The organism is Amycolatopsis sp. NPDC043887 (assembly GCF_056435665.1).
This window is the reverse complement of sequence record NZ_JBWKEB010000004.1, coordinates 340413-396236: the sequence shown is the minus strand read 5'-3', so window position 1 is coordinate 396236 and position 55824 is coordinate 340413. Positions and strand designations below refer to the sequence as shown.

Here is a 55824-nt window from a genome sequence, read left to right as displayed (position 1 = left end):
ACGCGGCGGCCATGGCCGCGGTGCCGTCGGAGGAGCCGTTGTCCACCACCACGATCGGCGGAGGCGGCCGTAACGCCGTGAGCCGCCGCAACGTCCGTTCCAGTTCCGGTGCCCGATCGCGGGTGGCGATCACCACCGTCGTCGCGGCCGCGCTCATCGCACCGGCCGGGTCTTGAGCGCCTTCACCATGTCCCGCACGAGCCCGTCGTCACCGGGCAGCGCGCGCAACGCGGCCACCGCCCGGCCCTGCACCGAGGAGCACCAGCGCCACCAGGAGTCGAGCACGTCCCGGTTGCCCGCCTCCTCGGCCGGGACGAGGGCGGGCCAGCCGAGCGCGTCGGCCTGTGCGGTGACCTTGCCACCGCCCTCGACCGGGTCGATGGCCAGAGCGGGCACTCCCGCCTGAAGACTCAGCACCAGCCCGTGCAGCCGCGTCGTGACCACGACGTCCAGATGCGACAGGATCGACGTGAACTGGTCCGGTGTCTCACAGCGTTCCCAATCCGACGCCGCCAGCCGCGTGTCGAGCGGCACTCGGGCGCAGTCGACCCCGGCGATCCAGTCCTTCACCGAGGCGTGCACCGCCGTATGGCGGCCGGAGTCGCCGTACTCCCGTTGTTCCGGCGCCAGGATCACACCCGTCACCAGCACCGTGTCGGTCGGCACGCCGAGGGAGAGATCCGGCGCGCCGACCCCGTCGTGGTCCCGCGCGAAGACCTGATCGAAACCCGTGACCGTGTCGTCCTCCGGATCGATCACCGAGACCCCGACGGCGATCCGATGGCAATGGGCGAACCTGCGGTGCACTTCGCACACCTGCCTGCCGTGCGCGGGCCCGCAGACGAACACCACGTGGCTGTACCGTGCCGGGTCCACCTCTTCGTAGTTCACGTCGCCCGGCCGGTACACCGGGCTCCACGCCAGGTCATGCGGAAGTCCCATGGTCGACAGCGCTTCGTCGACCCTGCGCATACTGAGTACGTCCCCTGCCGTCGCCTCGCCGTGCCGGAAGCTCGCCCAGCCGATCACCAATGCACGCATATCCGATGCTTACCCGGCATCTCCCGATTCACACGGTTTTTCCCGCCCTCACCGCGGGTAGCCAGTCGCCATGAACAGAGTGCTGGTGACCGGAGGCGCGGGTTTCGTCGGCTCGCATCTGTGCGAACGCTTGCTGGACGCGGGCACGGAGGTCGTCGCGGCGGACAATTTCGCCACGGCCGTCATGGCCAACGTGGCGCATCTCCTCGACCGTCCGGGTTTCCGGCTCCTCTCCCGTGACGTCACCGGGCCGATGAGCGCGCCGGGCCCGTTCGACGTCGTCTTCCACCTCGCGTCCGCCGCCTCGCCCCGTGACTACTTCCGCCTTCCGCTCGAGACGCTGCGCGCGGGCTCGCACGGCACCGAGCGGGCGCTGGACATCGCCGAACGCGACGGCGCCCGGTTCGTCCTCGCCTCGACGAGCGAGGTCTACGGCGATCCGCAGGAGCACCCGCAGCGCGAGGAATACTGGGGGCACGTGAACCCGATCGGACCGCGCAGCGTCTACGACGAGGCCAAGCGGTACGCCGAAGCGCTCACTTCGGCCATGCGCCGGGAACGGGACGCGAACACCGGTATAGCCCGGATCTTCAACACCTACGGCCCGCGTATGCGCCCCGACGACGGCCGCATGATCCCGACGTTCATCGGCCAGGCGCTGGCGGGCGAACCGCTCACCGTGACCGGCAGCGGCGACCAGACCCGTTCCCTCTGCTACGTCGACGACACGGTCCGCGGTCTGATCGCGCTGGCGGACTCCGACGTGCCCGGCCCGGTGAATCTGGGCAATCCGCACGAACTCACCGTGCTGCGGATCGCGGAGGAGATCCTGGCCGTCACCGGCAGCGCGTCGCGGATCGAGCACATCGACGCGGCCGTCGACGATCCGGCCCGCCGATGCCCGGATATCTCCCGCGCCCGCCGGGAACTCGGCTGGGAGCCGGAAATCCCGATGACGGAAGGGCTTCCGCGCACCGTCGCCTGGTTCGCGCGGCCGCGGTCCGGCCCATACCCGGCCGCCGGAGCCTGAACCCGTAACTCACGTGATCCAAGCCGTAACACGCGTGCTTGAAGCCGGACCGCCTTCAAGCACGCGAGTTCCGGCTTCAAGCACGCGAGTTACGCCTCCGAGCACGCGAGTTCCGTGCCTGGACACGCGAATGACGGGCCGGACGCCGGGCACTTCAGATCCGCCGAGAGACGCTTCACTCCGTAGCGACGTCCTGGGCTTTTGCGCCGCGTCGTTTATCACCGACTGCACCGGGTAGCGCTACAGGAGCAAGCGCGGGTCACGGCCCGCATCCCCCGACCGGAGAGGTGGCCCGGTGCGCGTACTCGGTATCAACGCCGTTTTCCACGACCCGGCCGCGGCCCTCGTGGTCGACGGCGAGATCGTGGCCGCGGCGGAGGAAGAACGGTTCAGCCGTCGCAAGCACGGCAAGCGGCCGGTGCCTTTCTCCGCTTGGGAACAGCCCGCCGAAGCCGCCGCGTGGTGCCTGGCGGAGGCGGGAATCTCCGCGCAGGATCTCGACGCCGTCGGCTATTCGTACAATCCGGCGCTCGTCGAGCCGGGTCTGGCGGGGCATGACGGGAAGAACGAAGGTCTCCGCACCGACTTCGCCCGCCGGGCTCCCGCGTTCCTCAAGGCGGCCTTGCCGGGACTGGATCCCGCGACCGTCCGGTTCGTCCGGCACCACGTCGCGCACGCCGCCTCGGCCGCGCTCGCCGCGCCGTTCGAGGACTGCGCGGTGCTGGTGGCCGACGGCCGCGGCGAGAGCACGTCCTACCTCGCGGGCGAGTACCGCGACGGCAAGTTCGAGGAGCTCGCCGAGCAGCGGCTCCCCCATTCGCTCGGGCTGATGTACGAGGACCTGACCGAGCACCTCGGATTCGCCCGGTCCAGTGACGAGTACAAGGTGATGGCGCTGGCCTCCTACGGGAAGCCCCGGTTCCTCGACCGGATCGCGGAAAGCGTGCACTCCAACGGGCTCGGGTTCCGTACCGACGAGATCGACTGGACCTCGTTCGCGCCCGCCGTCGAGCCAGGGCAGGAGCCCGGGCAGGTCCACGCCGACCTGACCGCGAGCGTGCAGCGCTGCCTGGAGGACGTGCTGCTCGAACTCGCGGCCAAGATCCATGAACACACCGGGCACACGGACCTCGCGATGGCGGGCGGGATCGCACTCAACTGCGTGGCCAACACCCGGCTGCACGCCGAAGGACCGTTCGAGCGCATCTGGGTCCAGCCCGCCGCCGGTGACGCCGGCACCGCGCTCGGGGCGGCGCTGCAACTCGCGGGCGACTTCGGCGAACGCGGCGGCCCGATGGCCGGCGCGGACCTGGGCCGAGGCTGGACGGACGACCAGCTGGAGAACGCTCTCAAGACCGCGAACGTGCGCTACGAACGGCCGGACGACGTCGCCGAGGCGGTCGCCGAAGCCCTGGCCGAAGACCGGATCGTGGCCTGGTTCCATGGCCGGTCCGAATTCGGCCCGCGCGCGCTCGGCCACCGGTCGCTGCTCGCGCATCCCGGGTACGAGGCCAATCTGGAACGGCTGAACGACGTGAAGGGCCGCGAACAGTTCCGCCCGGTCGCCCCGATGGTGCTCGCGGAACGCGCGGGCGACATCTTCTCCCGCGGCCCGCTTCCCAGTCCGTACATGCTTTTCGTGCACGACGTCGCGCAGGAGTGGCGGGATCGCCTCCCCGCCGTCACCCACGTCGACGGCACCGCCCGCGTGCAGACCGTCGACGCCGACGGCGAACCGCTCGTGGCGAGAATGCTCGGCGCGTTCGAACGGCGTACCGGCGTGCCCGCCGTGGTCAACACCAGCCTCAACACCGCGGGCAGGCCGATGGTCGATTCCCCGCGGGACGCGCTGGAGTGCTTCGGTTCAGCCCCCATCGACCTGCTCGCCCTCGGACCTTTCGTGGTCCGCCGTCCCTGACCTCGGAGGTGTGTCGTGATCGAAGAACACTTCGCAGCATTGAGCGAGGCCGCCGGGAAGTCCGCTTCCTGGTCGCCGAAGATCCGTGACTGGGGTGACCATCTGGCCACCGTGCTGTCGTCCGGCGGACGGCTGCTCGCGTGCGGCAACGGCGGGAGCGCCGCCGAGGCGCAGCACCTCACCGGTGAGCTGGTGGGCCGGTTCCGCAACGACCGGCAGCCGTTTTCGGCGATCGCCCTGCACGCGGACACCTCCGCCGTGACGGCCATCGTCAACGACTACGGCGAGCAGGAGGTGTTCGCCCGGCAGGTGCGCGCGCACGGCCGTCCCGGCGACGTCCTCGTCTGCCTTTCCACCAGCGGGGGCAGCCAGAACGTCGTCGCGGCCGCGAAGGCCGCCCACGAACTCGGCGTGACCACCTGGGCGATCACCGGCCACTCCCCCAACCCGCTGGCCGCGCTATGCGCCGACGCGATCCCGGTGGAGGCTCCGTCGATGGCCACCGTGCAGGAGGTCCACCTCGCGCTGGTGCACGCCCTGTGCACCGCGTTCGACCACGCGCTCGGGGTGCCCACGTGAGGCCGCTGGTCGTGCTGGGCGATGCCCTGCTGGACGTCGACGTCGACGGCACGTCGCACCGGCTCTGCCCGGACGCGCCCGTCCCCGTGGTCGACCTCGCCCGCGAATGGCGGCGGCCGGGCGGCGCCGGGCTGGCCGCGTTGCTCGCGGCGCGGTCCACCGCCGAGGTCGTCCTCGTCGCCCCGCTGGGGGACGACCAAGGAGGCCGGACCCTGTCCGGACTCCTGGAGCGCGAGGTCCGGGTGGTGCCGATGCCGTTGTGCGGCACCACCGTCACCAAAACCCGCGTCCGCGCCGCGGGGCAGTCGCTGGTCCGCCTCGACAGCGGTGACGGGAGGGCGGAGTACTCGCCGCTCACCGCCGGCGTCCGTGAAGCGCTGCGCTCGGCGGGCGCGATCCTCGTCGCCGACTACGGCCGCGGCGTCACCGGCCATCCGGAGGTCCGCAGGCTGCTCGCCGAACTGGCGGGCACGATCCCGATCGTCTGGGATCCGCATCCGCGCGGAGCGGAGCCCGTGGCGGGAATCCGGCTCGTCACCCCGAATCTCGCCGAAGCCGAGCAGCTCACCGAAGCCCGAGCCGGCGCCGAGGAACTGGCGAAGCAGGTGCACTCGCTCTGGAAGGCCGCCGCGGTCTGCGTCACCACGGGCTCCCGCGGCGCGGTGCTGACCGAGGGCGGCCCGTGCACGACGTTCCGGCCGCCGTCGGGCGTCGTCGCCAAGGACACTTGCGGCGCGGGTGACCGCTTCGCGTCCGCGGTCACCGCCGCGCTCCTCGACGGGGCGTCCACCGCCGACGCGGTGGCCACCGGGGTCGAGACGGCCGCACGCTTCGTCGCCACCGGCGGCGCCGCCACGTTGTCCACTGTGGACAGCGAACCGCGGCCGGAGACCACGCACCACGGTGCTTCGGCGTTCGACGTGGCCGCGCGAGTCCGCGCGCGAGGCGGCAGGCTCGTCGCCACCGGTGGCTGTTTCGACCTGCTGCACCCCGGCCACGCCAGCCTGCTCCGGCAGGCACGTGCGTTGGGTGACGCCCTCGTCGTATGCCTCAATTCCGACGCCTCCGTGCGCGGCCTGAAAGGACCGGGACGGCCGATCGTGACCGCCCGGGACCGCGCCAGGTTGCTCACCGAACTCGCCTCGGTCGACGCCGTCGTGGTGTTCGACGAGCCCGATCCCGCCGCGGTGCTGGACCGCCTCCGCCCGGACGTCTGGGTCAAGGGCGGCGACTACGCGGACACGGAGCTCCCCGAAAGCGCCGTCGTGCGCAGGCACGGCGGCGAGATCGTCCTGATCCCGACCATCCGCGGCTATTCCACCTCCCGGCTGGTGGCCGCGGCGGAAGGAGCATGATGCGCCCTCTCGGCAACGTCCTGATCACCGGCGGCGCCTCCGGACTCGGTGCCGCGACCGTCGAAGCCGTCCGTGAAGCGGGTGGTACACCCCTCGTCGTCGACCGCGTCGAACCCGCGGCCGACGTCGCCTTCGTCCAGGCCGACCTGGCCGATTCCGCCGCGGCCGCGAGCGCCGTGAACGCACTCGCCGAACGGGCGGGCGGGATCGACGGCGTCTTCACCGCGGCGGGGACCGACGCGTGCGGCGCGCTCGACGAAGTGTCCACAGAGGACTGGGAACGCGTGGTCCGGGTCAACCTGCTCGGTACGGCCGCGGTCGTCCGCGCGGCGCTGCCCCATCTGCGGCTGAGCCACGGCACGGTGGTGACCTGCGCGTCGACGCTGGGGCTGCGGGTGGCCGGCGACGCGAGCGCCTACTGCGCCTCGAAATTCGGCGTCGTCGGCTTCACCAGGGCACTCGCCATGGAGCTGGCGGGCCGGGTCGGGGTGACGCTGCTCGTCCCCGGCGGCATGCACACCGCGTTCTTCGACGACCGGGCCGAGCAGTACAAGCCGCCGCCGGACGCGAAACTCAACCAGCCCGAGCACGTCGCGGCATCGGTGGTGTTCGCCCTCTCCCAGCCGCCCGGCTGCGAGGTCCGCGAACTCGTGGTGTGCGCTTCGGAAGAAGGGTCCTGGCCGTGACCGGTGGCATCCTCGTGCTGCGCGCGCTCGGTCTGGGTGATCTGCTCACCGCGGTTCCCGCGCTGCGGGCACTGCGCCGCGCCTTCGACGGCGAGCGGCTGGTGCTCGCCGCGCCCGAGAACCTGCGCGACATCGTCGAACTGATCGACGCGGTGGACGAGCTGCTCCCGACGGCCGGGCTCGGCGAGCTGTCCTGGCCCGGCGAGCCGCCGCGGCTGGCGGTCAACCTGCACGGCCGCGGCCCGGAGAGCATCCACGACCTGCTCGCCCAGGACCCGCTCGAACTGATCACGTACCGGCATCCGGACTTCCCCGGCGTCGACGGCCCGGACTGGCCTGCCGAAGCGCACGAAGTCGACCGCTGGTGCCGTCTGCTCGAGGCCGCCCGCATCCCGGCCGATCGCACCGATCTCGCGCTGCCACCGCCGCCCGGCCCCAGCCCGGCGGCGGGCGCGGTGGTGATCCATCCCGGTGCCGCGTTCGCCGCCCGGCGCTGGCCGCCGGACCGGTACGCGCGAGTGGCGCGGGCACTCTCCGGAGAGCATCGGGTGGTCGTCACGGGAAGCGCGCCGGAAGCGCCCCTCGTCCGCGACGTCACCGAGGCGGCCGGGCTTCCCGGCGAGGCGATGCTCACCGGTGGCGATCTCGCCGAACTGGCCGCGACCGTGGCCGAAGCGCGGCTGGTGATCTGCGGCGACACCGGCGTCGGGCATCTCGCGACCGCGTACGGGACGCCGTCGGTCCTCCTGTTCGGGCCGACTCCGCCGCGGCTCTGGGGCCCGCCTGCCGACGCCCGGCAGCACACGGTCCTCTGGGTGGGCGACGTCGGCGATCCACACGGCGAAGCCCCGGATCCCGGCTTGCTGCTGTTGCGCGAGGAACGCGTCCTCGCGGCGGCCGAAGAACTGCTGGCGACGGGGGGTTCCCGTGGGTGAGCGGGTGGGCGTGATCGGCGCCGGCTACGTCGGGCTCACGAGCGCCGCGTGCTTCACGCATCTGGGACATCAGGTGGCCTGCGTCGACAATAATCCGTCCAAAGTGGACACGTTGCGGCGCGGCGAGGTCACGATCGTCGAGCCGGGGCTCACGGAACTCGTCCGGGACGGGCTGGGCGGCGGCCGGCTCCGGTTCACCACCGCGCCGGACGAGCTGTCCGATGTGGACTTCGTCTTCCTCTGCGTGCCCACTCCGGAAGGAAAGGACGGCGCCGCCGACGTGCGGGTGCTGGAAGAGGTCGTGGCCACGCTTCCCGGCCTGCTGCGGTCCGGCTGTGTCGTCGTCACCAAGTCCACCGTCCCGGTCGGCACCGGGACCCGGCTGGCGGAACTGCTCGGACGGCCGGATCTGCCCGCGGTGAGCAATCCCGAGTTCCTCCGTGAGGGGCACGCCGTCGAGGACTTCCTGACGCCCGACCGGATCGTCCTCGGCTCGGTGCCGGAGAACCGGGCGCCCGCCGAACGGGTGGCCGCGTTGTACGGCGAGACGAACGCGCCGGTGTGGTTCACCGATCCGGCCAGTGCCGAGCTGGCGAAATACGCCAGCAACGCGTTCCTGGCGCTGAAAGTGTCCTATGTGAACGTCCTCGCCGAACTGTGCGAGCACTACGGCGCCGACATTCGCGACGTCGGGCGGCTCATGGGGCTCGATTCCCGGATCGGCCCCGCCTTCCTCGTGCCCGGTCCCGGCTGGGGCGGCTCGTGCCTGCCCAAGGACACCGCCGCGCTGCTGCGGACCGCCGAACACGCGGGCGTCGACTTCGGCCTCCTGCGTGACGCCATGAAGGCCAACGCCCGCCAGCGGGCGGCCGTGGTGCGGAAGATCCGCCTCGCGATCACCGGTGTTTCGGACGGTTCGCTCTCGGGCATCCGTATCGGGCTGCTCGGATTGGCGTTCAAAGCGGGGACCGGGGATCTGCGCGATTCCCCCGCGCTCGCGGTCGCGCGGGAGCTCGCCAGGAGCGGCGCGGTGCTGACCGCGTACGACCCCGGCGTCGACACCGTCGAACCGGACATCGTCCAGGTCGTCGACGACCCGTACCTGGTCGCGAAGGACGCGGCGGCGCTGGTGGTGCTCACCGAGTGGCCCGAGTTCCGCGAGCTCGACTGGGACCGGCTCGCCGCCGCCACCGAACGCGCCGTCGTCGTCGACGCCAGGAATCTCCTGGACCCGGCGACCGTCGGCGAAGCGGGCTTCACCCATACGGGGATCGGTACCGATCCGAACAGGAGGACAGGATGACCCAGCCGTTGAAGGCACTCGCACTGGTGTGCTCGCTCAAAACGTCCCCCGCGCCGTCGAGCAGCGCGCTGATCGCCCAGCAGTTGCTCGACGAACTGGCCGGACGCGGCGCCACCGGTGAACTCGTGCGCGTGGTCGACCACGACGTCAAACCCGGCGTGGAAGGCGACATGGGCGACGGCGACGCCTGGCCGGGGATCCGCCGGAAGATCGCCGCGGCCGACATCCTGCTGATCTCGACGCCGACCTGGGTCGGCCACATGTCCAGTGTGGCCCAGCGCGTGCTGGAACGGCTCGACGCCGAACTGTCCGAAACGGACGACGAAGGCAGGCCCGCGATGTTCGGCAAGGTCGGTGTCACCGCCGTCGTCGGCAACGAGGACGGCGCGCACAAGATCACCGCCGACCTGTTCCAGGCCCTCAACGACGTCGGTTTCACCGTGCCCGCCCAGGGCGGGACGTATTGGAACGGCGAGGCGATGAAGGGCGGGGACTACAACGACCTCGACGAGACGCCCGAAGCGGTCGCCTCGACCAACACGACCCTCGCGCGCAACGCCGTCCACTTGGCGAATCTGTTGCGGGAGAAGCAGTACCCCGCTTCCTGACACCAGGTGTGAACGACGCCACGGCCGGGTACCCCGGTTCCGTGATCGTCAAAACGCTGGCGTTCGGTGTTTGCCTGCTGCTCGCCGGCTGCACCGGAGCGAGCGGGCAAGAGCCGGTGAAAGAGGCAGCCGCGCGGTTCATCGGCGCGCTCGCGTCGGGTGATCACCGCTCGGCGTGCGCGCTGCTGGCGCCCCGGGCACAGGAGTCCTGGGCGCCGGAGAGCTGCGAACGCGGCCTCGCGAGGGCGGACGTCCCGGGCGGAACGCCCGAAACGGTCTCGATCTGGAGCGAGGAAGCCCAGGTGAAGACCGGCCGCGACACGCTTTTCCTGCACGAATCGTCCACCGGATGGGTGATCACGGGCGCGGGCTGCCGCCATCGGAACGAACAGGTCTACGACTGCTCGGTGGGTGGACCGTGAAAGCGCGCCCGGTGTTCACCGTCTACCTCGTCTTCGTCGTGGCCGTCCTCGGCTACTGCGTCCTACTGGGCCTGCTCCACCGGTGAAGGAGGCGGACGATGCGGCGCTTTCTCCAGGACAACGCCCTCTCGCTGGCGTTCGGGCTGCTGTTCCTGCTGAGCCTCGCCGGACAGGCGTTCGCGGGCCTCGCCGACTACAACGACCGGCGGCTCAGCCACGCCGCCGAACCGATCGGCCTGCTCGACTACCTGGCGTCCGCGGACTTCGCCGTCGACGTCGCCGAAAACTGGCAATCGGAGTACCTGCAGTTCTTCCTGTACGTGTTCGCGACCGTGTGGCTGCTGCAACGCGGCTCCCCCGAATCGAAACCGGCAGGCCGGGTCGGGTGGGAAACGGACAAGGACCAGCAGGTCGGCCGGCATTCGACGGCCGACTCACCGAAATGGGCCAGAGCGGGAGGCTGGCGCACGGGGATCTTCTCGATGTCACTCGGGCTGGTGATGCTGGGACTGTTCCTGCTGTCCTGGCTGGCCCAGTCCGTGGCCGGGATGAGCGCCTACAACGCCGAGCAGCTCACCGAATTCGGTGATCCGGAGTCGTGGTTCGGCTATCTGGCGTCGTCGGACTTCTGGAACCGCACACTCCAGAACTGGCAATCGGAATTCCTCGCCATCGGCTCGATGGCGGTGTTCAGCGTGTACCTGCGCCAGCGCGGCTCCCCGGAATCCAAACCCGTGGGCGCGCCGCACCACGTCACCGACGAATCCGGGTGATTGAACCGCGGGAAACGGGTATCCGTGCGGCGTCGGACTGACGACCACGGACAGGAGTGTCCATGACCACCACCACGAAACACGACCTCGTCTCGGTGATCACCGAAGACCACCGCGCCTTCGAACGGATCTTCAAGGAGCTCGAATCCGGCAAGGGCGGTGATCGGCACCGCAAGGACCTCGCGGACCACGTGATCGCCGAACTCGTGCGGCATTCGATCGCCGAAGAGCAACATATGTACCCCGCCGCGCGGAAGAAGCTCCCCAACGGCGACGAGGTCGCCGACCACGAGATCGAGGAGCACGCCGAAGCCGAACGCGTGATGAACGACCTCATCGGCCTGGAGCCGACGGACAAGCGGTTCGACCAACTGGTCGGGAAGCTGATCGAGGACGTCCGGCACCACATCGAGGAGGAGGAAAGCGACCTGCTGCCGAAACTGCAGGCCGCCTGCTCGCCGGGAGAATTGCAGGAACTGGGCGAGAAAGTGTTGCGGGCCAAGGAGATCGCCCCGACACGGCCGCACCCCGCCGCCCCGGACCGGCCGCCGGCGAACCGGATCCTGGCGCCGGGGACGGCGTTCATCGACAAGATCCGGGACGCGCTGACGGACCGCGCCACCTGAGCTTGACGCCAGCAGATGTCCGTGAAGGCCTCCTTCCCTACTCTCAAGGTAGGGAAGGAGGCCTTCACGGCGTTTGCCGGTGGTGTGTCGGTTCCGGTGGGGAGGGATGTTGCGAAAGTGGCCTTCGCAACCTCAAGGCTCGGCAGGAACATCCCGCACCGAGGACTCGGGCAGCTCCCCCGTGAGCGCGAAGTCCACCCGCCGCGCCACCGAAACGGCCTGGTCCGCGAACCGCTCGTAGAACCGCGCCAGCAACGCCACCGAGATCGCGGGCGCGACGCCGTGCGGCCAGTCCGGCTCGGTGACCAGCGTCATCAGCTCTTCGTACAGCGCATCGACACGCTGGTCGGACCGGGCGAGCGAGTGGAACACCTCCGCGGTCGGTCCCTCGATCGCCGCGCCGAGATCTTCCGCCATCGAGCCGACGAGCCCGGCCATCTCGCCGAACCGGCCGGCGAGCGCGTCGGGGACGGCGAATTCCGGCGCTCGCGCGGCCTGGTCCGCGATGTGCTGGGCGAGGTCGCCCATCCGCTCCAGCCGGTCGGCGCAGTACACCGCCGCGAGCACGGTCCGCAGGTCGCGCGCGACCGGCGCCTGCAGGGCGAGCAGCTTCTGGGCGGTCTCCTCGCATGTGGTCCGTGCCGCGTTCAGTTTCGCCTCGACGGCCGCGAGTTCGGCGGCGGCTTCGGCGTCCCGGTCGAGTAAGACCCGGTTCGCGAGCCGTAGTTCCTCGCAAGCCATCCCGCACATGCTCGACAGGAGCTCGCCGAGAACGCTCAGTTGACCATGGAATCGATCCCTCATGTCAGCACTTTCGCAGGTTCGAGGACGTACGTGGCGTACGCCGCGCGGATCACCGGCTGGGCGACGTTGCGCACGGGGACACCGCCCGGGCTGACGCCTTGTTCGCTGCCGTAGTGCGCGTGTCCGTGCACGGCGAGCGCCACCTGGGCGTCGTCGATCGGCTCGCACAGCAGGTACGACCCCAGGAACGGGTGGATTTCCGGCGGTTCGCCGTGCAGGGTGCCGGGGATCGGCGAGTAGTGCGTCAGCGCGACGGTCACGTCGGGCTGCTCGTGTTCGAGCCCCTCCAGCGCGGTGCGCAGCCGCCTGGCGGCCGCCATGGTGTGTTCGACGAAGTCCTTCATCTCGCGTTCACCGAACCGGCTCGCGCATTTGCCCGCGAACCCGCCGCCGAAGCCTTTCACCCCGGCGACGCCGAGCTTTCCGCCGTCCAGGTCCACGGTGGTGGCCGAACCCTCCAGCACCGTGATCCCGCTTTCCTCCAGCAGCCCGCTGACCGCTTCCGGCTCGTCCGAGTGGTAGTCGTGGTTGCCGAGCACCGCCACCACGGGGACGTCGAGCCCGGCGAACTCGTCGGCCACCACCCTGGCCTCTTCGACGCTGCCGTGCCGGGTGAGGTCGCCCGCGAGCAGCAGCACCTCGGCGTGTTCGGCGATGTTGTCCAATGCCGGCCGCAGCAGGCCCCGGTTGTCCTCCCCGAGGTGGACGTCCCCGACCGCGGCGACCCGGATCACCGGATCTCCTCGGCGTGCGACGGCTCGCGGACGTCCGCCGTCCGGACGTCGTTGTGCACCAGCTCGGCCGCGATGTGTTCGCAGACGACCGCCTCGATGTCGGCCTTGCGGTTGGCACAGGGGACCTCGCCGCTGAGCCGGACCTGGTCACCGCGCACGGTGACGTGCACGCCGAGTTCGGCGGTCCTCGGATCCTCCGCCAGCGCCTTGGTCAGCCTGGCGACCAGGTACTGGGGCGCTTCCTCGGGCATCGGAAGCTCCTTTCCGTCGATGATGGACAGTGCCGCGAGCAGGGTCAGGAACGACCAGGCGTACGGCGATTCGGCGGTCTCCTCGGCCACGCGGTGCCAGTCGACCTGCTCGCGGAGGTCACGGGCGATCCGCAGCAGCGGCCCGAAATCGCACCGGTGCGGGCTGAGCACGAGTATCTTGTCGACGAGCAGATCGGTGCCGTTGAGCACGGGAGCGGCGGTCGCCCCGACCCGCATCAGCGAAGCGCGGTCGAGCATCTCGTCGGTGACCGGCCGATGGTTGGGCCGGAAGATGAGGTCCACGAGACAGTCGCCGTCGTAGACCTTGGTGAGCCAGTCCTCCGGCGGACGCACCCGTCTCAGCCCCGCGGCTTCCAGCGCGTCCGCCGCTTCCTCGATGTCCTCGTGCTTGAGGAAGAGGTCGACGTCGTGGTCGGACGGCGGGCCGCCCCGCGCGTACACGGCGAGACCGCCCGCGATGGCGAACCGCACCGACGTGCCGTCCAAAGTGGACACCACCTTGGTCAGCGTGTGCAGCAGCTCCTTCTCGTTCACGGCCGCTCCCCCACCCCGGTGGCCAGTTCGTGCCCCCGGCCGACATCCGGCTTCAGCGGTTCGGTCGGGAACCCTTCGCCTTCCCGCAATCCTTTGAGGAACGCTTCGATCGCGTCCTCCGACGAGTATCGCGGCGTCCAGCCCAGCTCTTCCCTGGCGCGCGTGCAGTCCATCACCGGGAGACGCAGCACGGCTTCGAAGAGCCCTGGCGTGGCCGGAATCAGGTGCAGCGACCAGGCCGCGGCGAGCGCGTGCCGGACGAAGGCAGCCGGAACCTTCACCGGCCTGGCGCCGAAGATCCGTGCCAGCGCGCGGGTGTCCAGTACCGGGTCGGCGGCGATGTTGAAGGCGCCCTTGACGTCCTGAAGCGCGCAACGCCGGTAAGCGTCGGCCACGTCTTCGGTGTGCGCGGTCTGGATCCTCAGTTGCGGGATGTCCGGAAGGATCGGGACGAGCGACGGCCTCAGCAGTTTGCCCGGAACGAGAGGCCCACCGAAAAGGCGGCGCTGTCCGGGCGCCGCGGCCTTCTGGAACAGGAATCCCGGGCGCACCCGTACTACCCGCAGCCGTGGATGACCGCGGTCGAAGGCCTCGAGAACCCTTTCCACATAAGCCTTTTCCCGGGTGTACGCCGCCTTGGGCGAGCCGTGCGTCGGCCAGTCCTCGGTCACCGGGTGGTCGTCGTCCCTCGGCGAGTACGCCCCGATCGACGACGCGTACACCAGCGACGGCACCCGCATCGCCTGCGCGGCTTCGAACACCCGGATCGAACCCAGCACGTTGGCCCGCCAGGTGACCTCGGGCCGGTGGGTGGGCTGGAAGAGCCAGGCCAGGTGGATCACCACGTCGGCGCCGTCGAACACGGCCCGGAGGTCGTCGCGGGCCACGTCGGCGGTGACGAACTCGGTCTTCGGGCTCTCCCAGCGGCTGGGGCGCCTCGCCAGCCCGACGATCGAGCCGACCTCGGGGTCCGCACCCAGCGCGCGCACCACCGCCGTCCCGACGTCACCGGTGGCGCCGGTGACCACGATCCGTTTCCCACTGCTGCTCATGGGTACGGTTACCCACCGTCGCTCTGGCTTAATCGGCGCGGAGCCGCTGGACGAGACGGCGAGCAGGCAACGCCATCGCCCCCAGGCCGATCGACGTCGCGACCTCGTCCGTGGGCGTGACGAGCAGGTGGTCGATCTCGTCGAGCAGCCTGCGGCACCGATCGAGTTTGTCCGGGTCACCCGAACGGGCAACCTCGGCGAGTGCTTCGAGCAGGTCGGCGACGATCCCGCGCGCGTGCTCGCCGGGATGCCGGAACGGCTGCTCACTCCGGGCGGCCTCGCTCACGGCGTCGATCAGCTGGGCGAGCGGCTGCCACAGGGAAATGAGGTTCGACAAGGGCTCCTCGCGGATCTCACGCCGTCCGCGGAGGTTCAGGTACCGGCCCTCCCGGGTCCAGCCGATCGCGTCTTCCGCCTCCGCGGCCAGGCTGCGGACGTCCCGCAGCCGGTCGTCGAGACCGTCGGCCGAATCGCCGCCGCGGACCAGTTCCGCGGTCTCGTCGAGGACGTCGGCGATCGCCCCGGCCAGCCTGGAGGTCGCCTCCCGCAGGCGTTCGCCGTGCAGCGGCGGCAGGATCACCGCGTTGAGCACCGCGCCGATCGCCGCACCCAGCGCGGTCTCCAGCAGCCGGTCGGCGAGCAGGACCGGTTCGGTCGCGCTGCCGTAGGAGACCAGGAGCATGCCGGTGATCCCGACCCACACCCCGGAATCACCGAACCCCCGCCACGAGCCGAGCAGCAACCCGGTGAAGACGACCAGTCCGAGCGCGACCGTGACGGACGGGATGACCTGGCCCGCGCCCGCCGCGAGCAACACCCCCACGCCGACCGCGCCGACCTGCTGCGCCCAGCCGCGCAGGGAGCGGTAAACGGTGGCCTGCACCAGGAACACCGCGGCGTACGGCGCGAGGAAGGGTTGTGGCAGCCGCAGCACCGAGGTCGCCACGATCCACGCGATCACCGCCGCGGCCGTGGCCTTCGTGGTCTGGATGAGACTCCGGCGTTCCTCGCCCGGAACCCGGAACGCCCGGCCGGCCCAGGCGAACGGCGCCGTCCATGGGTGCCGGGCGCCCATCACGGCCCCGGAGGCGCCAGGTGGACGACCTTCGTCTGCGTCATCTCGTCGAGCAGTTCGGGCCCGTAGCCGTAACCGCTGCCGCTGGCACCTCGCGGATGGGCGGCTCCGCCGGGCGCGCCACCGAAGACGTTGTTGATCTTCACGGTCCCGACCGGGAGTTCGCGCCATGCCCGCTGCGCGTGCGCCATCGAGGAGGTCAGCACCGTGGCGGCGAGCCCGTACTCGCCGTCGGCGGCCTGGCCGAGTGCCCGCTCGAAGTCCGCGACCACCGTCACCGGCGCTACCGGGCCGAACGTCTCCTCGCGGAGAATCCGCATCCCGGAGGTACATCCGGTGAGGACGGTCGCCGGGTAGAAGGCGCCGGGACCGTCCGGCACGACGCCGCCGACGAGCGGATCGGCGCCTTGCGCGATCGCTTCCGCGACCTGGGCGTGCACCCCCTCGCGGTGACGCCGGTCGACGAGCGGGGCCAGTTCGCGCCGGCCCGCTTCGGCGACCAGCGCGGTGATGAAGGCGTCCGCGACGTCCTGGTGCACCAGGATCCGTTCGACCGAGACACAGATCTGCCCTGAGTTGGCGAACGCCCCGGTCGCCGCCTGACCGGCCGCCCAGACCGGATCCACGCCGGCGTCGACGACGAGCGGATCGTTGCCACCGTTCTCCAGCAACGCCTTGGCGCCGGTCTTCGCCGCGCTCGCCGCGATCGAACGACCCGCGACGCTACTGCCGACATGCGCGATGACGTCGACATCCGCATGGGCCGCGAGTTCGGCGCCGACGGTCCCGTCACCCTGCACGGTCTGGAGCACTCCCTCGGGAAACGCCTCGGACAGCACGTTCCCCAGCCAGGCGCCGGTGTGCGGGCAGCGTTCACTCGGCTTGTGCACCACCGTGTTCCCCGTGACCACCGCGGCACCCAGCAGCCCGCAGGCCACGGCGACGGGGTCGTTCCACGGCGTCAGTGCCACGACCACGCCCCGCGGTTCGGGCACCATCAGGTCGGTGGCCGACCGATCACCCAGCAGGGACCGCCCGCGGTGCACCGGACCCAGTTCGGCGTACTGCTCCAAGGTCCCGGCTCCGGCGAGAACACCTTCCTCGGCTTCGTCGCGGGGCTTCCCGGTCTCGCTCTCGATGAGGACGGCGAGTTCACCCGCCCGCGCCCGGAGCGACCTGGCCGCGTCCTTCAGCGCGATCCCGCGTTCGGCCGCCGGTGTGGCGGCCCAGCCCGGGGCTCGCCGTTTCGCCGTGGCGATCGCCGTTTCGACGCCATCGGGGGTCGCCGCCTTGACTCTGCCGACGAGCCTGTCGTCGGCGGGGTCGCGGATCTCCAGCACGGCAGGCCGGTCCACCGTCGTCATTCGCACCTCCTCGAAAGTGTTCGCAGACCGGTTACCCGGTGTCGTTTCGCCGAAACGGTGCCGGGGTAGCCGCGAGGGAACCCACCACCGCGAAGGGGCGAGATCTGTGGCACAACATCGAGAGGACGCGAAGGACGAGCAGCTGGGCGCGAACCGCGTGGATCCGGAGCGGTCCGCGCTGACGACGCAGCAGGGTGTCCGCGTCGATCACACGAACGACTCCCTGACCGCCGGAGCCCGGGGCCCGACACTGCTGGAGGACTTCCACGCACGCGAGAAGATCACGCATTTCGACCACGAGCGCATCCCCGAACGGGTCGTGCACGCGCGCGGCGCGGGTGCCTACGGCTTCTTCGAGGCCTACGACGACGCGCTGGCCGACTACACGGTCGCGGAATTCCTCACCAGCGGCGAGAAGATCCCCGTGTTCGTGCGGTTCTCCACCGTCGCCGGTTCGCGCGGTTCGGCCGACACCGTCCGCGACGTCCGCGGCTTCGCGACGAAGTTCTACACCCGTCAGGGCAATTACGACCTCGTGGGCAACAACATGCCGGTGTTCTTCATCCAGGACGGCATCAAGTTCCCCGACTTCGTGCACGCGGTCAAACCCGAGCCGCGCAACGAGATCCCACAGGCGCAGTCGGCGCACGACACCTTCTGGGACTTCGTTTCGCTGCAACCGGAGAGCCTGCACATGGTGCTCTGGCTGATGTCCGATCGCGCGCTGCCGCGCAGCTACCGGATGATGCAGGGCTTCGGCGTCCACACGTTCCGGCTCGTCAACGCCGACGGCGAGGGCACCTTCGTGAAGTTCCACTGGAAGCCCGTGCTCGGCACGCATTCCCTGGTTTGGGACGAATGCCAGAAGATCGCGGGCAAGGACCCCGACTTCAACCGGCGCGACCTGTGGGACGTCATCGAGGCCGGGCAGTACCCGGAATGGGAGCTGGGCGTCCAGCTGGTGGACGAGGACTCCGAACACGAGTTCGACTTCGATCTGCTGGACGCGACGAAGATCATCCCCGAGGAGCAGGTGCCGGTGCGGCCGGTCGGGCGGATGGTCCTGGACCGCAACCCCGACGACTTCTTCGCCGAGACCGAGCAGATCGCCTTCCACACCGCGAACGTGGTACCCGGCATCGACTTCACCAACGATCCGCTGCTGCAGGCACGGAACTTCTCGTATCTCGACACTCAGCTGATCCGGCTCGGCGGCCCCAACTTCTCCCAGCTCCCGGTGAACCGGCCGATCGCCCCGGTGCACACGAACCAGCGCGACGGTTACGGGCAGCAGAGTATCCACAAAGGACGGACGAGCTACTTCCCGAACTCGCTCGGCGGTGGCTGCCCGGCGATCGCCGATTCCGGCGTCTTCCGGCACTACACCGAAGCCGTGGCCGGCCACAAGATCCGGGAACGCAGCGAGAGCTTCAAGGACTTCTACAGTCAGGCGACGCTGTTCTGGAACAGCATGTCCCCGGTCGAACGCGAGCATATCGTCGCCGCGTTCCGGTTCGAACTCGGCAAGGTCGAGGACCGGGAGGTCAGGGCGCGGACCGTCGCCGAGCTCAACAACGTCGACCACGGCCTGGCGGCCCGGGTGGCCGAGGGGATCGGCGTGACCGTGCCCGCCGCTCCGGCCATGCCACACCATGACCGCTCCTCCCCCGCGCTTTCCCAGCTCAACCAGCCCCCCGTCGCTCCGACCAGCCGGAAGGTCGCGGTGCTCGCCGCCGACGGGGTGGACACGATCGGCGTCGGCCGCCTGGTCGAGGCGCTGACCGAGCAGGGCGCGAACGCCGAGGTCCTCGCGCCGACCGAAGCCGAACTCCGGCCGGGCGGTGAGGGGACCCGCTGCGGCCGGACAGGCAGCTCAACACCATGGCTTCGGTGCTCTACGACGCCGTCGTCGTCCCGTGTGGTCCGAGCGCGATCAACATCCTCGAACGCGACGGGTACGCCGTGCATTTCGTCGCCGAGGCGTACAAGCACGGCAAACCGGTGGCCGCCTTCGGTTCGGGTCTGGACCTGCTACGCCGTGCCGGGGTGACGTCGAAGCTGGCCGACGACACCGAAACCCTGATCGACCAGGGCGTGGTGACCACCACGGCGGCCGAGGCGACCCTGCCCGACGGCTTCTTCGCCTCGTTCCTCGCGCAACTGGGCGAACATCGCTCGTGGCAGCGGAAGACCGACGCGATCCCGGCGTGACCGGAGTTTGCGGCCGTGGCACCCGGGTACCGGAAGAGGGTGAGCGACCTCGACTACACGATCGTGATCCCGACGACCGGCCGGGAGAATCTCCACACGCTCCTGGCCGGGATCGAAGCCGCCGGGGAACCCCGGCCCGCGCGGATCATCGTCGCCGACGACCGGCCCGGCGGCGATGATCTGCGGCTTCCCCCGTCCAGTACGGAAATCGAAGTGGTCCGCTCCGGCGGACGCGGTCCTGCCGCAGCCCGTAACGCGGGCTGGCGGCGCGCCCGGACCGAGTGGATCGCCTTTCTCGACGACGACGTGGTGATCGGCTCGGACTGGCCGCGGAAACTCGCCGATGACCTCCTCCCCCTCGAGCCGGAGACGGCGGCGTCGCAAGCGCGGCTCGTCGTACCGCTGCCGCCGGACCGTCGTCCGACCGACGACGAACGCGGAACCGCCGGGCTGGAGACGGCCAGGTGGATCACCGCCGACATGGCCTACCGCCGGTCCGTGCTCGCCGACGTCGGCGGATTCGACGAACGGTTTCCCCGTGCCTACCGGGAGGACTCGGATCTGGCCTTGCAGGTCGCCAAGGTGGGTCACCTCATCGCACGGGGTGAACGCGTCACCGTCCATCCGCCCAAGCGATCGGGTCCGCTGGCCAGCCTCCGCGCCCAGCGGGGCAACGCCGACGACGCGCTCATGCGGCACAAGCACGGTGTCCTCTGGCGACAGCAGACCGGAGCCGGACACGGACGGCTCGAACGGCACGTGCTGGCCACCGTGAGCGCGGCGGGCGCCGTGGCGCTGTTCGCGCTGGGACGCCGTAAGGCCGCCACCGCGGCGGCCGGAGTGTGGGCGGGGCTGACCGCCGAGTTCGCCGCGCGCCGGATCGCGCCGGGGCCGCTCACCCCGGGAGAGGTGTCGCGGATGCTCCTGACCAGCGTCCTCATCCCGCCCGCGGCCTGCTATCACCGGCTCCGCGGGGAACTGCGGCACCGGCTCTCACGGCGGCCGCAGGCCCTGCTGTTCGACCGGGACGACACCCTCATCGTCGACGTGCCCTACCTCGACGATCCCGGCGGCGTCCGCCCAGTGCCCGGCGCCAAGGAACTTCTGCACGGCATCCGGGCGGCGGGGATCAGGATCGGTGTGGTCAGCAACCAGTCCGGGGTGGCGAAAGGACTGATCACCCCGGATCGGCTGGCCGCCGTGAACGCCCGCGTCGAACAGGTCCTCGGCCCGTTCGGCACCTGGCAGGTCTGCGTGCACGACGACGGCGACGGCTGCGCCTGCCGCAAACCCGCGCCGGGCCTGGTGCGCCAGGCCGCGGAGGCGCTCGGCGTGGACGTCCGCCACTGTGTGGTCATCGGCGACACCGGTGCCGACGTGGACGCCGCCCTCGCGGCCGGAGCCCGCGGGATCCTCATCCCGACCGCGCGGACCCGGCCGGAGGAGATCGCCCGCGCCCGTCGCCGGGCGACCGTCGCGCGGGACCTCGCCGAAGCCGTGCATCTGGCCGTCGCGGGTACTCGATGAACGTCCTGGTCGCGAGGATGGACAACCTCGGCGACGTCCTGCTGGCCGGTCCCTGCGTCCGCGCGGTCGCGGCCGGGGCGGAACGGGTGGTCCTGCTGACCGGACCCCGGGGCCGTGCCGCGGGCGAACTGCTGCCCGGAGTGGACGAGGTCATCAGCTGGTGCGCCCCGTGGATCGACCCCGAGCCCCCGCCCGTCACCCAAGAGGACACCGACGCGCTCGTCCGGCGCTTGCGCGCGTTCTCCTTCGACGCGGTCTTGATCTTGACGTCGTTCCACCAGTCCCCGCTCCCGCTGGCGCTACTGCTGAGGATGGCGGGCGTGCCGTGGATCGGCGCGGTCTGCGAGGACTACCCCGGATCGCTGCTGGATCTGCGGCATCGCGTTCCCGGTGATCCGCCGGAGCCGGTCCGGATGCTTTCCCTGGCCGAGGAAGCGGGATTCTCGTTGTCACCCGGCGACGACGGCGGTCTCGCGATCCGTGAACCGCTGCCGCCCGTGGACGGGCTCGTCGGCGATGAGGGCTACGTGGTCTTCCATCCGGCCGCGTCGGTTCCGGCCAGGCAACCGTCGGCCGAGCGCTCGGCCGCCATCGTGCGGGCGCTGTCGGACGCCGGGCACCTCGTGGTCGTGACCGGGTCCCCGTCGGAAAGCACGCTGACCAAGGAAGTGGCCGGAGACGCGCTCGATCTGGGCGGCCGCACGGGACTGTCCGAACTGGCGGCCGTGCTCGCCGAGGCGGACGTCGTGGTGGCGCCGAACACCGGCCCCGCCCATCTCGCGGCCGCCGTCGGGACGCCAGTCGTCTCGCTGTTCGCGCCGGTCGTGCCGGCTTCGCGCTGGGCGCCGTACGGAGTGCCGTCCGAAGTGCTCGGCGACCAGCACGCGGCGTGCAGGGACAGCCGGGCCCGGGTCTGCCCCGTGCCCGGCCACCCGTGCCTGGACCGCCTCGCGCCCGAAGCCGTCGTCGACGCCGTGGCGCGCCTCAGCCGGGTGTCGTCTCGCCACCCAGCGCGGCGATGACCTCGCCGCTGTAGTACGACGAAAGCCGGTTGGACGCCAGGAAGACGTACGACGGCGCGAGGTCGTCGGGATGCGCCGCCCGCTCGAACGGGACCTGGAGGCCGAACTTCTCCACCTTCTCGGGCGGGAAGGTCGACGGGATCAGCGGTGTCCACACCGGACCGGGCGCGACGCAGTTGATCCGGACGCCGCGATCGGCCAGGGCCTGCGCCATCGCGTACGTCCAGGCGTGCACTGCACCCTTGGTCGCGGAGTAGTCGATCAGCGATTTGTTGCCCCGCAGGCCGTTCACCGAGCCGGTGTTGATGATGACCGAGCCCTCGCCCAGATGGGGCAACGCGGCGTTGGTCACCCGGAAGAAGCTGTGGATGTTCACGTCGAAGGTATGCGTCCACTGCTCGTCGGTGAGCTCCTCCGGAGAGTCGACCGGCCACTGCGTGGCGACGTTGTTGACCAGGATGTCCAGGCCGCCGAGCTCCTTCACGGTCCGGTCCACGATCCCGCGGCACTGCGCCGCCTCGGCGAGGTCACCTGGCAGGAGGAGACATTCGCGCCCTTCAGCGCGTACGCGTTCCTCGGTGTACTTCGCGTCTTCGTGCTCGTTGAGGTAGGCGATCGCCACGTCGGCGCCCTCCTTCGCGAAGGCGATGGCGACCGCGCGGCCGATCCCGGAGTCACCGCCCGTGATCAACGCGCGCTTGCCAGCCAGCAGTTCGCGCCCCTCGTAGTCCTCCATGGAATCACGAGGCCGCGGGTCCATTTTCGACGTCACGCCCGGTGGTTCCTGCTGCTGCGGCGGCCGTAACCTGTCTGCCATCGGGTTCCCTCCCGTCGGATGCTTTCGCCGACGGTTACCCGGATGGCCGCTTTCTCGAACATGCCCGCTCTCGTGCCTGACGGCGGTGTCGCGAAAGCTTTCTTCGCATCACCACGGCCGCGCGTGAAGGGGCCCTTCCCTCGGCTCAGCCGAGGAAACTCGACCTTCACACCTTCCCTAGTACATGAAGGCCTCCTTCCTTGCGCCTGGCGCAGTGAAGGAGGCCTTCATGTACTAGACAAAGACTGGTCCAGAGCCGGTCGGGGCTTGTGAGGCAGGTGCGAAGGGCACTCGGCCACGCCGGTCCGGAACCCTCAGTGCACCCGCCGGTCCTCCGCCGTCCCCCGGTACCGGATCGTCCACAGGCTGCGCCGGATGTACGTCCGCTGCAACCACCGGTCCCGCCCGTTGTGCCGCGCGAAGAACTGCGACCGCGCGTGCAGGCCCTTCCGGTTGTTGATCAGCAGCGCGGTCCCCGGCTCCAGCTTGACCTGATGCGCGACCTCACGGCAGACCCGCTGCAGCTCCTCCAGCGCCTGCTCCGCCTCGACGGTCTCCCCCACCACGCCGTTGGCCGAGATCGCCACTTCCGGGGATTCCGCCGGCCCGGAGATGACCGCCACGGGGTCGGAGAGCACGTCGGCCCCCTTGGCCACGTCACGCACGTAGCTGCCGGGCGCGTTGAGCCGGAAGAGCGGGCGGCGCAGGATGTCGAGCACCTCCGGGGCCAGGGCGGCCGAGATGTCCCTGCCGTCGGCGTAGTAGGTGACGGCTTCCTTGTTCCCGTCCTGGCGGACGCAGTTCAGCACCAGGAAGTCCGGATTGGACACGTCGTAGCGGCCGACCTCGTCGTGCACGATGTCGTTGTGGAAGTTCAGGAACACGTGCGAGCTCTGGTTGGTCTGGCTCCGCGCCCCCGCCGACACCGGGACGACGTCGTGCACGAGCCGCCCGCTCTTCTCGGTGGTGAACCCGACCGGCTCGCCGAGTAGCTGGCTCAGTCCCAAAAGGACGGTCTCGGCGACGAACGTCATCTTGTCCTTGCTGGGTTCCCCGTCGATCGGCGTCTCGGGGAGCTCCGGGTCCACCGGCAGGTTGCGCACGAGCGCGACGCCGGGGGTGTCGACGTGTCTGCCGAAGTCCAGGATCGTCTGCAACTGGTCGATCGGCAGCTTCGAGAACGCGACACGGAGCATCGCCAGCGAGCGGTCGATATCGTCGACAGGGTTCGGGAAGGACCGCAGCTCGCTCCCGATGGTGTCCCGGACCTCGTCGGTGAGCGCGACCTCGGCGAAGGTGCTGACTAGGGTTTCCTGCTTGCTGGTCATGGTGTCCTATCTACTTTCCGCCGCCGCTGGACCGGCGGTCTTGTCCGAGTCCTTTCCGGACTTCTTCCCGAACTTGGCGATGAAGGCGAGCGCCGGGGCGGTCGCGATCGTCGACACGAGCGTCATGATCACGAGCATCGCGAACACCGCCGGGCTGATCACCTTCAGCTGGAGGCCGACGTTGAGCACCACCAGTTCCGTCAGTCCCCGGCAGTTCATGAGCGCCCCGAGTGACAGCGATTCGCGCCAGCCGACGCCGGTCAGCCGAGCCGCCGTGGTGCTGCCCGCCCATTTCCCGAACACCGCCACCGCCGTGATCACCACGGTCCACAGCCACAGCGATCCGGAGCCGAGCAGGCTGAACTCGGTGTGCAGCCCGGTGTAGGCGAAGAACAGCGGCAGCAGCAACGTCAGGGTCACGCTGCCGAGCTTCCCGGCCGCGCGGGTGACGACCGGCTCGTTCCTCGGCGCGATCACCCCGAAGAGGAAGGCGCCGAAGATCGCGTGGATGCCGATCTCGTTGGTGGCCAGCGCCGACAGCATGATCCCGCCGAGCAGGATGGCCAGCACCGCGGACTCCGGCACGCGGGCGAGCGCCTTCGCCAGCAACGGCCGGACGACGGAGAGCATGACCACGACGAACACCAGGGTCAGCCCGACGGTCAGGAAGACCTCGGACGGAGTTCCGCCCTGGCTGACGGCGACCACGACGGCCAGCAGGCACCACGCGGCGACGTCGTCGACGGCGGCGCAGGTGAGCGCCAGCGCCCCCAGCGGCGTCTTGGACAAGCCACGATCGGTCAGGATCCGCGCCAGTACCGGGAACGCGGTCACGCTCATCGAGACCGCGATGAACAGTCCGAAAGCGAGGAAGCCGACGTCACCGCCGAAGGTCGGGTACATGCCGAGCGCGAGCACGATGCCGCAGACCATCGGCAGCGCGATGCTGACCTGGCTGACCGTCACGGCGGTGAACCCGCGCCTCCGCACCGCGCCGAGATCGATCTCCGAACCGACCAGGTACATGAAGAAGATCAGGCCCAGCTGCGAAAGGATGTTGATCGCCGAGACCACCCCGCCGGGGAACAGCCAGCCGAACGCGCCGGGCCAGACGAGCCCGAACAGCGATGGCCCCAGCAGGATGCCGGCGACGATCTCGCCGATCACCGCGGGCTGGCCGAGCCGCCGGGCCAGGACGCCCGCCAGGTAGCAGGCGCCCAGGATCACCGGCAGCGCGACCAGGAGGCGTGCGTAGGTGTCGGGCCCGCCGCCCGCGGCCTTGGCGCCCGTGCTCGCGACAGGCGCGTAGGCCGACCCCAGGCCGAGCACCACGACGACGACCACCGCCGGAACCGCGATCAACGCCGTCCCGACGACGATCCGGCGCAGCGTGGTGCGCCCGCCCCGGTCCCGCACAGCCGAATCCATCGATTTTCTCTCCCTAACCGGCACGCAGTTCCAGCGTGCAGCACTTGACACTGCCGCCCGCCTTCAGCAATTCGGACAGGTCGGCACCGATCGGTTCGAAGCCGCGTTCCCGCAGCTGGGCGGTCAGCGCGGTGGCCGCCTGCGGCAGCACGACGTGCTTGCCGTCGGAGACGGCGTTGAGGCCGAAGACGGCGGCGTCGTCTTCGGACGCCAGGATCGCGTCGGGATACAGCTCTTTCAGCAGCAGACGACTCTCCTCGGAGAACGCGCCCGGGTAGTACATGACCATGTCGTCGTCGAGGACGGCGAGCGCCGTGTCGAGGTGGTAGTACCGCGGGTCGATCAGCGTCAGCCGGGTCACCGGGCGGCCGAAGAACTCGCGCGATTCGTTGTGCGCCTCCGGGTTCGTGCGGAACCCGGTCCCGGCGAGGATCGTGTTCCCGGCGACGAGGTAGTCGCCCTCCCCCTCGTTGACCCACTGCGCCTGCCGCACGTAGCGGTATCCGTTGTCCCGGAACCATTCCAGGTACGCGGCGGACTCGCCGGCGCGTTGCACGTGGTGGAAACGCGCGACGAGCACCTGCCCGTCGACCACGGTGGCGCCGTTGGCCGCGAACACCATGTCGGGCAGACCGGGCAGCGGATCGAGCAGCTCGACACGATGCCCCAGGTCGACGTACAGGTCACGCAGCCATTCCCACTGCGCGATGGCCAGCTCGGTGTCCGTCGGTTTCTTCGGGTCCATCCAGGGATTGATCGAGTACTCGACGTCGAAATACGTCGGTCTGACCATCAGGTAGTGCCGTTGGGTGGCAGTCCGTGACACGCTTCCTCCACGCGGTTTTGGGCGTCTTCCGCCACCGGGCCCTGGGTAAGGGCCCGGTTTCGCCTAACAGAATCCGTTGCTAATTCTGGGTTTCGGAGAGTTTGACCTCGATCTTCCCGGCGAGGTCGTTGGCATTGCGCATGGCTTCGTCGAAGGACGAGCCGAGCGCGCCGATGCCGCCGAAGATGTTGTTGCCGAGCGGCGGGCGCTTGATCAGGTCACCCGGCTTGGCGAAGATCTTCAGGTAGTACAGGGAATCCGATTCGTTCACCGCGGGTGGGACGTCGATCGAGGCGATCACGCCGCCGGGGCAGATCAGGCACATCGCGGCGGTGTGCAGCCCGGTCGGGCTGAAGTGCCCGACGTCCGGCCGTACGCCGCGAGAGACGTCCATGAGTCCCTTGATCGGGTCGTATCCCGCCGAAAGCCGCGCCATGTGGTCGAGTCCCCCGCCACCGGGCCGGACGGCGATCTCCAGCAGGAACGGTTTGCCTTGGTGGAATCGGACCTCGGCGTGCAGCGCGCCGCGGGTGAGCCCCTGCGCCCGCACTCCGGCGGCCACCACCGCGTGCACTTCGGCCACCTGCTCTGCGGTGAGCGACGTGGGCGCGTGGTGCACGTCGTCGTCGAACGTCTCGCCCTCCGAAGTGACCCGGTCCACAATGGACCCGAGGTAGACCTCGTCTTCCCATGCCACCGCTTCGATGAGGTGTTCATGACCGTCCAGAAAGGACTCGACGAGCAGGCCGTGCGGGCCGAGGTCCAGCCCTTCGGCCTCCATGTTGTACCAGGACATCCCGTCGATGCCTTCGCGCGCCTGCGCGTAGCGCTCCCGCATCTTCTCTTCGTCGTCGACCCGGAAGACGAAGTTGCTGGCCGCGCCGAGTGTCGGCTTGAGGATCACCGGATAGCCGAAGTCCTCGGCCGCTTGAAGAGCCGAATCGAGGTCTTCGACGAACCGGTAGTCCGGATGCGCGGCACCGCCCTTTTCGTGCGCCTGCCGCATGATCAGCTTGTTCCGGCTCGTCCGCGCCGCGTCGACGCCGATACCGGGCAGGCCGAGCGCTTCCGCGACCGCGGCGACCAGGACCACGCCGGATTCGGAGAAGGTGAGCACGCCGTCGAAGGACTCTTCCGCGTGCCAGGCCTTGGCGTGCCGGATCAGGTCGTCGATGTGGTTGCTGCCGGCGATCCGGTAGCGCTCGGACGGCCAGAGATCCTCGGTCCCGATCCCGTTGAGCACGTACAGCACGCCACCGAAGTCCTCGATCTGCTGATACCGGGGCAGGTAGTAGTAGGAGTTCTGGCTGGCTTCCAGCGCGAGCAGTTTCACGACACACCTCGCAGAGCAGGACGGATCGGGTGGACACCGCCCGCTCGCGCGAGCGGCCGGTCGAGCGGTTCGAGTCCGGTCTTGACCGGGTCGGCGCCGGTCAGGCGCGCGGCCAGGGACCGGGCGATCAGCGGGGCGAACTTGAACGACGAGCCGCCGCACGCCGCGTAGGTCAGGACCCGGTCGCCGAGGACGGCGAGCATCGGGCCGAGGGTGGAGCACCGGGCGAGGTAGTGGCAGTCCCGGGTGTCGACCAGCCAGTCCCGGCGGAAGCCAGGGATCAGCGTGGCGAACGTGTCGATCAGGTGTTCACGCCACCACGAGGGCACCGTGGCGCCGCCGATCTCGTCGACGACGCGGCACGCGCTCGCGGCGCTGAGCTTCAACGGCGTCCCGGCCACGGGCGGCACCAGCCACGCGCCCCCGTCGGAGCCGAGCGACGTGATCGCCGGGGTCGCGGCCCACGCGGCGGCGTCGGCGGGCGGGACGTCGCAGTAGAGCATCGTCTGCCGGTGCAGCACGAGTTCCCTGGACAGCGCGGGGGCCAGCAGCTCCCGGGACCACGGGCCCGCCGCCACCAGGACGGCGTCACCGCGGAGGGTCCCCCCGTCGGCCAGCCGGACCTCGGCCCGGTCTGCGTCGATCCCGGCCACCTTGCGATGCGGATGGAGTTCCGCGTTCGCGTGCCACCGCAGCCGCGTGGCGCACGCGGTCAGTACGCGATCGGCGAGCAGGACCCCCGCGTGCGACTCGAAGATCGCGCCCGTCCCGGGGACGAACCCGGCGTGCGGGAATTCCGCGGCGAGTTCGTCGGCGCCGAGCACTTCGGCCTTCGATCCGGCCGCGGTGAGCAATTCCCGCGCCGCCGTCGCCGCGTCCGCCGAAAGCGCGGTGAGCGCGCCGACCTGTTCGTAGAAAGACGTGGACAGCAGGTGTTCGAGCTCGATCCACGCGTGATGCGCGCCGACGGCGGCCGCCGTGGTGGCCGGGTCACCGGTATGCAACGCGCGCAGCACGCGGTGCCGGTCGAACGAGGTCGCGCCGGAGAACGGGATGTCCGCCTGGTCGGCGATCACCACTTCGTGCCCGGCCGACACACACTCCAGCGCGGTCAGCAGCGCGATGACACCACCGCCCGCGAACACGACTCGCATGGTCTTCCCCCTCCGGGCGAGACTTCGTTCGGGCACCACGAGGTACCCGGATGCCACTGCTGGGTGGTGGCATCCGGGCCTTGCCCCCGTCGGGCAAGGATTTCAGGAGGCGCGCGGGGTCACGAACGTGTCGTTGATGACGTAGCCGTCGAGGCCGTACGTCTCCCCGTACTCGATGAGATCGCTGGTGCGGTTGAGGAAACCGCGCCCGTTGTTGTTCAGCGAGGTGTTGCACAGCACGCTGAACCCGGTCTGCTCACGGAACGCCTCGAGCAGGTCGGTGATACCGGCGTTGCGCTCGCGCGTCACCGTCTGGGTGCGCGCGGTGCCGTCGACATGCGTGATGGCCTTCAACTCGTCGGAGGTGACGTGGTTGAAGTACAGCATGTACGGGTCCTCGACCGAGCCGACGAACCACTGGGGAGCGTCGGATTCCAGCGCGATCGGGGCGATCGGGCGGTAGTCCTCGCGACGCTTGATCTTGTTGAGCCGCACGGTGGTGTCCACGGTGAACGGCGCGGCGAGGATCGACCGGTTGCCCAGCGCCCGCGGGCCCATCTCGTACCGGCCGCGCGCCCAGCCGATGATGTTGCCGTCCTTGAGATACTTCGCGACCTCACTCGCCACGAGCGGCCGTGTCTCGTACTTGGCGGGATCCGGGACGACGTCCTCGACGAAGTTCTCCCCCGCGTAGACGTCCCATTCGATGGTCGCCTGCCCGGTGTAGAACCATTGCGCGTCGATGGCCGTGCCCAGTGCGGAACCGCTGTCGTTGGGGCACGGCGGTACGAACACCGACGAGAACAGGCCGCTCTCCCGCCACAAGCGGTTCCAGTCGCAGTTCAGGCCGCAGCCACCGGAGATCAGCAGTGGCAGGCCTTCGGACAGGTTCTTTTCGGCGTAGTCGTAGAACCGGTTGAAGATCGCCTGCGAGTGCTTCGCCGCCGCGTTGCGGTATTCCTGCGACCAGACACCGGCGTTGTACAGATGGGACCAGGACATCTCCTCTTTGGACAGACCGAGGATGATGCCGTCGCGGTCGAGGATGAAGTCGATCGTCTTCTGCTCGTCCGGCGTGAGCGGGCCCGGCTCGGCGAACCCGGTCAGCGCCATCTGCTTGCCGGCGTCGTTGAACCGGAACTTCCCCTTGCCCAGTGGGAAACCCGGGTCGGCCAGCGCGAAGAGATACGCGTACTTCGCGCCGGGGTCGGTCAGGACATGCTGCAGGTGCGTGGCCTCGCCGCGCTCATCGATCCGGTAGAAGTCACCGATGTTCCCTTCCCACACCAGGGAGTAGTACGCCTGGCCGGGCGCCGCGGGGGCCATCCCGAGGGAGGTGTAGATATGCGAGCGTTCGTGGGTCGAGGAGAAGTACCGCACGTCCTTGCCGAAGAACTTGCCCGCCTCATCGGAGATCGCGCCTTCGCCGACACCGAAGTATCCGGTGCGGGACGGCGGTTCCACCGAGAACTCCCCCTTGACCCAGCCGCCGAGCGCGACCACGTCGGGCTGCTTGTCGAGCATGCCCGCCGCGCGCGCCATCAGCTCGCCGGTGATCCGGTCGTAGCGCGGGTAGTTGTCCTTTTCCGACTCCAGCGCGAACAGCAGCTTGCCGTCCTCGATCGCCACGATCCCGCCATCGTGACCCTCTTTCATCGACAGAATCAGCATTGTGTCACCGAATTTCGCTCGCCTTCATTCGTCGACTCATTCAAGCCGCGCGGCCCGTTGACCGGAAGCGCCGCGCGGGGAGAACAATCAACCTTCGGACGAGCCTCCCGGCAGCGTGCGCACCGCCTCGTGGCGCAGCGATTCGAAAGCGTTCTTGCGCGTCCTGCGGCCCGCCATCGGGACGGCGGCGGCGAACGGGCCAGGTTCGCGTTGCCGCTCGGCGGCGAACGCGCTGACCAACCGGGACACCGCGTAGCGCCCGGCCACGTTGGCACGCTGGAGAAGTCCGGCGTCCACCACGGATTCGAGGAGTTCGTCGGCGGTCTCGATCATGATGCCCATCGCGGCGGCGATGCCGATCGACGTCGTCCAGCCCGCGCCGCTCTGCCCGAAGTGCCGGATGGCCTCCCGTTCGGTGGGCGACAGATGGTCGTACGCCGCGGAGAACCGGTCCCGCACGTTGACGTCACCGACACAGAGACTGTCCATGAGCCGTTCGCGATCGGCGAGCTGGCCCGCGGTGTACGCGATCGCCCATTCCGGGCGCGCGGCGATCTTGCGGCCGACGATGTTGACCGCCAGCGGAAGATCCCCGCACAGTTCGGCGATCGTGTCGGTGGCGTCGTGCTCCGCCCGTACCCGGCCCGGTCCGGCGATCCGGCCGATCAAGGCCAGCGATTCCTTGCGGGAGAACGTATCGAGCTCGATACGGTTCGTGTCCTCCAAGCCGAGCAGCCGGGCGCGGCTGGTGACCACGACCTGGCTGTGCGGGGTCTGCCCGAGCAGCGGCCGCACCTGGCCCTCGTCCCGGACACCCGTCAGGAGCACGAACAACCTGCGTTCCGCCAGCAGGGACCGGTACAGCCCGATCCGCTGCATCGGATCGTCGGGCACCAGATGGGCAGGCACGCCGAGCGCGCGCAGGAACCCGCGCACGATCCCGTTGGCCGAGCGGCCGCCGGAGCCGCTGTCGCCCAGCTCGGCGTAGAGCTGCCCGTCCGGGAAGTCCGCCGCGACCTCTTCCGCCAGCCGCAAGGCGAAAGCCGTCTTCCCCACCCCGATCGGGCCGCTGACGAGCAACGGCACCTTGACCGGCCCGCTCGCGCCGATCTTCTCGGCGGCGTCGGCCAGATCCCTTTCCCTGCCGACGAAAGTCCTCGATGCCATGGGCAGCTGAGCCGGACGGGCGAGGCGGATGACGCCGGATGCCGTCGCGTGCGCGCCGTCCGGCGGAGTGTCCGCCGGCGCGGGCGCACGATCCTCCCGTACCTCGGCGCCGGCGCCCGGCTGCCCGGCGACGCTCCGCCAACGTCGTTCCCACACCGCACGGTCCCCACCGCACGCGGAGACGAACGCCAACGTCACGGCGAGCGTCGGCAAGCGGTGGCCGCTCGCCGCGCTGGACAGCACGGAAGGTGCGAACAGTGCGGTCCTGGCGAGTTCCCGGTAACTCGGGTTTCCCGCCCGGTTCCTCAAAACGCGCAGATCGTGAGCGAATGCGGCGATCGGACCAGTGGAGCCGTCCAACGGTCGCTCGGGTCTGCCCATGCCCTCTCCTCCCCTGGATGGGTTAACGCAATCGCGCTGCGTGACCGCCATCCTTGTGACCTTCCTGACCACAACCCTAAAGGACCAATGAAGGATGCAGCAGATACAAATAGGTGACTCAATGTACAAAGTCCAATAGTTGGACGCGGAAATTCACCCCCTTGGTGGCACCGGATAGGGTTCGCCCATGTCTGCTCCCCTGCCCCCGCTCGCCGAACTGCGGCGGGCCGCCGAAGTGTTCAACGGCTTCGCGAATGTGGACGCCTCTTGGCTTCGGCTGCTGAAGGAAACGCGGTCCGCGATCGACCTGTCACAGCCCGCGCATCGCACAATTCTTCTTCGCTGGCTGAACTCGTGGGGATGCCGTATCCGGTACCCGCGGGACGGCGAACCCGCCCCCTTCGACGACAGTGTCCGCACCTGGTGGGAGATCTGGGGGACCACTCTCCCGTCGGCCGACCTGGCCGGCTTGACGGACGCGGAGATCGACACCGCCGCGAAGGCCTACGCGGACCTGTCAGGTGTCGTCGTCTCAGCGGGACGGACCAGGCGTACGCTGGGCCCGACCGCCGCGGCCAAGGCGCTGTATGCGTTGCGGCCCAACACGATCATGCCGTGGGACGCTGCCATCGCAGCCACCCTCCACGGTGCCCGTGACGGCGCCGCGTTCGGCGCGCACCTGCGGCTCGGCCGCGCGTGGGCCGCCGCGGTGATCGCCGAGGCGGGGGACGACGGGGCGGAAATCCCCGCACTGGCGGGCAGGCCCGTGTCACTGGCGAAGATCCTCGACGAATACCTTTACGTCGCCTTCACCATGGGCGCCAAGGGTGACTGGGGAACAGACAGTGGAGAATGGTGGAAAAATGGTAACCGGGGATGACGTCAGACGGATCGTTTCGGACCTGCCTCGCGCCTATGAAGCGCTGGTCCGCGACCGAGCGAAGTTCCGCGTGGGGCGAATCGTGTTCCTTTCGCTCTCGCCGGACGAAACCGTGATGGGATTCGGCTATCCCAAAGAGGAGCGGGAAGCACTGGTGGCCGGCGAACCGGAGAAGTTCATGATGCCGATTCCGTCCGATATGCGCTATCAGTGGGTCCGCGTCCGGCTGTCCGCGATCGATTACGAAGAGTTACGAGAACTGATCGTCGACTCGTGGCGAATGTGCGTGCCGAAGAAGGTCTGGACGGAATACCTGGAAAAGAACCCGAGCTGAACACTCCTTTCGGCGTGCGCCGTTCAGCCCTCTCGCTTACCCTTTTCGGTCGCGTGAATTCACCTTCGGGCGACAAAAGAGGGTAGAAATCCGGTGCCGCCCGACGCGAAGTCCGTGAAGGCCTCCTTCCCTACCCTGAAGGTAGGCAAGGAGGCCTTCACCACCTACCGGGGTTCTTGCGCGACAATGATCGCCGGGTTCGCGCAGGGTCAGGGGGGTCGTGAGTGGCGTTTCGGGTTCTAACCCGAAACGCCACTCACGACCCCCCTGACCCAACGCCTGCCGCCGGCAAGCCCGCGGGTTCGCGCCCCGAACGCGCGTGAAGGCCCCCTTCCCTCGGCTGTCCCAAGGGGAAGGGGGCCTTCACGCGCAAACGAGCTACTCGGCCACCTCTTCGATGGCTGAAGTTCCGCGGGAGCCGGGATTCCCATACCGTTCCCACACCTCGTTCAGCCGGATCCGCCCGTCCGGCAGGAACTCCGGCGTGTTCGTGCTGTGCCCCGCGATCACCTGACCGCTGACCAGCACCATCGTGTAGGCCATGTCGATCGTCCCGTCCTCGCCGCACTTCCCGGTCAGCGAGCCGAGCCGCACACCGCCGCCGGTCAACTCAGCCCACACCAGGTCGTCCTTCTGCCGGTACAGGGTGACCGGCGCGTTCGGATCCGTGCTGACCTTGCGGAACCGTTTACCGTCGTAGTTGATCATTCGTTCTGCTCCGTCCGGGTCGGGAACCAGAGGTCGTCCGAGGTCAGATCCGCGAGGTCGTACTTCCCGAGCGCGCTGGTGAGCAGCCGCAGCTCGAGTTCGAGGCAGCGCACCAGCCGCACGAACCCTTCGGCCGCGTCCTCGTCGACGGCGAGCAGCGCCGCCCGGCCGAGGCCGACCGCGGAAGCGCCCATCGCCAGGCACTTGAGCGCACGGGCCCCTTCCCAGATCCGCCCCGACACCAGCAACGACGCGTCGTGCTTGCCGACCCGGCGCAGGCATTCCACCAGCGGCAATCCCACCTGGTCGAGGAAGACCGACGGCGCCCAGCCGGTGCCGCCCTCGGCACCGTCGACGGTAACGGCGTCCGCCCCCGCCGCCCACGCGACCCGCGCGGCCTCGCCGACGTCGCGGCCCGGATGCAGTTTCACCCAGGCCCGGGCCCGCGGGTAGTTGTTGCGCATCAGGTGGATCTGCTGGCGCAAGATCTCCCCGGTGAAGGTGCCGGGGCTGCTGGAACGCAGCACCATGGCCTGTTCCTTACCGAAGGCTTCGTCCACTGTGTACTGTTCGGCGATCTCGCCGGCGGCCGTGCGCGAGAGCACGGTCATCCCGCCGAGCCCCGGTTTGGCGCCCTGCCCCACCTTGAGCTCGAACGCCAGCCGCCCGGTCTCCAGCAGTTTCGTCGCGGACGGGTCACTGTAGACGAGGTTCCACACCTCCGCGTCGGCGTCTTCGGTGCTCTGCTGCACGACGACACCGCCCAGCCCGTCCGGTACGGCGTCGGCGTACGCGCGGATCCGTCCGAGCAGGCCGTCTTCGGCGCTTTCGCCCATCCGGCCGTATCCGTGCATCGGCACGACGTTCTCGCCGATCACCATCGGCATCCCGAGTCTGCCCGCCTGTTCGCTCGCGGCGATCCCGAGCCCGCTGCCCGCCACCTGCGTGGAGCCGAACGCGCACAGGAACACCGGCGACGGCGCGGTGAACCCGCCGAGGACGGTCGACAACCCGACATCGCCGTACACCGGTTCACGCGCGAGGTCGAACATCTTCTCCAGGCGCCGCGGGACGAACACCGGCGGCACGATCCGCGCGCGGTCGAGTTCATCGGTACCCGAGTCGGCGTCCGCGCCGAACAGCGACCGGCCGTATCCCGCGACGTCGGGGAAGACAGCCGCGCTGCCTTCCCGCGCCCTGGCCCGGATCGCGTCTTCGGGGAGCTGCCGCGCGGTGATCACGGCGCCGCGATCCCGGGCAGCTTCGGGTACGCGTTGGCCTGCCAGATCGCGTCCAGCCCGGCGATGTACCGCGTCACCCGCTCCAGCCCCATCCCGAAGCCCGCGCTCGGCGGCAGCCCTTCGCGCGCGAGGTCGAGGTACCAGGCGTACTTCGCCGGGTTCTCCCCCGTCTCCCGCATCCGCTCGATCAGCCGCCGGTACTCGTGCGTGCGCTCACCGCCACTGCAGAGTTCGCCGAACCCGTCCGAGGCGATGAGGTCGAAGTTCCGCAGCACCCCCGGTTCGGTGCTGGACTCGCCGTCGGTGAACCCGCGCGAACCCTTGGGGTAGTCGACGATGAAGAACGGCCGGTTCGTCTGCTCCGAGATGATCCGCTCGCCCTGCCAGTCGATCTCCGCGTCGGCGCTCTGCCCGTGCCGCAGGCCCTGCAGCCGCGACACCGCCTCGCGGTGCGTCATCCGCTCGAAATCCTCGTCCAGCAGCGCCGTGAACGCTTCGGGATCCCGGCCGAGCGCGGCAAGGTCCACTTTGGACTCTCGCAGGGTATGGGCGACCACGTGCCGGAGCAGGCCCTGAGCGACGTCGAGGACCTCCTCGCGGCTCGCCCGCGCCACTTCGACGTCGATCTGGGTGAACTCGACCAGATGCCGTCCGGTGGTCGAGGTCTCCAGCGGCTCCAGCCGCACGTTCGGGGCGACATAGAAGATCTTGTCGAACGCGAGCAGCGAAGCCTGCTTGTACAGGATGACGCTGGTCATCATCTTGTACTTGTGCCCGTAGTAGTCGACGTCGACCTGCTTCGCACCACGGCATCCCGGGTCGGTGACCGGCCCGATCAGCGGCGGTTGCAGTTCCACGAAACCGTTCATGCCGAGGTATTCGCGGGTGCCCGCGGTGATGCTGTTCTGGATGCGCAGCGCCGCCTGCGTCACCGGCGACGTCAGATGCTCGCGGGTGCCCGGCGGCAGCGCCGCGGCCGATGGTCCGGTCATGTCCTACTCCCCTGTGTCAGTCGGTTCACGGGCTCGATTCCCGGCAGCCCGTACTTCTCGTCGAACGACCGCTCGACGTAGCGGAGCGCGTCCAGCAGATCGCCCGAGGTCATCCGCCGTTCCGCGGGCAGGTCGACGAGGTCGCCCAGCGGCATCGCGCCGATCCGCTGCCACTCCAGGCGGCCGCCGGCGTCCAGCCGTCCGCGCGCGCGGCCCGCGTTGTCCGGATGCAGGCAGAACGGGACGTCCAGCTGACCCCGCGCGAACGCCGTGACCAGCGCCCTGCCGAGGTCGGTGTCGAGCGAAAGAACGTTGTCCACCAACGCTTTCGCCTGCGCGTGGATCCCGGTGTCACCGAGCCTGCCGATCCGGGACACACCCCGCGCGGCCTCGGCGGCGTGCTCCAGCGCGGTCACGTTCTCCGCCACGGTCGGCAGCCGGTGCGCTTCGGCGGTGGTCTTGACGATCAGCCTGCTCGCGCCGGTGCGGGCGGCCAGCCGCGCGGACGCTGCGATCAGCTCCAGCGCGCCGCCCGGTGTCCTCGGGTGGACGCCCATGTAGCCGTAGATCACCACATGCGTCCGCGCGTGCGGCACGTATTCCGCGATCAGCGCGTGCAGCGCGGCGACGGCCTCCTCGTCCTGCCCGGCGTGGGTCTGCTGCGCGTAGCTGAAGGACAGGCAGCGGATCCCGTGCCGCCAGAAGAACATCCCCTCCAGCACGCTCAGCGCGACCAGCAGCGCCGGTGGGCACAACTGACCCATCATGCAGCCGCCGAAGGTCTCCAGGTGCGGCTCCAGTTCGGGACCGCGGGCCTCGGCCAGCGTTTCGCACGAGCGCCGCCAGTTGTCGACGGCCGCCGAAAGCGGCATGCGGCTGTACGGCAGGCAATACGACACCGGACCGCCCTCGGTCGCGTGCAGCCCGAAGTCCAGCAGGGACCGGACGATCCGGCGGGGGTCCGCCGAACCGTGCCGGACCTGCACCGGGAAGTCCCCGGTCAGCACTCCGTCGAGCAACGCCGTCGTCGTCGCGGGATCGTGGTCGACGAGCGGGTACCCGTTGAGATCGGCACCGGCCGCCAGCGCCGCGCGAGCCGCCTCGTGGTCGCCGACCCTGGTGTAGCTGTCGATCGTGATCGTGCCGACCGTCGCGGCCCGCGCCGCCCTGGTCGCCAGCAGTCCCCGGGTCATCCGCCCCGGATCGGCGAACCCCATGCGGGGCTGGACGACCAGGTCACCCCTGGCGTGGTGGCGCGCGACCACCTCGCCGAACGAATGTCCCCGCCGCGGGGTGAGCACGCTCATCCGGCGCCCAGCGGGACACCGGGGGCGCGCACGGACAGGGTGCGGAGGAAGGTCCGGAACGGCGTCAGCCCGCCGGAGTCCTCGAACACCGCGTCGAAGCCGGCCTCCAGCAGCCGCGCCGCGTTGCTGCCGCCCGTGACGTCGAGCTTCCCGCCGATGACGACCGGCATCGTGACCAGCTCCGCCCGCGCGCGGAAGGTTTCCATCAACCGGACGCCGTCCTGACGGCCGTGCCCGTTGAGGCTGCTGATCACCAGCAGGTCCGGCCGCCGGGTGACGCATTCGCGCACGATGGTCGCGTCCGGGACGCAGGCGCCGAGGTTGGTGACCCGGCAGCCCAGTTCCTCCAGCAACAGCTCCAGGTACACCAGGTTCCAGGTGTGCGCGTCGGACGAGAGCCCGGTGACGATCACGTCGAGATCGGCGTCCGGGAGCGTGGACTGGACGGCTTCGATGGTCATGGTGCGGCGTTCTCCCTCTCTTCGCGGTCCGGCCGCACGTCGATCTCGATCAGCGCGACCGCCTCTTCGGCCAGGCGTGACGCCTCCGCCGGGCTGTCCGCGGTCACCATCAGATCGCCGACGCGGTCCCACGAACTGCGCAGTCCGCCGAACCGGTCGCCCGCCGAAACCCCGACGTCGCACATGAACACGCCTTCGGACTGCGACGCCTTCTCCACCCCGCGCACGTCCGCGATGAGGCCCGGCTCGATCGAGAGGAACCGGACCGCGGCGCCGCCTTCGGCCTTGCGTGGCAAGACGTCCACGACCGGCTCGTCCTTCATCACCGAGAAGTAGGCGCGGTTCAGCTCCACCGGGTAGGCGCGCTGGATCAGCTCGATGATGCCGTCGCCCGCGAACCGGCCGGCGCATTCGACCAGGTACGGGACGCCGTCCGAGACGATCCATTCGCAGTGGACGATCCCGGTGCGGAACCCGGCCGCGCCGGTGAGCCGCCGCGTCTCCTCGGTCAGCGACACCGTCAGCTCGTCCGGGATGTCGGCGGGGACGATGTGCGCGAGTTCGATCGGACGCGGCCCGGGGAACAGCCGCTTGCCGGTGACGTTGGCGAACAGCGGCTCGCCGTCCCGCAGCAGCATCTCGACGCTGTACTCGTCGCCCTCGACGAAGCTCTCGGCCAGCATCTTCAGTTCCATCGCGCGGTCCGGGACGAAGATCCCTTCGTCCTGCACGACGCAGTTCGCCCACGCCTGCTCGGCCTCGGCCGGGTCGGTGAGCACCTGTGTCCCCACCGACGCCTGCCGGTTCGCGGGCTTCAGCACGGTCTTCCCCGGATGCCGCGCCATGAACTCACGGACCTGTTCGGGGCTTTCGACGCGCGCCGAAGCCGGATTCGCGATCCCCGCCGCCCGGCTGACCAGGCGCAGCACCGCCTTGTCCCGCAGGATCTGCGCCGCGCCGAACCCCGCGCCCGGCAGGCCGTAGCGTTCCGCGAGCCTCGCCGCGAACGGGGTCGCGTACTCGGTCAGCGGGACGACTGCGGCCGGATCGAGGTCGTGGTGGACGTGGTAGAACTCGTCCGCCTTGCCGGGAAGGTGGAATTCCCACTCGATCAGCTCGCGCACCAGCGCCGAACCGGCCACCGTCGTCCGTGCGTCGCGTTTGCGGACGACGTCGGGTTCTTCGACGAAGATGACCGAGCCGTTCGGCTGGAAGTCCTTGATGGACGAACCCAGGGCCGCGGCCACGAACCCGACCAGCACCACCGGGCGCGTCATGACTCGTCCTCGACGTAATACCAGTTCTCCGGATTGATCAGGCCGTACGGGTTGATCGGCGAGAACCCGCGCAGGTTGCCCGCGACCTCGAACAGCCGCCGCGGGAACGTCGGCATGAAGATCACCGGAGCCTGGTCGGCGATGTACTCCTGGTACTCGTAGAGCGCTTCGAGGGAGTCGGTGGTGACGGTCTTCGCGATCAGCTCGTCCGCTTTGGCGTCCCGGTAGTTGCTGAAGTTGCAGGCGGCGCCGCTCTGGAAGAGGTTCTCGCCGGTCGGGTAGTTGTAGACCCAGCCGCCGCCCCAGCAGGACAGCTGCCACATCCGCTTCTCGCCGGGGCCGTCCTCCGCCACCAGCACCGACCCCATCACCTCTTCGAGGCGGATCTCGATGCCGGCCTTCGCCGCGTCGTCCCGGAACTGCGCCATGAGCCGCGCCAGCGACGGCCGCCCTTCCCAGTAGCGCAGGGAGAAGCTCAGTTCGGTGCCGGCCGGGATGCCCTCGCCCGCTTCACCGGGGCCGGTGCCGGGCCGGACGCACACCGCGGGTGAGGTGGTGACGTCCCAGCCGTTGTCGGCGAGCAGCTGCCGCGCCTTCTCCAGGTCGAACGGCCAGAACCCGCCACGCTCGGCGATCTTCGGCGAGACCAGGTCGCTCTTGGGCAGCACCGGGATCGACCCCGTCTGGCTCCAGCCGTAACCCTGGTAGACCTCGCGGGCCCCGTACTCCTGGTCGAAGCAGCTCTGCAACGCCTGCCGGACGTAGGGCTGCCTGATCATGTTCCCGGCGACGGTCGGGTTGCTGAAGTTGACCGCCATGAAGTTGATGTTGAACAGGATCTGCGGTTCCAGCTGGAAACCGTCGCCGAGCGGGTTGGGCCCGCCCTTCGTCGGGTCGCCGTCGGGCTGGACGCCCATCCCCGGTGGCAGGAAGCCGACCTGGACGTCACCGGACTGCAGCAGTTCGTACTGCTGCTCGTCCGACGTCGTCGAGACCTGGCGCAGCTCGTCGAGATGCGGCGGGTTGGGCCCGCTGTAGTGCTCGTTCGGGACGAAGGTGACGACACCTTCCTCGGTGTAGCTCTTGAGCCGCCACGGCCCGTTCACGACACTCCACACAGGACTGTCGGCCCAGCGCGTGCGGTGCGAGTTGTCCTCCTCGACGACGTCACCGTTCTCCGCCATCAGGAACTCGTAGACCGCTTCCGCCTGACCGATGTCGTGCGTCGCGTCGGCGGGCCCGGCCGCGGTGCGGTCCCACGCCTTCGGCATCGGGGTGATCATGGTGAGCTGGTTCAGCAGCACCCAGTTCTTCGAATACGCCTTGTCGAACGTGAAGCTCACCTTGTCGTCGGCGACCTTCCCGAACGACACCAGGTTGTCCGGGAAGTAGCCCTCGGAGTACGCGCCGAACCTCGGCCCCTTCACTTTCAGCATGTTCATCCAGAAGATGACGTTGTCCGCGCAGACCGTCTCGCCGTTGGACCACTTCCACGGTTTGATCCGGACCACGCAGGTGCGGCCGGTCTCGTCCCACACCGGCTCTTCACCGACGCTGAGATCCCAGTCGATCTCCGGCGCGCCGTCCCGGCCCAGCCAGTACAGCGGCCGGTACATCAGCATCTGGAACTCGTAGAGGCTCCGCACGCCGAAGCGTTCGCCCGGGGTGAAGGGGAAGATCACCGCGGGCGGGAACCCGGGCAGGCAGGCCCAGGTCGCCACGCCGCCCTTGATCGGCTTGTCCGTCATGACTTTCGCTTCCTCCGAATGTCGGCCGCGCTCAGGCGGCGGTCGCCTCGAGTACCTCGGCCGGCCGCTTCTCCTGCGCCGACAGCGGTTTCGCCAAGCTGAAGTAGGTGCCGATCACGATCGCGCCCTGCAGGATCGCCAGCCCCCAGAACGCGTAGGGCACGGTGGTCGCGTCCGCCAGCGACGACAGCGCGACCGTCGCGCCGACGCCGAGCCCGAGTCCGAGAGCCTGGGTGCCGCCGAAGATCCGGCCGACCCGCTCCTCCGGACTGGCCCGCATCAGCAGTGTGCGCGCCGCGATCCGGCCCTGCGCGAAACAGAAGCCGGCGAACGGGATCGCCGCCATCAGCGCGATGTAGTGCAGCGGCTGGATCGCGAGGCAGATCAGGTTGCCGAGCGTGCCGAGCACGGCCAGATGGATGCCCTTGAACCGCTTGCTGACCTTGCCGTACGCGGCGGCGCCGACGATGAAGCCGACCCCGGCCAGCGCGTCGACCACACCGATCATCCACGCACCCTGGTCGAAGGTCTGCAGGATCAGCGTCGTCAGGATGACGTTGGCGACCATCAGGCCGATGTTGCCGTTGGCGTAAAGCAGCGCGAGCCGCTTGATCGGCTGGCGCACGGGGGCTTCGACCGGCGCCGACGGGTCGGTGGCCGTGGTCTCCTCGGTCACCGGGGCCTTGGCGGGTTTACGGCCGATCGCGTAGACCAGCACGGCCGACAGGACGAAGCTCAGCGAGTTGAACACGAACAGCGGCGTGGCGCCGAACCAGATCACCAAGAAGCCGGCCAGCGAAGACGCCAGCAACATACCGGAGTTGCTCGCCATCTCGAAGTGGGAGTTGAACTTGCCGAGCCGCTCGTCGCGGATCCGTTCCTTGATCAGGCCGTTGCTGGCGGGCATGAACAACGCCGCGGTGCAGGCGAGCATGAAGTTCGCTATGTAGGAGCCGAGATTCGCCGGGCCACCGATCCACAGCCACACCGGCAGCGCGAACGCGGTCATCGCGCTCACCAGGTCCGCCGCCACGCACAGCATCCGGCGGTCGACCTTGTCGACCAGCTTGCCGAACAGGACCGCGAGCGCGACCTGCGGGATGGACACCGCGATGAACAGCCAGCCGACCGCCAGGGTGGTCTGTTCGGCGTGGAAGACCAGGATCGCGGCGGCGGTGATCTGGAACGCGTTGCCCGCCGTGGTGATGAATCCCGCCGGGACCAGCAGGCGTTCGGCGAGCCGGGAACTCCGGGCCGCGTCGGCGGAGAGGGTGCTGTCGAGTGACATGGGGGGTCAGACCTCGCTCGTCGGAGGGAATTCCAGTGGTGGCACGGTGAAGGCCGTGGTGTGCGTGACGTCGAAGGCGGCCGCGGTGATCCGGGGTTCGAACCCGCCGGCTTCGGTGGCACGCTCGGCGAGGTCGATCAGGATCGGCGAGGCACAGCCGATCAGCGCCCGCAGTTCGAGGAAGAGGTCACCGAGCCGGGCGCGGAGCATCTCCTGGTCGAGGTTGCCCTTCAGCGTGCGTTCCGTCGCCGCGCGCAGGCGTTCGACATGCTGCACCACCAGATCGGCGGCCCGGCTGAGGCTGAAGTCCTCGAGTTCGTAGTTCAAGGAGAACCGGGAGACCATCGCCGCCGCGCGTTCCGTGGCTTCGGTCGACACCGGGAGCGAGCCGTTCTCGCCGCCGACCTCGGCGGTGAGTTTCGCCAGTGTCTCGGCGAGTTCGTTCCAGGGCGTGACCAGCCGCTCCCCCGCGACCTTCTCCAGCGCGACACGGGAGAAGTTGGTCCGCGCGAACTCGGGGGCGGTGAGGTTGAGGTGGAACCGCGCGATGTCGCGGGGCACCTCGGCCGCCAGCTCACGGGCCCAGACCACGTGTCCCTTGCTGGTGGAGAACTTCTCGTTCTCCAGTTCGTAGAACTCGTTGACGAGCAAGGTGTCCGGAAGGACGTAACGGCCTTCGAGAGCTATCAACTCGGCGACGTGGACGACACCCCAGGTGAACAGCGGATCGAACCCCATGAACACCACGACCCGCGCGTCGTTCTCCGCGAGCCAGGCGTCGTCGTCGGCGACCTTCGGCTTCCCGTTGCGCCGCAACGCGTACTCGGTGCAGTACATCGAGGCGGGCATGCCCTCGACCCAGGCGTTGAGTCGTTGCCCCGGGGTCTGGAGGAACGGCGCCGGCAGGCCCCATTTCACCGGATACGTGATCGCGAAGTCGGGCAACGGCCCGGACAGCAGTTCCCGCATCAGCCCGAGCACGTGCGGCCGCCACGCGGGACCGCGTTCCTCGTAGTAGGCGAGGAGTTGCTCGCGGTACTCCGAGACCGGGAAGACCATGATCTCGGTCTCGCGGTAGGTCACCTCGTCGGCCGGGTCGAGCACCGAGTACGGCTCGATGAGCGCGTCGAAGTCGATCGGATGCCCGCAGCCCTCGCAGAACCCGCCGCGGCTGTCGGCGAGGCACGTCGGGCAGCCACCGCCGACGAAACCCTCGACCAGGAACTCGCCCTTGCTCTCGCTGTACGGCAGCCGGACTTTGCGCAACCGGAGCTTTCCCTTGTCGTACAGTCGTTTGACGTAGTCGTAGACGAGTGCCTTGTAGCCTTCGTCGGTCGGCGAGAAGCCGTCGACCTCGACCCCCATCGCCTTGAACGTGCGCTGGATGTTCTCGGTCGACTGCTTCACCAGTTCGGGCGGTGTCAGCCCGACCCTGGCCGCACTGGTGACGAGATAGGTCTGACTGTCGTCGGTGCAGGAGGCGAACACGGCCTCGCGGCCCGCCGCGCGCAGGTACCGCCGATGCACGTCGGCGCCGAGGTACGGGCCGGCGATATGCCCGATGTGCAGATCCCCGTTGGACGTCGGCGGGCCGCCGATGATCACCACCGGTCGCGTGTCGGCCATGCTATGCCCCTGCCTGGTCGGACGCCTGCGCTGCGTGCCGGGCGGCGAACTTCGCCGTCATGTCCGAGTCCCACCAGATCGCGTACATCTCGAAGTCCTCCGCACCGTCGTTGAGGATGCGGTGCTCGGTGCCGGGCCGGTGGAACTCGATGTCGCCGGGTTTGAAGGCTCGGCGCTCTCCCCCGGCCTCGACGACCGCTTCGCCGTTGACGGCGATGAAGATCTCGTACTCGTGGTGGGAATGCGCACCCGTCGCGCCGTGCGCCGGCACCGTCACCCAGGCGCCTTCGAACGGCGCGTTCAGTGCCGCCCACGGCAGGAGCCGCTGGCCGTAGGCGCCGTTCTCGAAGACCATCTTTTCCCGCTCAAGCGGACGGATCTCCATGACTTTCTCTTTCTTCTCGTGGGTCAGCGGGTGGCGACGATGGGGGCGGTTTCCGAAGTCGGCTGCGGTGGCACCGAAGGGTTTTCGCCACGGTGGGCGAGGATGTCCTGCAGAATGTCGTTGGCCCGCGGGGCGAGGACGCTCAGCAGCGAGTCCGCGATGCCGTGCGTGGCCTCGTTGACACCCTGGAGGTACACGGCCGCGGTGGCGGGCTGGTCGATCTCCAGCCGGTAGTCGCGGGTCACCTTGATCTCCGACAGGCCGATCGACTTCGCGATCTCCTGGACCATCCTCGGCATCTCCGGGGAGAAACCGGTGCCGAGCAGCACGAGATCGGTGCGCAGTTCCTGGATCTCGCCGGTGCGCCGGTCGGTCAGCTCCAGCATGATCTCGTCGCCCTCGTCACGGGCGTCGGTGATGTCGTTCATCGTGATCATCTTGAGCCGGGACCGGCCGGAAAGACGGTCCAGGTAGACGGAGCGGTAGAGCGCGTCCATCGTGCCCGGCGCCAGCCCGGAGTAGTTCGTGTGGTGCATCTCCTTGAGCATCTGCTCGCGTGCTTCCGGTCGCGCCTCGAAGAACTTGTCCACATGGGACGGGAAGAACAGCTCGTTGTTGAACTTGCTGCTCTCGTAGTAGTTCAGGCCGATCGAACGCATCACCATCGTCGGCTTGCATTCGGGCAGGTCGGCCTGCACCGAGCTGAACAGTTCCGCCGCGCTCTGCCCGGCCCCGATCACCGCGACGCGGTACGGAAGGTCCTTACGCAGCTTCGCGATTCTCGGCAGGTACTGCGTGCTGTGGATGACGCGACCCTGGTTCACCGTCCGGAACAGGTCGGGGATCCGCGCGTCCCGTCCGGCGCCGACCACCAGGTACCGGCTGCGGATGACCTCGCCGTCGGCGACACGCGTGTCCCAGCCGGTGAGTGTGCCGTCCGTCCACACGGGGGTGATCTCGCGGCATTCCCGGCCGCGTTGCAGGTCCACCAGGGAAAGCGAGTCCGCCGTCCACTTGAGATAGTCGGCGAGCTCGACCCGGTACGGGACGAAACTGCCCATGTTCACGAATTCGTTGAGCCGGTTCGTGGCGTGCAGGTAGTTCAGGAACGAGAAGCGGCTGCGCGGGTTGCGCAAGGTCACCAGGTCCTTCAGGAACGAGACCTGCGACAGCGCCTCCGGCAGGAGCATGCCCCGCTGCCAGGAGACCTCTTCGTCCCGTTCGAGCAGGACCGATTCGCGGGCCAGTCCGGGCGCGAGCTCTTCCAGTGCCACTGCGAGCGCCAGGTTGGACGGTCCTGCTCCGACTGCGAGCAGCTCGACATCACGGTTCGCCATTTGTTTGCTCCGCCATCGTTGTGAGTGCTGGGAAGGTGTGCTGCGGTGCCGGTGCGCGGTCAGGCGCCGGCGGCCACCGAGGGCAACAGGGGATGCGCGGTCAGCCGGACCTGGGCCATGGCCTTGTCCAGCACCGCTTCGCAGTCTTCGGGGTCGGCGCCCGCGCAGATCACGTACGCGTGCCGCGAGATGAACTCCGCCGGCGGCAGCCGCATGCGCGCACCTGGCTCGACGAGCACGTCGGCGGCGAGGATTCCGTTGTTCCGCAAGGTATCCGGTACGGACACGGACTCGACGACACAGTCCTGTTTCGGGTAGCCGAACCGCACGCCGACCCACCGGGGCTCGGCCTCGTGCGGGATATGGGGACGCATGCCGAGCGCGACGTCGACCGCGGCCGCGCCCGGGTCGACCCCGGTCGCGAACTTGGCGAGCAACGGGATCAGGTCTCCGCCGAGCCTGCCGTTGATCTCCACGATCACCGGTCCGCGTCCGGTGAGCTTGAGTTCGGTATGCGTGATGCCGTACCGGAAGTCGATCGCGCTGTGCGCGCGGGCCAGCGTCGAGCGCAGTGCCGGGTCGGCGAGCAGTGCGTCCGCGGAGCTGACCAGGTGGCCGAGTTCCTCGAAGTACGGGTGCATGCCGACCGTCTTGTGTGCCACGAACATCGGCGTGTACTCGCCGTCCACGACGGCGCCGTCCACGCTGATCTCCGGGCCGCTCAGGTACTCCTCGACCAGCGCCCCGCCCTTGTAGGCGGGAGAGCCGCCGAAGCTGGCGTCCTCCGCGGTCCGGAACGCCTTCCGCACCGCGGAGGCGTCTTCCGCGAGGCTGACGCCGATGCTGGCCCCGCCCCCGCGTGGCTTGACGACGACCGGGTACCCGATCCGTTCGGCCACGCGGACGGCTTGGTCGTCGTCGTGCACGAACCCGAAATCGGGCTGCGCGACGCCGGCCGCGGTGAGCGTCCGGCGGCTGAACCACTTGTCACGGCAGCCTTCGATCGCGGAGATCCCGGCACCCGGCACCCCGAGTTCGTCCGCGACATGCGCCGCCGCGACGATCAGCGCCTCGTCCCAGGACACCACGCCGAGCACCGGCGTCGCGGCGTGGAGCGCACGGGCCGCGGCCAGCACGGCGTCCTGGTCCTGCGTGTCCAGCACCGTGGCGCCGGTGATGTAGCGCTCCTGCCACGTCGGCTCGGTCCCGGTGAACAGCCACAAGGGATGCCGATGCCCGGCCGACGCCAACAGGTACTCCCGGTACGGCCGCATCCCGCAGCCGATCACCAGGACAACACCCTCCGCTGAGCTCATTCCCTCTCCCCACCAGCCCGTCGCTCCGTCGCGGGCTACTACATCTCGGGGGCGGGTTGACCGGAACCCTTGATTCGGGAAGAACAATCAACGAGGGCGTGGCTTTAGACGGCCGCTTCGTACGCGGCGGCGAGGCGCTGCAGCACGCCGGGGCCGTCCTTCTCCGGCGCCGGCTCGCCAAGGTGGACGACCCGAAGTTCGGCCATGAACTCCGACCACAGTTCCGGCCCGCCCGCGGCGAGCAGTTCGGCCCGCACCCGCAGGCGCTCCGTCGTCGGACGATGCTCGATACCCCAGGCCCCGAGGTGCGCGAACACGGGCACCAGCTGGATCGACGCCTCGGTCAGGCTGTACGCGGCCCGTTTGCCGGGCCCGGCGTCTTCGCGGGTCAGCAGACCGGCCTTGACCAGCCGCTTCAACCGGTCCGCGAGGATGTTGGACGCGATCCCCTCTTCGGATCCGGCGAGCAGCTCCCGGAAGTAACGCCGGGTGCCGAACATGATGTCCCTCAGCACGAGAAGGCTCCAGCTGTCGCCGAACGCCTCGACCGCGGCGTTGATCGGGCAGCCGGAACGGGCGGGTTCCGCCATCCCCTACCTCCACAAGAAGTGGTTGCACTCTACCATCGCTCACTTTATCGTGAACCGGCCGATTGCAGAACGCAAGCACTAGGGGCCGGCATGCTCGAACCACAGACCGCGGACGGGAAAGTGCTGTGGCACTTCACGATGTCCCTCGACGGCTTCGTCGCGGGCCCTGGCCACGGCATGGACTGGATGACCGGCGTCACTTCCCGGCCGGACCTGATCGACGAATACGCCACGACCACCGGCGCCGTGCTCGGCGGCCGTGATGGCTGGGACGCCTACCCCGACCCGAGCGGTATCTACGGCGGCGCCTGGAAAGGGCCGCTGTTCGTCTTGACCCACCACCCCGAAGACGCCACGCCCACGGACGGGGTGACGTTCCTGAACTGCGGCGCGGACGAAGCCGTCCGGATCGGGCTGGAGGCGGCGAACGGGAAGAACACTCGAGGTGTTCTCGCCGGACATCGGCCGCCAGTTGCTCGCGCTCGGGTTGATCGACGAGATCGACCTGCACATCGCGCCGGTCCTGCTCGGCGACGGCATCCGGCTGTACGACAACCCCGGTGGGGCACCGATCCACCTCCGCGGACTCGGCCGGGAAGACCCGCGAGGCGTGCTCGACGTCCGGTTCCGGCCTGCCTGATCGCGCGCCCCGGTCGTGGGTGATTCCGGTCGGCAGAACGACCGGGTCTCAGGTACGTACTGCCGGTGCGCGGATGGCGGTTTCGCGTGGCTGGCCGGACGACACGCGTGATGGGATGGACGACTCGCGGCGGCACCCTGGCCACGCGCGTGGCGTCCACCGGGTCACGCGTGTCGTCCGGTCAAGCACACGAAACCGCCGGCATCGGCGCCGACCTCGTGACCACCGACGCGAGCAGGGCTGGAAGTCCCTAGGGCAGAATGATGTTCACCATCCACGAGATGCCGAACCTGTCGACGCAGGCACCGAATTCGTCGCCCCACATCTGCTTTTCGAGAGGAACCGAAACGGTGCCGTCGGCGGAGAGCTTCTCCCAGTATCCGCGCAATTCCTCGCCGTCGTCGCCACTGAGGCTGATCGACACGTTGGTGCCCGGATTGTGCTCCATTCCCGGCGGCGTGTCCGACGCCATGATCGTGTAGCCGCTCGGGGAATCGAGCCGGCTGTGCATGATCTGATCCTCCGCCGGCGTTCCGGCCATACCGGACTCACCGAACGTATTCAGCGTCAGTTCTCCGCCGAACACCGACTTGTAGAACTCCATGGCCTGCCGGGCGTCGCCGGCGAAGCTGAGGTAGGGATTGAGACGGGAAGCCACTGGAACGCTCCTTCTGGTCGGGTCACGAGCATCCTGGCAGACCCCTCCCGGTGCGACAACAGCTGGACTACGGCCGGATGAATTCCTTCGCACAACGAAAATTCAACCCCGTTCACCGAATGCGGTGAGCAATTTCCCGAGTGCCACTTTAGGGTCCACGTATGCCCGCATTCCGGATCCGCCCCGGTTCGGCGACGGCGCGACGATCCTCAATCCGAAGGGGAACGACCGCGCCTGCCGGTGTCTCGCCTACCGCGCGAAATCCGCGGACTACAGCCGGTTGCGCGGAGACGAACGCGCCGAGCACGTCCGAGGCCTGTGCGCGGCGGATCCCGCGCCCGGTGTGCTCGCCTACGACGGCACCACCCCGGTCGGCTGGTGTGGCGTCGGGCCGCGCGCGCACCTGCACCGCATGACGCGTTCCCGCACGATGCCGCCGATCGACGACGTTCCGGCGTGGACGGTCGTCTGTTTCGTCGCCCGGTCCGGCCATCGCCGCAAGGGCGTGGCGCACGCGCTGCTGGACGGCGCGGTCTCCTACGCCCGGGCGCACGGCGCACCCGTCATCGAGGGCTATCCCGTCGATCCCGGCGAGGGCGGATCAACTCGTCCGCGGCACACGTCGGGACCATCGGGCTGTTCGCCGCCGCGGGGTTCGAACTCGTCGCGCCCGACACCGTCCGGACGTGTCGCGAAAGCCATTTTCGCAACCCCTCCCAGGGCGCGTCCCGACCGCCGCGCCCCGAACCAGCCCGAAGGGCCCTTCGCCGCATCAGATGCGGCGAAGGGCGTCTTCAGCCCACCCAGCAGCATCGAAAACCGAGAGCTAACGATTGCCTTTCGATAGATAACGCGTGAAACTCGATGCATGATCACAGGGCAACGGGCGGTCGCGCCCCTCCGAGTGTTCCTCGTGCTGCTGTTCGGGGTCCTCGTCCTCTTCCAGACCATGTCCCTGCCGGGGCAGTTCGCGCACATGGCACGGCAGGACCCCGAAATGGCGTACCTGCGCTGGCCCGCGACGGCGGTCTCCGTCTTCTGGGTGCTGTGCGTCCAGGTCGTGGTCGTCGCCACCTGGCACCTGCTCACGCTGGTCAAGAAGGACCGGATCTTCACCGAAGCTTCCCTGAGATGGGTGGACGCCATCGTCTGGGCCATCCTCGCCGGTTGGGTGGTGCTGGCGGGCGTGTTCCTCTACGTCGGCTTCAACGCCGAAGACCCGGGCCTGCCGCTGCTGTTGTTCCTCGCGTTGATCGGCGTCGCCGTGCTGGGCCTGCTCATCGTCGTGATGCGCACGCTGCTGCGGCAAGCCACCACCCTGCGGTCCGACCTGGAACAGGTGATCTGATGCCGATCGTCGTCCGTATCGACGTCGAGCTGGCCAAGCGCAAGATGAGTGTCGGCGAATTCGCCGAACTCGTCGGGCTCACCCCGGCGAACGTGGCGGTGCTGAAGAACGGCCGCGCCAAGGCCGTCCGGTTCAGCACCCTCGAAGCGATGTGCCGGGTGCTCGAATGCCAGCCCGGCGACCTGCTCGAATGGGTCGAAGAGGAGCACTAGACCGTCGAGAACTTCAGGTGGAAGTTGTCGAGCGTCGCGGGCAGCGGCCGCTCCGGCCCGAGGACGGCACCGGAGACCAGTTCGAAGCGCCGGTCCTTGATCAAATGCGCCAGCATCGTGCTCGCGCAGAACAGCACGAGATCCCGGCCGGGGCAGATGGCCGGTCCGGCGCTGAACGGGACGAGCGCCGGATTGGCCGCCGCACTGCCGTCCAGCCAGATCCCGGGTTCGAACCGGTCGGCGTAGGGCAGGGATTCGGGGTCGCGGTGGAAGAACGGGGTGAAGATCAGAACCGTGGTCCCCGCGGGGCCCCAGGCGGTCTCGGCCGTGCTCTCGCGCAGCAGCGCGGGCGTGGTCGGCCACAGCCGGACCGATTCGAGGGCGCAGGCACGCAGGTACGCGAAGTGGCCGGGCGCGGTCAGGTCGGCGGCCGCGACCTCTTCGTCGGCACGTTCCCGTGCGCAGGGGTGGGTGGCCAGCAACGCGAGCGCGCGGAAGGTGACGATCCCGGCGGCGTCGAACGCGAAGAGCCAATGGGCGACCTGGTCGGCGACGACGTCCATCGTCCGCTCGCCCGACGGACCCGCCGACGCGATGGCTTCGGCGAGGCTGCCCGGTTCCGCCCGTTCCAGATGGCCGATGAGCCGGGTGCGGAACTGATCGTGGAGCCGGTCTCGCCGAGGGTGCGCGTACGCCCAGTTCGCGTCCTTTCGCAGGCGGGCGAGCGCGTCGGTGAGGCCGTCGTCGCCCGCCGCGGACTCGCCGAGCGTGACCCGGCGGACCATCCGCCACCAGGCCACGTTGAAGGTGTCCCAGTCCAGCGTGCCGCCGTCCCAGAGTGACGCCGCCTCCTCGGCGATCGCCGCGGCGAAGGGCGCGGCGAGGTCGTGCAGCGGCTTCCCCGGTTCGAGGACGTCCTCGTTGAACCGGCGGCGCGGCGCGCGCTCCGTCGCGTCCGAGATCAGCACGCCGTGCGGCTGGAAATGTCCCAGCGCCGCCCGCTTCTCCTCGGTCGACGGGCTGAACGGGACCGGCGCGGCGGCGAGCACCTCGCCGACGTCCTCCCCCGACAGCGCCAGGTCGATCGTGCGACCGGGCACCCGCAGCCGCAGCGGGCCAGGACCGTAGTGGGACCGGAGCCGCCCCAGCAGCCGCACGGCAGCGCGGTCGAACTGGAGTTTCTGCGCCGCGGCCATCCCCAGCGGCCGCCGTTTGATCACCCCGCCGGCGAGCGTGGGCAGGACGACCCGCAGCGCGACGCGCACGGTGTCCTGGACGGAAGCGGTGGCCGGTTCGGTCGAAGTCGCCATACCCGGGGCTACCCGCCGCGGCGTGCGCATAACCGGTTTGTCCCACGTCCGGGCGGGGAATCCGGCCGCCATGGCGACCAAGGCACCCGGCGCGGATCCACCCGAGACCGCGGATCTGGACAGGCTCCGTTCGGCGGCGTCCGGCTGCCGCGGCTGCGATCTCTACCGCGACGCCACCCAGACCGTCTTCGGTGAAGGCTCCCGCACGGCGGAGATCATGGTCGTCGGCGAACAACCCGGTGATCAGGAGGATCGGCAGGGTGCCCCGTTCGTCGGGCCCGCCGGAAGGCTGCTCGACCGAGCCCTCGACGAAGCGGGTTTCGACCGCCGGAAGATCTACGTCACCAACGCGGTCAAACATTTCAAGTTCAAGCGGGACGAACGCGGCAAACGGCGGATCCACAAGACACCGTCCAAGACCGAGATCGTCGCCTGCCGTCCGTGGCTGCACGCCGAACTGGCGGCGGTACGTCCGGAACTGCTGATCTTCCTCGGCGCGACTGCGGCGAAGGCGCTCCTCGGCGATGACTTCCGCATCACCCGGAGCCGCGGCGAGCGGATCGACCTCGCCGAGTTCGCCACCACCGCGGTCGCCACGGTGCACCCGTCCGCGGTGCTGCGCGCGCCGGATCGCGACGAGGCCTACCGGGCCTTCGTCGCGGATCTCGTGGCGGCGCGCGGCGACCGCTGAATCACGCCACTTCGGAGCTGCGGCCGCCGTCGTGCAGGCCGAGCATGTCCAGCAGGGTCGCGCAGTCTTCGGCGCTCGTCGCCCGCGAAGCCACGGCGAGCGCCGCCTTACGACGGATCGCCTCCTGCTCCGGCGTCTCCTGGCCTTCCGGCAGCAGGTCCGGTACGGGATGAAGTCCGAGTTCGTTGTTCATCTGTTCCCCCTTGGCTGAAGGATGTGTCGGTCTGGTACCCGCGGTCCGCGGGTTTGAACACGGGTGACCCCGTTCGGGGGTGAATCAGCTCCGCAACGCCGGGAGCAGCGTGTCCTCAGCGAAGCGGAGGAAGCCTTCCTGCTGGTCACCGCCGATCTGGATCAGGGCGAGGTCGGTGAACCCTGCCGCCTCGAACTCGCCGGCCTGCTTCACGATCCGGTCGACGTCGGGCCCGCACGGGATCGCCTCGGCGACGTCCTCCGGTTTGACGTACTGGGTGGCCCCGGCGAACCCCGCGGGCCCCGGCAGTTCGGCGTTGACTTTCCAGCCACCACCGAACCAGCGGAACTGCTCATGCGCCCGCCGGATCGCGGCGTCGCGATCCTCGCCCCAGGACACCGGCAGCTGGGCGATCTTCCTGCTTGGCGTGCCGAGTTCGGTCGCGTCCCACTCGCGGCACAGCGACCCGTCGGGCTCCACCGCGATCATCGCGTCGGCGATCGGCGCGAACCGGGTCACCGACTGCGGCCCGGACACCGCGACCCCGATCGGGACACGCTGCTCCGGCAGGTCCCACAGTTTCGCGGAGTCCACCCGGAAGTGGTCACCCTTGTAGTTGAAGTAGCCGCCGTCGAACAGCCCGCCGATGATCTGGACCGCTTCGGCGAGCATTTCGTGCCGGACGTTCGCCGGTGGCCAGCCGCGTCCGACGACGTGTTCGTTGAGGTTCTCACCCGCGCCGAGGCCCAGGGTGAACCTGCCGTCCGACAACGCCTGGACGGTCGCCGCCTTCTGCGCCACCACCGCCGGGTGATAGCGCATGGTCGGACACGTCACGAAGGTCATCAGTTCGACCCGTTCGGTGCTCTGGGTGACCGCTCCCAGCACGCTCCACGCGTACGGCGAATGCCCCTGCTCGTCCAGCCAGGGCGAAAAGTGGTCGCTCATGACCTCGAAGTCGAACCCCGCCTTCTCCGCTCCGGCGGCGTATCCCACCAGGTCCTTCGGTCCGGCCTGTTCGGTCATAAGGGTGTAGCCGATGCGCATAGAAGCCTCCTTCGCGTCCGCTCCCCGCGTACCCGCCCGTCCCCCGGATCAACCGGACGTTTATCCGGCGAATCGAACGGGGTACCTGACCCGGGGAAGGAAGGAGCCGCGATGCCGCAGCAGGCTTGGAGCGACAAACGAGAACGTCAGTACGAACACATCAAGGACTCGGCGAAGGATCGGGGCGCGAGCACCGACCGGGCCGAGGAGATCGCCGCCCGCACCGTCAACAAGAACCGTGCGCAGGCAGGCGAGTCACGCGAGGCCAGCCGCACGTCCCTCCAGGACATGTCACCTCAGCGGCGGGGTGGCAAGCGCTCCGGGAACCGGTTGGGGCCGAACGGCCCGACCAAGGACCAGCTCTACAACGAAGCGAAACAGCGCAACGTCGAGGGCAGGTCGAAGATGTCCAAAAAGGAGCTTCAGCGAGCCCTGGGCCGTTGATCACGCGTCACGCGGCGGAGCACCGCCGCGGTCACCCCACGGCCACGGACGGATGGGTTTCGTAATGGATGCACACGGACGGGGCGGCCTCACCCCCCAGACCCGATCCGGATCGGACGGTCTGTCCGACCGGGTCGAACTCCGCCTTCCCGCCGAGGCGGAGCAGATCCCTCTCGTCCGCACGCTCACCCATGGTGTGGTGGCCCGTGCGGACTTCGGCTTGGACGCCATTTCAGACGCGAAGATGGCCGTCGACGAAGCCTGTTCCCAACTTGTCCAGCCCGCTGAACTGGGAGCCGTTCTTTGTTGTGTCTTTCACGAGATACCGGAAGGAATCGCCGTCTCGATCTCGACCCGGACGAACAGGCCCTACCTGCCGAGCGAGACGACTTTCGGCTGGCACGTCTTGACGACGTTGACCCACTCGGTGCGGGCGCGGTGCGAACCGATTCCCGGCGAAACAGGGGGCACGACGACGATCGACCTCGTCCTGGCCCCGGGAACGAGCGACGGGTGAGTGGCGAGCGCAAGACACTCACCCGGCAGGCGGACGACTACGCCCATTGCGAACCGCTCTTCGAGGAGATGACCTCCCTGCCGGAGGATTCCCGGCGCCGCCGGGAGCTGCGTGCCCACCTCGTCACCGAACTGCTGCCGCTCGCCGAGCACATCGCCACCAGGTTCTCCGGCCGCGGCGAGCCTCGCGAAGACCTGGTCCAGGTGGCGCGGATCGGCCTGATCAACGCGGTCGACCGGTTCGACCCCGGCCGTGGGCACGACTTCCTCTCGTTCGCCGTGCCCACGATCATGGGCGAGGTCCGGCGGCATTTCCGGGACACCGGCTGGTCGGTCCGGGTGCCGAGGCGGCTCAAGGAGCTCCACGTCTCGCTCAGCCAGGGCACGGCCGCGTTGTCCCAGCGTCTCGGCCGCGCGCCGACTCCCACCGAACTCGCCGAATACCTCGGGCTCGAGGTCAACGACGTGCGGGAAGGACTGCTCGCCGGCCAGGCGTACCAGACGTTGTCGGTCGACAAACCGGTCCACGACAACGCCACCGAGGCCCTCTCGCTCGCCGACACGATCGGCGAGGAAGACCACGAGATGGCGCTGGTGGAAAACCACGAGGCGCTGCAACCGCTGCTGCGGGAGCTCCCCAAGCGGGAACGCGCGATCCTCGTGATGCGCTTCTTCGGGGGCTATACCCAGACGCAGATCGCGGAACGGATCGGCATCTCACAGATGCACGTTTCACGGCTCCTGTCGCAGACGCTGGACCAGCTGCGCGGGAAGCTCTCCGAGTAACACCGGCCTCTCCAGGCGGAACACGCGTGATCGAAGGCGGAACTCTCTCATCCGTCCCGAAGCACGCGTGATCCGCCTGGACGCACACGTGATCCGCCTCCAGACACAGGACCGGAAAGTACGTGAAGGCCCCTTCGCTGCGTCCAGCGCCAGGTCCCGGCGGCCGGTGTCGCACTTGGTGATTCGAACCGGACTCCGAACGGGACAGATGACAGAGGACCTGAACGAACGATGTCCACAAAGGACGCCAGAAGACAGGTGAATGTCCGTTTTGATGCTTATCTGTAAGGTTTTGGCCGAGGTCGTGAGTGATAAAGAGGGTTAGGACCCAATGCCACATAGCTTAAGTTGATCTTGAATGAGGGTCTTGATCGTAAGCGGCGAGGGTTGCCGCAGGTCACGCGCTCGGTTGCCCTGGCCGGCGATTTCACGAGGGGGTCGTGGGGGGGGGGTTTGGGTGGGGGGGGAAAAAACACACCCCCCCCACCCCCCCCCCCACCCCCCCGCAAAAAC

Annotated in this window: 56 protein-coding genes and 1 pseudogene (1 of these 57 cut by a window edge); 24 read left to right on the top strand and 33 right to left on the bottom strand. The window is 69.2% G+C overall.

Going from position 1 to position 55824, the window contains the following annotated elements; translation table 11 throughout:
- Together AC069H_RS13695 and AC069H_RS13690 are read right to left on the bottom strand one after the other, a co-directional pair.
- Positions 1–157: the 5' end (the start) of a glycosyltransferase family 2 protein gene (locus AC069H_RS13695; RefSeq protein ID WP_478232459.1), read on the bottom strand. 716 nt of this gene lie to the left of the window's left edge; 157 of the gene's 873 nt are visible here — the first part of the coding sequence; its start codon is at positions 155–157; its stop codon lies beyond the left edge, outside the window.
- Entirely contained in the window at positions 154–1041 is an 888-nt protein-coding gene (locus AC069H_RS13690; protein WP_478232458.1) for a polysaccharide pyruvyl transferase family protein, read from the bottom strand. The genes AC069H_RS13695 and AC069H_RS13690 overlap by 4 nt, the downstream gene beginning before the upstream one ends.
- 70 nt (positions 1042–1111) lie before the next feature.
- On the opposite strand from AC069H_RS13690, the gene AC069H_RS13685 reads away from it, so the two are divergent.
- The 11 genes from AC069H_RS13685 (at position 1112) to AC069H_RS13635 (ending at position 11276) form a co-directional block, all read left to right on the top strand.
- On the top strand, positions 1112–2071 hold the full coding sequence (locus AC069H_RS13685) for an NAD-dependent epimerase/dehydratase family protein (RefSeq protein ID WP_478232457.1): 960 nt from the start codon (positions 1112–1114) through the stop codon (positions 2069–2071).
- Between the two features lie 295 nt (positions 2072–2366).
- On the top strand, positions 2367–3989 hold the full coding sequence (locus AC069H_RS13680; protein ID WP_478232456.1) for a carbamoyltransferase family protein: 1623 nt from the start codon (positions 2367–2369) through the stop codon (positions 3987–3989).
- 15 nt (positions 3990–4004) lie between these two features.
- A complete protein-coding gene (locus AC069H_RS13675) occupies positions 4005–4568 on the top strand; it encodes a D-sedoheptulose-7-phosphate isomerase (RefSeq protein WP_478232455.1) in 564 nt (187 codons plus the stop codon).
- Positions 4565–5923: a PfkB family carbohydrate kinase gene (locus tag AC069H_RS13670; protein WP_478232454.1), complete on the top strand. Its 1359-nt coding sequence runs from the start codon at positions 4565–4567 to the stop codon at positions 5921–5923. Before AC069H_RS13675 ends, AC069H_RS13670 begins: the two co-directional genes overlap by 4 nt.
- The gene (locus AC069H_RS13665) at positions 5923–6609 is read left to right on the top strand and encodes an SDR family oxidoreductase (protein WP_340688706.1); all 687 of its coding nucleotides are present in this window, start codon (positions 5923–5925) and stop codon (positions 6607–6609) included. Before AC069H_RS13670 ends, AC069H_RS13665 begins: the two co-directional genes overlap by 1 nt.
- On the top strand, positions 6600–7544 hold the full coding sequence (locus AC069H_RS13660) for a glycosyltransferase family 9 protein (protein WP_478232574.1): 945 nt from the start codon (positions 6600–6602) through the stop codon (positions 7542–7544). Before AC069H_RS13665 ends, AC069H_RS13660 begins: the two co-directional genes overlap by 10 nt.
- A gap of 4 nt (positions 7545–7548) precedes the next feature.
- Positions 7549–8847: a UDP-glucose dehydrogenase family protein gene (locus AC069H_RS13655; RefSeq protein WP_478232573.1), complete on the top strand. Its 1299-nt coding sequence runs from the start codon at positions 7549–7551 to the stop codon at positions 8845–8847.
- Positions 8844–9455, top strand: a complete 612-nt coding sequence (locus AC069H_RS13650; protein WP_478232453.1) for a flavodoxin family protein — start codon at positions 8844–8846, stop codon at positions 9453–9455. The genes AC069H_RS13655 and AC069H_RS13650 overlap by 4 nt, the downstream gene beginning before the upstream one ends.
- A 41-nt stretch (positions 9456–9496) precedes the next feature.
- Complete coding sequence (locus AC069H_RS13645; RefSeq protein ID WP_478228912.1) at positions 9497–9877, top strand: hypothetical protein; 381 nt, start codon at positions 9497–9499, stop codon at positions 9875–9877.
- 98 nt (positions 9878–9975) lie between these two features.
- Complete coding sequence (locus AC069H_RS13640) at positions 9976–10650, top strand: DUF6766 family protein (protein ID WP_478232452.1); 675 nt, start codon at positions 9976–9978, stop codon at positions 10648–10650.
- Positions 10651–10712: 62 nt separating this feature from the next.
- Positions 10713–11276 carry a hemerythrin domain-containing protein gene (locus tag AC069H_RS13635; protein WP_340682858.1) on the top strand — a complete coding sequence of 188 codons (564 nt, stop codon included), beginning with the start codon at positions 10713–10715 and terminating at the stop codon, positions 11274–11276.
- Positions 11277–11408: 132 nt separating this feature from the next.
- On the opposite strand, the gene AC069H_RS13630 is transcribed toward AC069H_RS13635, so the two are convergent.
- Genes AC069H_RS13630 through AC069H_RS13605 form a run of 6 tightly spaced genes read right to left on the bottom strand, consistent with a single transcriptional unit; the run spans position 11409 to position 17111 of the window.
- Positions 11409–12080, bottom strand: a complete 672-nt coding sequence (locus tag AC069H_RS13630; RefSeq protein WP_478232451.1) for a phosphate signaling complex PhoU family protein — start codon at positions 12078–12080, stop codon at positions 11409–11411.
- On the bottom strand, positions 12077–12814 hold the full coding sequence (locus tag AC069H_RS13625; RefSeq protein ID WP_478232450.1) for a metallophosphoesterase family protein: 738 nt from the start codon (positions 12812–12814) through the stop codon (positions 12077–12079). Before AC069H_RS13625 ends, AC069H_RS13630 begins: the two co-directional genes overlap by 4 nt.
- Positions 12811–13620 (bottom strand): nucleotidyltransferase family protein, encoded by an 810-nt coding sequence (locus tag AC069H_RS13620; RefSeq protein WP_340682861.1) that lies wholly within the window; start codon positions 13618–13620, stop codon positions 12811–12813. The genes AC069H_RS13625 and AC069H_RS13620 overlap by 4 nt, the downstream gene beginning before the upstream one ends.
- Positions 13617–14672 (bottom strand): NAD-dependent epimerase/dehydratase family protein, encoded by a 1056-nt coding sequence (locus AC069H_RS13615; protein ID WP_478232449.1) that lies wholly within the window; start codon positions 14670–14672, stop codon positions 13617–13619. Before AC069H_RS13615 ends, AC069H_RS13620 begins: the two co-directional genes overlap by 4 nt.
- A 28-nt stretch (positions 14673–14700) precedes the next feature.
- Entirely contained in the window at positions 14701–15747 is a 1047-nt protein-coding gene (locus AC069H_RS13610) for an FUSC family protein (RefSeq protein WP_478232448.1), read from the bottom strand.
- Positions 15747–17111: an aldehyde dehydrogenase family protein gene (locus AC069H_RS13605; protein ID WP_478232447.1), complete on the bottom strand. Its 1365-nt coding sequence runs from the start codon at positions 17109–17111 to the stop codon at positions 15747–15749. The genes AC069H_RS13610 and AC069H_RS13605 overlap by 1 nt, the downstream gene beginning before the upstream one ends.
- Before the next feature lie 106 nt (positions 17112–17217).
- On the opposite strand from AC069H_RS13605, the pseudogene AC069H_RS13600 reads away from it, so the two are divergent.
- The 3 genes and pseudogenes from AC069H_RS13600 (at position 17218) to AC069H_RS13590 (ending at position 21871) form a co-directional block, all read left to right on the top strand.
- A pseudogene (locus tag AC069H_RS13600) lies at positions 17218–19322 on the top strand (catalase).
- A gap of 39 nt (positions 19323–19361) precedes the next feature.
- Entirely contained in the window at positions 19362–20849 is a 1488-nt protein-coding gene (locus AC069H_RS13595; RefSeq protein WP_478232446.1) for an HAD-IIIA family hydrolase, read from the top strand.
- Complete coding sequence (locus tag AC069H_RS13590) at positions 20846–21871, top strand: glycosyltransferase family 9 protein (RefSeq protein WP_478232445.1); 1026 nt, start codon at positions 20846–20848, stop codon at positions 21869–21871. Before AC069H_RS13595 ends, AC069H_RS13590 begins: the two co-directional genes overlap by 4 nt.
- Here the strand turns inward: AC069H_RS13590 and AC069H_RS13585 are convergent.
- From AC069H_RS13585 to AC069H_RS13550, 8 genes are all read right to left on the bottom strand, one after another.
- Entirely contained in the window at positions 21834–22688 is an 855-nt protein-coding gene (locus AC069H_RS13585) for an SDR family oxidoreductase (protein WP_478232444.1), read from the bottom strand. The genes AC069H_RS13590 and AC069H_RS13585 overlap by 38 nt on opposite strands.
- Positions 22689–23002: 314 nt before the next feature.
- Positions 23003–24016: a TauD/TfdA family dioxygenase gene (locus AC069H_RS13580; RefSeq protein WP_478232443.1), complete on the bottom strand. Its 1014-nt coding sequence runs from the start codon at positions 24014–24016 to the stop codon at positions 23003–23005.
- Between the two features lie 6 nt (positions 24017–24022).
- On the bottom strand, positions 24023–25444 hold the full coding sequence (locus tag AC069H_RS13575; protein ID WP_478232442.1) for a cation:proton antiporter: 1422 nt from the start codon (positions 25442–25444) through the stop codon (positions 24023–24025).
- A gap of 13 nt (positions 25445–25457) precedes the next feature.
- Positions 25458–26270 (bottom strand): dimethylargininase, encoded by an 813-nt coding sequence (gene ddaH, locus AC069H_RS13570; protein ID WP_478228898.1) that lies wholly within the window; start codon positions 26268–26270, stop codon positions 25458–25460.
- 79 nt (positions 26271–26349) lie between these two features.
- The gene (locus tag AC069H_RS13565) at positions 26350–27603 is read right to left on the bottom strand and encodes an ATP-grasp domain-containing protein (protein ID WP_478232441.1); all 1254 of its coding nucleotides are present in this window, start codon (positions 27601–27603) and stop codon (positions 26350–26352) included.
- A complete protein-coding gene (locus AC069H_RS13560) occupies positions 27600–28757 on the bottom strand; it encodes an NAD(P)/FAD-dependent oxidoreductase (RefSeq protein ID WP_478232440.1) in 1158 nt (385 codons plus the stop codon). Before AC069H_RS13560 ends, AC069H_RS13565 begins: the two co-directional genes overlap by 4 nt.
- A gap of 102 nt (positions 28758–28859) precedes the next feature.
- Entirely contained in the window at positions 28860–30428 is a 1569-nt protein-coding gene (locus AC069H_RS13555; RefSeq protein WP_478232439.1) for a carbamoyltransferase C-terminal domain-containing protein, read from the bottom strand.
- A gap of 87 nt (positions 30429–30515) precedes the next feature.
- Positions 30516–31976 carry an NB-ARC domain-containing protein gene (locus tag AC069H_RS13550; RefSeq protein ID WP_478232438.1) on the bottom strand — a complete coding sequence of 487 codons (1461 nt, stop codon included), beginning with the start codon at positions 31974–31976 and terminating at the stop codon, positions 30516–30518.
- Between the two features lie 187 nt (positions 31977–32163).
- Between AC069H_RS13550 and AC069H_RS13545 the strand changes: the two genes are divergently transcribed.
- Entirely contained in the window at positions 32164–32856 is a 693-nt protein-coding gene (locus AC069H_RS13545; protein ID WP_478232437.1) for a hypothetical protein, read from the top strand.
- Positions 32840–33190: an MmcQ/YjbR family DNA-binding protein gene (locus AC069H_RS13540; protein WP_034319694.1), complete on the top strand. Its 351-nt coding sequence runs from the start codon at positions 32840–32842 to the stop codon at positions 33188–33190. The genes AC069H_RS13545 and AC069H_RS13540 overlap by 17 nt, the downstream gene beginning before the upstream one ends.
- Before the next feature lie 378 nt (positions 33191–33568).
- Here AC069H_RS13540 and AC069H_RS13535 read toward each other — a convergent pair whose 3' ends face one another.
- The 13 genes from AC069H_RS13535 to AC069H_RS13475 form a co-directional block, all read right to left on the bottom strand.
- Positions 33569–33898 (bottom strand): avidin-fold protein, encoded by a 330-nt coding sequence (locus AC069H_RS13535; protein WP_478230109.1) that lies wholly within the window; start codon positions 33896–33898, stop codon positions 33569–33571.
- On the bottom strand, positions 33895–35139 hold the full coding sequence (locus AC069H_RS13530) for a glutamate synthase-related protein (RefSeq protein WP_478232436.1): 1245 nt from the start codon (positions 35137–35139) through the stop codon (positions 33895–33897). The genes AC069H_RS13535 and AC069H_RS13530 overlap by 4 nt, the downstream gene beginning before the upstream one ends.
- A complete protein-coding gene (locus AC069H_RS13525; protein ID WP_478232435.1) occupies positions 35136–36131 on the bottom strand; it encodes an asparagine synthetase A in 996 nt (331 codons plus the stop codon). The genes AC069H_RS13530 and AC069H_RS13525 overlap by 4 nt, the downstream gene beginning before the upstream one ends.
- Positions 36128–37438: a methylaspartate mutase gene (locus AC069H_RS13520; RefSeq protein ID WP_478232434.1), complete on the bottom strand. Its 1311-nt coding sequence runs from the start codon at positions 37436–37438 to the stop codon at positions 36128–36130. Before AC069H_RS13520 ends, AC069H_RS13525 begins: the two co-directional genes overlap by 4 nt.
- Positions 37435–37899 carry a cobalamin B12-binding domain-containing protein gene (locus AC069H_RS13515; protein ID WP_478232433.1) on the bottom strand — a complete coding sequence of 155 codons (465 nt, stop codon included), beginning with the start codon at positions 37897–37899 and terminating at the stop codon, positions 37435–37437. Before AC069H_RS13515 ends, AC069H_RS13520 begins: the two co-directional genes overlap by 4 nt.
- Entirely contained in the window at positions 37896–39176 is a 1281-nt protein-coding gene (locus tag AC069H_RS13510) for an ATP-grasp domain-containing protein (protein ID WP_478232432.1), read from the bottom strand. The genes AC069H_RS13515 and AC069H_RS13510 overlap by 4 nt, the downstream gene beginning before the upstream one ends.
- A complete protein-coding gene (locus AC069H_RS13505; protein ID WP_478232431.1) occupies positions 39173–40924 on the bottom strand; it encodes an ABC transporter substrate-binding protein in 1752 nt (583 codons plus the stop codon). Before AC069H_RS13505 ends, AC069H_RS13510 begins: the two co-directional genes overlap by 4 nt.
- A gap of 31 nt (positions 40925–40955) precedes the next feature.
- Entirely contained in the window at positions 40956–42212 is a 1257-nt protein-coding gene (locus AC069H_RS13500) for an MFS transporter (RefSeq protein WP_478232430.1), read from the bottom strand.
- Positions 42213–42218: 6 nt separating this feature from the next.
- On the bottom strand, positions 42219–43838 hold the full coding sequence (locus tag AC069H_RS13495; RefSeq protein ID WP_478232429.1) for a class I tRNA ligase family protein: 1620 nt from the start codon (positions 43836–43838) through the stop codon (positions 42219–42221).
- Position 43839: 1 nt separating this feature from the next.
- The gene (locus AC069H_RS13490; protein WP_478232428.1) at positions 43840–44223 is read right to left on the bottom strand and encodes a cupin domain-containing protein; all 384 of its coding nucleotides are present in this window, start codon (positions 44221–44223) and stop codon (positions 43840–43842) included.
- Positions 44224–44246: 23 nt separating this feature from the next.
- Complete coding sequence (locus AC069H_RS13485; protein WP_478232427.1) at positions 44247–45560, bottom strand: lysine N(6)-hydroxylase/L-ornithine N(5)-oxygenase family protein; 1314 nt, start codon at positions 45558–45560, stop codon at positions 44247–44249.
- Positions 45561–45619: 59 nt separating this feature from the next.
- On the bottom strand, positions 45620–46876 hold the full coding sequence (locus AC069H_RS13480) for an ATP-grasp domain-containing protein (protein ID WP_478232426.1): 1257 nt from the start codon (positions 46874–46876) through the stop codon (positions 45620–45622).
- 104 nt (positions 46877–46980) lie between these two features.
- Positions 46981–47466 carry a winged helix-turn-helix transcriptional regulator gene (locus AC069H_RS13475; protein ID WP_478230097.1) on the bottom strand — a complete coding sequence of 162 codons (486 nt, stop codon included), beginning with the start codon at positions 47464–47466 and terminating at the stop codon, positions 46981–46983.
- Between the two features lie 445 nt (positions 47467–47911).
- Here AC069H_RS13475 and AC069H_RS13470 point away from each other — a divergent pair, with 445 nt between their 5' ends.
- Positions 47912–48106, top strand: a complete 195-nt coding sequence (locus AC069H_RS13470) for a dihydrofolate reductase family protein (RefSeq protein WP_478232425.1) — start codon at positions 47912–47914, stop codon at positions 48104–48106.
- 250 nt (positions 48107–48356) lie between these two features.
- On the opposite strand, the gene AC069H_RS13465 is transcribed toward AC069H_RS13470, so the two are convergent.
- Positions 48357–48764, bottom strand: coding sequence for a VOC family protein (locus tag AC069H_RS13465; RefSeq protein WP_478232424.1), 408 nt, complete (start codon positions 48762–48764; stop codon positions 48357–48359).
- Between the two features lie 124 nt (positions 48765–48888).
- Here AC069H_RS13465 and AC069H_RS13460 point away from each other — a divergent pair, with 124 nt between their 5' ends.
- From AC069H_RS13460 to AC069H_RS13450, 3 genes are read left to right on the top strand one after another with little or no spacing between them, the layout of a single operon-like run.
- A complete protein-coding gene (locus AC069H_RS13460) occupies positions 48889–49611 on the top strand; it encodes a GNAT family N-acetyltransferase (protein WP_478232423.1) in 723 nt (240 codons plus the stop codon).
- A gap of 21 nt (positions 49612–49632) precedes the next feature.
- A complete protein-coding gene (locus AC069H_RS13455) occupies positions 49633–50112 on the top strand; it encodes a DUF2975 domain-containing protein (protein WP_478230093.1) in 480 nt (159 codons plus the stop codon).
- Positions 50112–50324, top strand: a complete 213-nt coding sequence (locus tag AC069H_RS13450) for a helix-turn-helix domain-containing protein (protein ID WP_478230092.1) — start codon at positions 50112–50114, stop codon at positions 50322–50324. Before AC069H_RS13455 ends, AC069H_RS13450 begins: the two co-directional genes overlap by 1 nt.
- Here the strand turns inward: AC069H_RS13450 and AC069H_RS13445 are convergent.
- Positions 50321–51634 (bottom strand): cytochrome P450, encoded by a 1314-nt coding sequence (locus AC069H_RS13445; protein ID WP_478232422.1) that lies wholly within the window; start codon positions 51632–51634, stop codon positions 50321–50323. The genes AC069H_RS13450 and AC069H_RS13445 overlap by 4 nt on opposite strands.
- A 70-nt stretch (positions 51635–51704) precedes the next feature.
- On the opposite strand from AC069H_RS13445, the gene AC069H_RS13440 reads away from it, so the two are divergent.
- Positions 51705–52325 (top strand): UdgX family uracil-DNA binding protein, encoded by a 621-nt coding sequence (locus AC069H_RS13440; RefSeq protein ID WP_478230114.1) that lies wholly within the window; start codon positions 51705–51707, stop codon positions 52323–52325.
- Position 52326: 1 nt separating this feature from the next.
- Here AC069H_RS13440 and AC069H_RS13435 read toward each other — a convergent pair whose 3' ends face one another.
- The gene (locus tag AC069H_RS13435) at positions 52327–52518 is read right to left on the bottom strand and encodes a hypothetical protein (protein ID WP_478230090.1); all 192 of its coding nucleotides are present in this window, start codon (positions 52516–52518) and stop codon (positions 52327–52329) included.
- A gap of 84 nt (positions 52519–52602) precedes the next feature.
- Positions 52603–53565 (bottom strand): TIGR03557 family F420-dependent LLM class oxidoreductase, encoded by a 963-nt coding sequence (locus AC069H_RS13430; RefSeq protein WP_478232421.1) that lies wholly within the window; start codon positions 53563–53565, stop codon positions 52603–52605.
- 111 nt (positions 53566–53676) lie between these two features.
- Between AC069H_RS13430 and AC069H_RS13425 the strand changes: the two genes are divergently transcribed.
- The 3 genes from AC069H_RS13425 (at position 53677) to AC069H_RS13415 (ending at position 55311) form a co-directional block, all read left to right on the top strand.
- A complete protein-coding gene (locus tag AC069H_RS13425) occupies positions 53677–54009 on the top strand; it encodes a plasmid stabilization protein (RefSeq protein ID WP_125674595.1) in 333 nt (110 codons plus the stop codon).
- Positions 54010–54073: 64 nt separating this feature from the next.
- Entirely contained in the window at positions 54074–54526 is a 453-nt protein-coding gene (locus AC069H_RS13420; RefSeq protein WP_478230087.1) for an ATP-binding protein, read from the top strand.
- On the top strand, positions 54523–55311 hold the full coding sequence (locus tag AC069H_RS13415; protein WP_478230086.1) for a SigB/SigF/SigG family RNA polymerase sigma factor: 789 nt from the start codon (positions 54523–54525) through the stop codon (positions 55309–55311). Before AC069H_RS13420 ends, AC069H_RS13415 begins: the two co-directional genes overlap by 4 nt.
- Positions 55312–55824: the final 513 nt, after the last annotated feature.

What these genes read in the sequence shown, in the direction of transcription:
- AC069H_RS13690 (WP_478232458.1), bottom strand. Translation starts at nt 1,041, where the DNA reads ATGCGTGCATTGGTGATCGGCTGGGCGAGCTTCCGGCACGGCGAGGCG.
- AC069H_RS13510 (WP_478232432.1), bottom strand. Translation starts at nt 39,176, where the DNA reads ATGACGCGCCCGGTGGTGCTGGTCGGGTTCGTGGCCGCGGCCCTGGGT.
- AC069H_RS13610 (WP_478232448.1), bottom strand. Translation starts at nt 15,747, where the DNA reads ATGGGCGCCCGGCACCCATGGACGGCGCCGTTCGCCTGGGCCGGCCGG.
- AC069H_RS13640 (WP_478232452.1), top strand. Translation starts at nt 9,976, where the DNA reads ATGCGGCGCTTTCTCCAGGACAACGCCCTCTCGCTGGCGTTCGGGCTG.
- AC069H_RS13515 (WP_478232433.1), bottom strand. Translation starts at nt 37,899, where the DNA reads ATGACCATCGAAGCCGTCCAGTCCACGCTCCCGGACGCCGATCTCGAC.
- AC069H_RS13550 (WP_478232438.1), bottom strand. Translation starts at nt 31,976, where the DNA reads ATGGGCAGACCCGAGCGACCGTTGGACGGCTCCACTGGTCCGATCGCC.
- AC069H_RS13445 (WP_478232422.1), bottom strand. Translation starts at nt 51,634, where the DNA reads ATGGCGACTTCGACCGAACCGGCCACCGCTTCCGTCCAGGACACCGTG.
- AC069H_RS13630 (WP_478232451.1), bottom strand. Translation starts at nt 12,080, where the DNA reads ATGAGGGATCGATTCCATGGTCAACTGAGCGTTCTCGGCGAGCTCCTG.
- AC069H_RS13435 (WP_478230090.1), bottom strand. Translation starts at nt 52,518, where the DNA reads ATGAACAACGAACTCGGACTTCATCCCGTACCGGACCTGCTGCCGGAA.
- AC069H_RS13450 (WP_478230092.1), top strand. Translation starts at nt 50,112, where the DNA reads ATGCCGATCGTCGTCCGTATCGACGTCGAGCTGGCCAAGCGCAAGATG.
- AC069H_RS13555 (WP_478232439.1), bottom strand. Translation starts at nt 30,428, where the DNA reads ATGCTGATTCTGTCGATGAAAGAGGGTCACGATGGCGGGATCGTGGCG.
- AC069H_RS13495 (WP_478232429.1), bottom strand. Translation starts at nt 43,838, where the DNA reads ATGGCCGACACGCGACCGGTGGTGATCATCGGCGGCCCGCCGACGTCC.
- AC069H_RS13425 (WP_125674595.1), top strand. Translation starts at nt 53,677, where the DNA reads ATGCCGCAGCAGGCTTGGAGCGACAAACGAGAACGTCAGTACGAACAC.
- AC069H_RS13545 (WP_478232437.1), top strand. Translation starts at nt 32,164, where the DNA reads ATGTCTGCTCCCCTGCCCCCGCTCGCCGAACTGCGGCGGGCCGCCGAA.
- AC069H_RS13605 (WP_478232447.1), bottom strand. Translation starts at nt 17,111, where the DNA reads ATGACGACGGTGGACCGGCCTGCCGTGCTGGAGATCCGCGACCCCGCC.
- AC069H_RS13505 (WP_478232431.1), bottom strand. Translation starts at nt 40,924, where the DNA reads ATGACGGACAAGCCGATCAAGGGCGGCGTGGCGACCTGGGCCTGCCTG.
- AC069H_RS13635 (WP_340682858.1), top strand. Translation starts at nt 10,713, where the DNA reads ATGACCACCACCACGAAACACGACCTCGTCTCGGTGATCACCGAAGAC.
- AC069H_RS13540 (WP_034319694.1), top strand. Translation starts at nt 32,840, where the DNA reads ATGGTAACCGGGGATGACGTCAGACGGATCGTTTCGGACCTGCCTCGC.
- AC069H_RS13440 (WP_478230114.1), top strand. Translation starts at nt 51,705, where the DNA reads ATGGCGACCAAGGCACCCGGCGCGGATCCACCCGAGACCGCGGATCTG.
- AC069H_RS13500 (WP_478232430.1), bottom strand. Translation starts at nt 42,212, where the DNA reads ATGTCACTCGACAGCACCCTCTCCGCCGACGCGGCCCGGAGTTCCCGG.
- AC069H_RS13580 (WP_478232443.1), bottom strand. Translation starts at nt 24,016, where the DNA reads ATGACCAGCAAGCAGGAAACCCTAGTCAGCACCTTCGCCGAGGTCGCG.
- AC069H_RS13585 (WP_478232444.1), bottom strand. Translation starts at nt 22,688, where the DNA reads ATGGCAGACAGGTTACGGCCGCCGCAGCAGCAGGAACCACCGGGCGTG.
- AC069H_RS13430 (WP_478232421.1), bottom strand. Translation starts at nt 53,565, where the DNA reads ATGCGCATCGGCTACACCCTTATGACCGAACAGGCCGGACCGAAGGAC.
- AC069H_RS13485 (WP_478232427.1), bottom strand. Translation starts at nt 45,560, where the DNA reads ATGGCGAACCGTGATGTCGAGCTGCTCGCAGTCGGAGCAGGACCGTCC.
- AC069H_RS13490 (WP_478232428.1), bottom strand. Translation starts at nt 44,223, where the DNA reads ATGGAGATCCGTCCGCTTGAGCGGGAAAAGATGGTCTTCGAGAACGGC.
- AC069H_RS13535 (WP_478230109.1), bottom strand. Translation starts at nt 33,898, where the DNA reads ATGATCAACTACGACGGTAAACGGTTCCGCAAGGTCAGCACGGATCCG.
- AC069H_RS13615 (WP_478232449.1), bottom strand. Translation starts at nt 14,672, where the DNA reads ATGAGCAGCAGTGGGAAACGGATCGTGGTCACCGGCGCCACCGGTGAC.
- AC069H_RS13685 (WP_478232457.1), top strand. Translation starts at nt 1,112, where the DNA reads ATGAACAGAGTGCTGGTGACCGGAGGCGCGGGTTTCGTCGGCTCGCAT.
- AC069H_RS13665 (WP_340688706.1), top strand. Translation starts at nt 5,923, where the DNA reads ATGCGCCCTCTCGGCAACGTCCTGATCACCGGCGGCGCCTCCGGACTC.
- AC069H_RS13455 (WP_478230093.1), top strand. Translation starts at nt 49,633, where the DNA reads ATGATCACAGGGCAACGGGCGGTCGCGCCCCTCCGAGTGTTCCTCGTG.
- AC069H_RS13520 (WP_478232434.1), bottom strand. Translation starts at nt 37,438, where the DNA reads ATGAGCGTGCTCACCCCGCGGCGGGGACATTCGTTCGGCGAGGTGGTC.
- AC069H_RS13525 (WP_478232435.1), bottom strand. Translation starts at nt 36,131, where the DNA reads ATGACCGGACCATCGGCCGCGGCGCTGCCGCCGGGCACCCGCGAGCAT.
- AC069H_RS13475 (WP_478230097.1), bottom strand. Translation starts at nt 47,466, where the DNA reads ATGGCGGAACCCGCCCGTTCCGGCTGCCCGATCAACGCCGCGGTCGAG.
- AC069H_RS13650 (WP_478232453.1), top strand. Translation starts at nt 8,844, where the DNA reads ATGACCCAGCCGTTGAAGGCACTCGCACTGGTGTGCTCGCTCAAAACG.
- AC069H_RS13560 (WP_478232440.1), bottom strand. Translation starts at nt 28,757, where the DNA reads ATGCGAGTCGTGTTCGCGGGCGGTGGTGTCATCGCGCTGCTGACCGCG.
- AC069H_RS13575 (WP_478232442.1), bottom strand. Translation starts at nt 25,444, where the DNA reads ATGGATTCGGCTGTGCGGGACCGGGGCGGGCGCACCACGCTGCGCCGG.
- AC069H_RS13590 (WP_478232445.1), top strand. Translation starts at nt 20,846, where the DNA reads ATGAACGTCCTGGTCGCGAGGATGGACAACCTCGGCGACGTCCTGCTG.
- AC069H_RS13420 (WP_478230087.1), top strand. Translation starts at nt 54,074, where the DNA reads ATGGATGCACACGGACGGGGCGGCCTCACCCCCCAGACCCGATCCGGA.
- AC069H_RS13480 (WP_478232426.1), bottom strand. Translation starts at nt 46,876, where the DNA reads ATGAGCTCAGCGGAGGGTGTTGTCCTGGTGATCGGCTGCGGGATGCGG.